This is a genomic window from Magnetospirillum sp. (assembly GCA_027532905.1).
In the GTDB taxonomy this organism is placed as follows: domain Bacteria; phylum Pseudomonadota; class Alphaproteobacteria; order CACIAM-22H2; family CACIAM-22H2; genus Tagaea.
In genome coordinates this window covers 314,457-369,814 of the sequence record JAPZUA010000004.1, presented here as the reverse complement: position 1 = coordinate 369,814, position 55,358 = coordinate 314,457, and the positions used below count along the sequence as shown (strand labels likewise).

At 65.3% G+C, this 55,358-nt stretch carries 56 protein-coding genes and 1 pseudogene (2 of these 57 cut by a window edge); 33 read left to right on the top strand and 24 right to left on the bottom strand.

Annotated features, from left to right (window positions below; genetic code table 11):
• The 7 genes in view from O9320_15640 to O9320_15610 are tightly spaced (at most 1 nt apart) and all read left to right on the top strand, a layout consistent with a single transcriptional unit that may run on beyond the window.
• Positions 1-1,104: the 3' portion of an FAD-binding protein gene (locus O9320_15640; protein ID MCZ8312278.1), read on the top strand. It extends 621 nt beyond the left edge of the window; the window shows 1,104 of its 1,725 coding nt (coding positions 622-1,725); its start codon lies beyond the left edge, outside the window; its stop codon occupies positions 1,102-1,104.
• Positions 1,101-2,705 (top strand): thiamine pyrophosphate-binding protein, encoded by a 1,605-nt coding sequence (locus O9320_15635; protein MCZ8312277.1) that lies wholly within the window; start codon positions 1,101-1,103, stop codon positions 2,703-2,705. Before O9320_15640 ends, O9320_15635 begins: the two co-directional genes overlap by 4 nt.
• A 1-nt stretch (position 2,706) precedes the next feature.
• Entirely contained in the window at positions 2,707-3,657 is a 951-nt protein-coding gene (locus tag O9320_15630) for a hydroxyacid dehydrogenase (protein ID MCZ8312276.1), read from the top strand.
• Positions 3,654-4,658 carry an Ldh family oxidoreductase gene (locus O9320_15625; GenBank protein MCZ8312275.1) on the top strand — a complete coding sequence of 335 codons (1,005 nt, stop codon included), beginning with the start codon at positions 3,654-3,656 and terminating at the stop codon, positions 4,656-4,658. The genes O9320_15630 and O9320_15625 overlap by 4 nt, the downstream gene beginning before the upstream one ends.
• Positions 4,655-5,815: an acyl-CoA/acyl-ACP dehydrogenase gene (locus O9320_15620; GenBank protein MCZ8312274.1), complete on the top strand. Its 1,161-nt coding sequence runs from the start codon at positions 4,655-4,657 to the stop codon at positions 5,813-5,815. Before O9320_15625 ends, O9320_15620 begins: the two co-directional genes overlap by 4 nt.
• Positions 5,815-6,945, top strand: coding sequence for a CaiB/BaiF CoA-transferase family protein (locus O9320_15615; GenBank protein MCZ8312273.1), 1,131 nt, complete (start codon positions 5,815-5,817; stop codon positions 6,943-6,945). The genes O9320_15620 and O9320_15615 overlap by 1 nt, the downstream gene beginning before the upstream one ends.
• Positions 6,942-7,742, top strand: a complete 801-nt coding sequence (locus tag O9320_15610; protein ID MCZ8312272.1) for a MaoC family dehydratase N-terminal domain-containing protein — start codon at positions 6,942-6,944, stop codon at positions 7,740-7,742. The genes O9320_15615 and O9320_15610 overlap by 4 nt, the downstream gene beginning before the upstream one ends.
• A 9-nt stretch (positions 7,743-7,751) precedes the next feature.
• Here the strand turns inward: O9320_15610 and O9320_15605 are convergent, their stop codons facing one another.
• The 3 genes from O9320_15605 to O9320_15595 all read right to left on the bottom strand — a co-directional run bounded on the left by O9320_15605 (position 7,752) and on the right by O9320_15595 (position 10,870).
• Positions 7,752-8,546 (bottom strand): hypothetical protein, encoded by a 795-nt coding sequence (locus O9320_15605; GenBank protein MCZ8312271.1) that lies wholly within the window; start codon positions 8,544-8,546, stop codon positions 7,752-7,754.
• Positions 8,547-8,555: 9 nt separating this feature from the next.
• The gene (locus O9320_15600; GenBank protein MCZ8312270.1) at positions 8,556-10,187 is read right to left on the bottom strand and encodes a hypothetical protein; all 1,632 of its coding nucleotides are present in this window, start codon (positions 10,185-10,187) and stop codon (positions 8,556-8,558) included.
• A gap of 314 nt (positions 10,188-10,501) precedes the next feature.
• Positions 10,502-10,870, bottom strand: coding sequence for a hypothetical protein (locus O9320_15595; GenBank protein ID MCZ8312269.1), 369 nt, complete (start codon positions 10,868-10,870; stop codon positions 10,502-10,504).
• 197 nt (positions 10,871-11,067) lie between these two features.
• On the opposite strand from O9320_15595, the gene O9320_15590 reads away from it, so the two are divergent.
• From O9320_15590 to O9320_15565, 6 genes are all read left to right on the top strand, one after another.
• Complete coding sequence (locus O9320_15590; protein ID MCZ8312268.1) at positions 11,068-11,685, top strand: J domain-containing protein; 618 nt, start codon at positions 11,068-11,070, stop codon at positions 11,683-11,685.
• Between the two features lie 83 nt (positions 11,686-11,768).
• Entirely contained in the window at positions 11,769-12,785 is a 1,017-nt protein-coding gene (cobS, locus tag O9320_15585) for a cobaltochelatase subunit CobS (GenBank protein MCZ8312267.1), read from the top strand.
• 19 nt (positions 12,786-12,804) lie between these two features.
• Complete coding sequence (cobT, locus tag O9320_15580) at positions 12,805-14,670, top strand: cobaltochelatase subunit CobT (protein ID MCZ8312266.1); 1,866 nt, start codon at positions 12,805-12,807, stop codon at positions 14,668-14,670.
• 17 nt (positions 14,671-14,687) lie between these two features.
• The gene (locus O9320_15575) at positions 14,688-16,292 is read left to right on the top strand and encodes a bifunctional metallophosphatase/5'-nucleotidase (protein MCZ8312265.1); all 1,605 of its coding nucleotides are present in this window, start codon (positions 14,688-14,690) and stop codon (positions 16,290-16,292) included.
• A 36-nt stretch (positions 16,293-16,328) separates the two neighbouring features.
• Entirely contained in the window at positions 16,329-17,234 is a 906-nt protein-coding gene (locus tag O9320_15570) for a dienelactone hydrolase family protein (protein ID MCZ8312264.1), read from the top strand.
• An 18-nt stretch (positions 17,235-17,252) separates the two neighbouring features.
• Positions 17,253-18,227, top strand: a complete 975-nt coding sequence (locus O9320_15565) for an esterase-like activity of phytase family protein (GenBank protein MCZ8312263.1) — start codon at positions 17,253-17,255, stop codon at positions 18,225-18,227.
• A gap of 14 nt (positions 18,228-18,241) precedes the next feature.
• On the opposite strand, the gene O9320_15560 is transcribed toward O9320_15565, so the two are convergent.
• The gene (locus O9320_15560; GenBank protein ID MCZ8312262.1) at positions 18,242-19,078 is read right to left on the bottom strand and encodes a helix-turn-helix transcriptional regulator; all 837 of its coding nucleotides are present in this window, start codon (positions 19,076-19,078) and stop codon (positions 18,242-18,244) included.
• A 96-nt stretch (positions 19,079-19,174) separates the two neighbouring features.
• Between O9320_15560 and O9320_15555 the strand changes: the two genes are divergently transcribed.
• A complete protein-coding gene (locus O9320_15555) occupies positions 19,175-19,600 on the top strand; it encodes a hypothetical protein (GenBank protein ID MCZ8312261.1) in 426 nt (141 codons plus the stop codon).
• A 138-nt stretch (positions 19,601-19,738) separates the two neighbouring features.
• On the opposite strand, the gene rpmB is transcribed toward O9320_15555, so the two are convergent.
• From rpmB to O9320_15535, 4 genes are all read right to left on the bottom strand, one after another.
• Positions 19,739-20,032 carry a 50S ribosomal protein L28 gene (gene rpmB, locus O9320_15550; GenBank protein MCZ8312260.1) on the bottom strand — a complete coding sequence of 98 codons (294 nt, stop codon included), beginning with the start codon at positions 20,030-20,032 and terminating at the stop codon, positions 19,739-19,741.
• Between the two features lie 83 nt (positions 20,033-20,115).
• Positions 20,116-21,120, bottom strand: a complete 1,005-nt coding sequence (meaB, locus tag O9320_15545) for a methylmalonyl Co-A mutase-associated GTPase MeaB (GenBank protein MCZ8312259.1) — start codon at positions 21,118-21,120, stop codon at positions 20,116-20,118.
• A complete protein-coding gene (locus O9320_15540; GenBank protein MCZ8312258.1) occupies positions 21,117-22,070 on the bottom strand; it encodes an acetyl-CoA carboxylase carboxyltransferase subunit alpha in 954 nt (317 codons plus the stop codon). The genes meaB and O9320_15540 overlap by 4 nt, the downstream gene beginning before the upstream one ends.
• A gap of 66 nt (positions 22,071-22,136) precedes the next feature.
• Positions 22,137-23,081, bottom strand: coding sequence for a CoA ester lyase (locus O9320_15535; GenBank protein ID MCZ8312257.1), 945 nt, complete (start codon positions 23,079-23,081; stop codon positions 22,137-22,139).
• Between the two features lie 79 nt (positions 23,082-23,160).
• On the opposite strand from O9320_15535, the gene O9320_15530 reads away from it, so the two are divergent.
• The gene (locus tag O9320_15530) at positions 23,161-23,859 is read left to right on the top strand and encodes a DUF1223 domain-containing protein (GenBank protein MCZ8312256.1); all 699 of its coding nucleotides are present in this window, start codon (positions 23,161-23,163) and stop codon (positions 23,857-23,859) included.
• Here O9320_15530 and aceB read toward each other — a convergent pair.
• From aceB to O9320_15510, 4 genes are all read right to left on the bottom strand, one after another.
• Positions 23,856-25,937, bottom strand: a complete 2,082-nt coding sequence (aceB, locus tag O9320_15525) for a malate synthase A (protein MCZ8312255.1) — start codon at positions 25,935-25,937, stop codon at positions 23,856-23,858. The genes O9320_15530 and aceB overlap by 4 nt on opposite strands.
• A 110-nt stretch (positions 25,938-26,047) precedes the next feature.
• Positions 26,048-26,986, bottom strand: a complete 939-nt coding sequence (locus tag O9320_15520) for a tyrosine recombinase (protein ID MCZ8312254.1) — start codon at positions 26,984-26,986, stop codon at positions 26,048-26,050.
• Between the two features lie 11 nt (positions 26,987-26,997).
• Positions 26,998-28,848, bottom strand: a complete 1,851-nt coding sequence (locus O9320_15515) for a hypothetical protein (GenBank protein MCZ8312253.1) — start codon at positions 28,846-28,848, stop codon at positions 26,998-27,000.
• Positions 28,829-28,969 (bottom strand): hypothetical protein, encoded by a 141-nt coding sequence (locus O9320_15510; GenBank protein ID MCZ8312252.1) that lies wholly within the window; start codon positions 28,967-28,969, stop codon positions 28,829-28,831. Before O9320_15510 ends, O9320_15515 begins: the two co-directional genes overlap by 20 nt.
• Before the next feature lie 184 nt (positions 28,970-29,153).
• On the opposite strand from O9320_15510, the gene O9320_15505 reads away from it, so the two are divergent.
• From O9320_15505 to O9320_15485, 5 genes are all read left to right on the top strand, one after another.
• A complete protein-coding gene (locus O9320_15505) occupies positions 29,154-29,756 on the top strand; it encodes a shikimate kinase (protein ID MCZ8312251.1) in 603 nt (200 codons plus the stop codon).
• Positions 29,753-30,865 carry a 3-dehydroquinate synthase gene (gene aroB, locus O9320_15500; protein ID MCZ8312250.1) on the top strand — a complete coding sequence of 371 codons (1,113 nt, stop codon included), beginning with the start codon at positions 29,753-29,755 and terminating at the stop codon, positions 30,863-30,865. The genes O9320_15505 and aroB overlap by 4 nt, the downstream gene beginning before the upstream one ends.
• Complete coding sequence (locus tag O9320_15495; protein MCZ8312249.1) at positions 30,862-32,211, top strand: HlyC/CorC family transporter; 1,350 nt, start codon at positions 30,862-30,864, stop codon at positions 32,209-32,211. The genes aroB and O9320_15495 overlap by 4 nt, the downstream gene beginning before the upstream one ends.
• Before the next feature lie 94 nt (positions 32,212-32,305).
• Positions 32,306-32,761, top strand: coding sequence for a CBS domain-containing protein (locus O9320_15490; GenBank protein ID MCZ8312248.1), 456 nt, complete (start codon positions 32,306-32,308; stop codon positions 32,759-32,761).
• Between the two features lie 61 nt (positions 32,762-32,822).
• On the top strand, positions 32,823-33,374 hold the full coding sequence (locus O9320_15485; GenBank protein ID MCZ8312247.1) for a DUF2889 domain-containing protein: 552 nt from the start codon (positions 32,823-32,825) through the stop codon (positions 33,372-33,374).
• Here the strand turns inward: O9320_15485 and O9320_15480 are convergent.
• Both O9320_15480 and O9320_15475 read right to left on the bottom strand, forming a co-directional pair.
• Complete coding sequence (locus O9320_15480) at positions 33,371-33,628, bottom strand: ribbon-helix-helix domain-containing protein (GenBank protein ID MCZ8312246.1); 258 nt, start codon at positions 33,626-33,628, stop codon at positions 33,371-33,373. The genes O9320_15485 and O9320_15480 overlap by 4 nt on opposite strands.
• Before the next feature lie 97 nt (positions 33,629-33,725).
• Positions 33,726-34,004 (bottom strand): BolA family transcriptional regulator, encoded by a 279-nt coding sequence (locus O9320_15475; protein MCZ8312245.1) that lies wholly within the window; start codon positions 34,002-34,004, stop codon positions 33,726-33,728.
• A gap of 93 nt (positions 34,005-34,097) precedes the next feature.
• Between O9320_15475 and O9320_15470 the strand changes: the two genes are divergently transcribed.
• Positions 34,098-34,472, top strand: a complete 375-nt coding sequence (locus O9320_15470; GenBank protein ID MCZ8312244.1) for an ankyrin repeat domain-containing protein — start codon at positions 34,098-34,100, stop codon at positions 34,470-34,472.
• Between the two features lie 3 nt (positions 34,473-34,475).
• Here O9320_15470 and O9320_15465 read toward each other — a convergent pair whose 3' ends face one another.
• From O9320_15465 to O9320_15450, 4 genes are read right to left on the bottom strand one after another with little or no spacing between them, the layout of a single operon-like run.
• Positions 34,476-35,117, bottom strand: coding sequence for an ABC-type transport auxiliary lipoprotein family protein (locus O9320_15465; protein MCZ8312243.1), 642 nt, complete (start codon positions 35,115-35,117; stop codon positions 34,476-34,478).
• A complete protein-coding gene (locus tag O9320_15460; GenBank protein ID MCZ8312242.1) occupies positions 35,114-36,097 on the bottom strand; it encodes an MlaD family protein in 984 nt (327 codons plus the stop codon). Before O9320_15460 ends, O9320_15465 begins: the two co-directional genes overlap by 4 nt.
• Before the next feature lie 3 nt (positions 36,098-36,100).
• Entirely contained in the window at positions 36,101-36,907 is an 807-nt protein-coding gene (locus O9320_15455) for an ATP-binding cassette domain-containing protein (GenBank protein ID MCZ8312241.1), read from the bottom strand.
• Positions 36,904-38,061: an MlaE family lipid ABC transporter permease subunit gene (locus O9320_15450; protein ID MCZ8312240.1), complete on the bottom strand. Its 1,158-nt coding sequence runs from the start codon at positions 38,059-38,061 to the stop codon at positions 36,904-36,906. The genes O9320_15455 and O9320_15450 overlap by 4 nt, the downstream gene beginning before the upstream one ends.
• 512 nt (positions 38,062-38,573) lie before the next feature.
• Between O9320_15450 and O9320_15445 the strand changes: the two genes are divergently transcribed.
• On the top strand, positions 38,574-39,074 hold the full coding sequence (locus O9320_15445; protein MCZ8312239.1) for a PAS domain-containing protein: 501 nt from the start codon (positions 38,574-38,576) through the stop codon (positions 39,072-39,074).
• 13 nt (positions 39,075-39,087) lie between these two features.
• On the opposite strand, the gene O9320_15440 is transcribed toward O9320_15445, so the two are convergent.
• Positions 39,088-39,810 carry an aldolase gene (locus tag O9320_15440; GenBank protein ID MCZ8312238.1) on the bottom strand — a complete coding sequence of 241 codons (723 nt, stop codon included), beginning with the start codon at positions 39,808-39,810 and terminating at the stop codon, positions 39,088-39,090.
• Between the two features lie 144 nt (positions 39,811-39,954).
• Between O9320_15440 and O9320_15435 the strand changes: the two genes are divergently transcribed.
• The 3 genes from O9320_15435 to O9320_15425 all read left to right on the top strand — a co-directional run bounded on the left by O9320_15435 (position 39,955) and on the right by O9320_15425 (position 43,031).
• Positions 39,955-41,013: a TRAP transporter substrate-binding protein gene (locus tag O9320_15435; protein MCZ8312237.1), complete on the top strand. Its 1,059-nt coding sequence runs from the start codon at positions 39,955-39,957 to the stop codon at positions 41,011-41,013.
• A 75-nt stretch (positions 41,014-41,088) separates the two neighbouring features.
• Entirely contained in the window at positions 41,089-41,592 is a 504-nt protein-coding gene (locus tag O9320_15430) for a TRAP transporter small permease (GenBank protein MCZ8312236.1), read from the top strand.
• A complete protein-coding gene (locus O9320_15425) occupies positions 41,589-43,031 on the top strand; it encodes a TRAP transporter large permease (protein MCZ8312235.1) in 1,443 nt (480 codons plus the stop codon). Before O9320_15430 ends, O9320_15425 begins: the two co-directional genes overlap by 4 nt.
• Here O9320_15425 and O9320_15420 read toward each other — a convergent pair.
• On the bottom strand, positions 43,028-43,441 hold the full coding sequence (locus O9320_15420) for a response regulator (GenBank protein ID MCZ8312234.1): 414 nt from the start codon (positions 43,439-43,441) through the stop codon (positions 43,028-43,030). The genes O9320_15425 and O9320_15420 overlap by 4 nt on opposite strands.
• Before the next feature lie 143 nt (positions 43,442-43,584).
• Between O9320_15420 and O9320_15415 the strand changes: the two genes are divergently transcribed.
• Positions 43,585-44,100, top strand: a complete 516-nt coding sequence (locus O9320_15415) for a hypothetical protein (GenBank protein MCZ8312233.1) — start codon at positions 43,585-43,587, stop codon at positions 44,098-44,100.
• Positions 44,101-44,109: 9 nt separating this feature from the next.
• On the opposite strand, the gene O9320_15410 is transcribed toward O9320_15415, so the two are convergent.
• The gene (locus O9320_15410; protein MCZ8312232.1) at positions 44,110-45,441 is read right to left on the bottom strand and encodes a pentapeptide repeat-containing protein; all 1,332 of its coding nucleotides are present in this window, start codon (positions 45,439-45,441) and stop codon (positions 44,110-44,112) included.
• A 77-nt stretch (positions 45,442-45,518) separates the two neighbouring features.
• On the opposite strand from O9320_15410, the gene O9320_15405 reads away from it, so the two are divergent.
• Together O9320_15405 and O9320_15400 are read left to right on the top strand one after the other, a co-directional pair.
• Complete coding sequence (locus O9320_15405) at positions 45,519-46,412, top strand: GNAT family N-acetyltransferase (protein MCZ8312231.1); 894 nt, start codon at positions 45,519-45,521, stop codon at positions 46,410-46,412.
• Positions 46,409-46,606 carry a hypothetical protein gene (locus tag O9320_15400; GenBank protein ID MCZ8312230.1) on the top strand — a complete coding sequence of 66 codons (198 nt, stop codon included), beginning with the start codon at positions 46,409-46,411 and terminating at the stop codon, positions 46,604-46,606. Before O9320_15405 ends, O9320_15400 begins: the two co-directional genes overlap by 4 nt.
• On the opposite strand, the pseudogene thrS reads toward O9320_15400, so the two are convergent.
• Positions 46,573-48,444, bottom strand: a pseudogene (gene thrS, locus O9320_15395) (threonine--tRNA ligase). The gene O9320_15400 and the pseudogene thrS sit on opposite strands and share 34 nt — an antisense overlap.
• 153 nt (positions 48,445-48,597) lie before the next feature.
• Between thrS and O9320_15390 the strand changes: the two are divergent.
• From O9320_15390 to O9320_15380, 3 genes are all read left to right on the top strand, one after another.
• The gene (locus tag O9320_15390) at positions 48,598-49,479 is read left to right on the top strand and encodes an RNA methyltransferase (GenBank protein ID MCZ8312229.1); all 882 of its coding nucleotides are present in this window, start codon (positions 48,598-48,600) and stop codon (positions 49,477-49,479) included.
• Positions 49,480-49,494: 15 nt separating this feature from the next.
• Complete coding sequence (locus O9320_15385; protein MCZ8312228.1) at positions 49,495-50,472, top strand: isopenicillin N synthase family oxygenase; 978 nt, start codon at positions 49,495-49,497, stop codon at positions 50,470-50,472.
• A gap of 96 nt (positions 50,473-50,568) precedes the next feature.
• A complete protein-coding gene (locus O9320_15380; GenBank protein ID MCZ8312227.1) occupies positions 50,569-50,904 on the top strand; it encodes a hypothetical protein in 336 nt (111 codons plus the stop codon).
• A 25-nt stretch (positions 50,905-50,929) separates the two neighbouring features.
• Here O9320_15380 and O9320_15375 read toward each other — a convergent pair whose 3' ends face one another.
• Both O9320_15375 and O9320_15370 read right to left on the bottom strand, forming a co-directional pair.
• A complete protein-coding gene (locus O9320_15375) occupies positions 50,930-52,177 on the bottom strand; it encodes an AMP-binding protein (GenBank protein MCZ8312226.1) in 1,248 nt (415 codons plus the stop codon).
• 86 nt (positions 52,178-52,263) lie between these two features.
• Entirely contained in the window at positions 52,264-53,742 is a 1,479-nt protein-coding gene (locus O9320_15370) for a mechanosensitive ion channel family protein (protein MCZ8312225.1), read from the bottom strand.
• A 78-nt stretch (positions 53,743-53,820) separates the two neighbouring features.
• Here O9320_15370 and O9320_15365 point away from each other — a divergent pair, with 78 nt between their 5' ends.
• Positions 53,821-54,579: a glucose 1-dehydrogenase gene (locus O9320_15365; protein ID MCZ8312224.1), complete on the top strand. Its 759-nt coding sequence runs from the start codon at positions 53,821-53,823 to the stop codon at positions 54,577-54,579.
• 97 nt (positions 54,580-54,676) lie between these two features.
• Positions 54,677-55,358 carry the 5' portion of a TRAP transporter substrate-binding protein gene (locus O9320_15360; protein ID MCZ8312223.1) on the top strand. It continues 410 nt past the right edge of the window, so only the first 682 of its 1,092 coding nucleotides appear in the window; its start codon is at positions 54,677-54,679; its stop codon lies beyond the right edge, outside the window.

Here is a 55,358-nt window from a genome sequence, read left to right as displayed (position 1 = left end):
CCCTCGGGCGACAAAGCCTGCGACGGCATGGCGATGGCGCTGCGCGCGGGGCTGCCGTTGCGCGACATGGAGATGGTGCAGTTCCACCCGACGGGGCTGCTGGCCGGGCCCGACACCCGCATGACCGGCACCGTGCTCGAAGAAGGTTTGCGCGGTGCGGGCGGTTGGCTCACGGACCGCGACGGCAGGCGCTTTATGGCCGAATACGATCCCAAGGCCGAGCGCGCCACGCGCGACGTGGTGAGCCGGGCGATCTTCGACACGATCGCCAAAGGGCGCGGTACGGATCTGGGCGGTGTCTATCTCGAGATGCGCCATCTCGGCCCCGCAAATGTGCGCCGCCAATTCAAAGGCATGGTCGAGCGCTGTGCCGATTGCGGCTTCGACCTCGCGGGCGACCGCGTCGAGGTCGTGCCCACGGCGCACTACATGATGGGCGGTTTGCCGTTCGCACCCGACTGCACGACCGCACTGCCGGGCCTGTTCGCGGCCGGCGAAGACACGGGCGGCGTGCATGGTGCCAACCGCCTTGGCGGCAACGGTGTCGCGAACTCGACTGTGTTCGGCGGGCTTGCCGGTGCAAGCATGGCGAAATACGTGCGCGCAGGGGCCGCGTTGCGCGACGCCGACGAAGCCGCGATCGCGGCCGCGATTGCCGAAGCCGTCGCACCGTTCGGCCGCAAGCCGGTCGACCTCGAAGCGATCCGCGAGAAGCTGTTCGAGACGATGTGGAACGATGTCGGCATCGTGCGCGACGCGCGCGGCCTTGCGCGCGCCGAAACCGCACTCGACGAATTCGATGCAAGCCTCGATGCGGCCGGTGTTGCCGACGGCGACCGCGCGTTCAATCTCACCTGGGCCGATTGGCTCAATCTCAAAAATCTCGTCGCCGTGTCGAAAACGATCCGTGCCGCCGCCGCCGCACGCGACGACAGCCGGGGTGCCCATTTCCGCGCCGACCACCCGGCAGCGGGCGATCTTGCCGCTTCGCGCTATACGCTTGCGACACTCGCGGGCGGCCGCGCGCAAGTGACGACTTCCCCCGTCGCCTTCACGCGCGTGCGGCCGGGCCAAACCTTACTCGAAGCCGAGGCTGCAGAATGAAAGTCGCCGACCGTCTTGCCCGCACGCTGAAAGCGTGGGGCGCTTCTTTTGCGTTCGGCATTCCCGGCAACGACGTGCTCGAAACGGTGCGCGCCTGCGAAGAGGCTGGCATTCGCTTCGTGCTCGCGAAGTCCGAACCGGCGGCGGCCTTCATGGCCGATGCCGTGGCGCAAATCACCGGCAAGCCGCAAGTGCTGATCCCGGCCCTGGGCCCCGGCATTGCGAACGCAACGGCGGGGCTTGCGGGCGCATTGATGGAACGTTCGCCCATTGCGGTGCTGACCGGCGAGATGGCGACGGCGAACGCGCAGATCTACAACCACCAAGCTTTCGACCACGTTGCACTCGCCACACCGGTCGTCAAATACGCCGCACATCTCAATGCCGCACGCCCCGCCCAGCATCTGGCGCGGGCGCTGGACATTGCGACGAGCTATCCCGCCGGCCCCGTGATGCTGAACGTGCCCGCCGATCTCGGCCGCCAAGACAGCAAAGAGGCGGCCGAGCCGCGCCCTGCGCGGATCGCGCGCACCGGCCTCGCCGATGCGGTCGCCGCCGAATTGCGTGCGAAACTCGCCGCTGCCAAGCGACCGTTGGCGCTCATTGGACGCGGGGCGTTGGCCGAGCGCGTGCCGCAAGCGCTGCAAGCCTTCCTCGAAGCGCGTCACATGCCGTTTTTCGCGACCTACAAAGCCAAGGGTGTGGTTAGCGACAAACATGCTTTGTGCGTGGGTGCTGTCGGCCTGTCGCCGATCGTCGATGCGGCCAATCTCAAACTGCTGGCCGCCGCCGATCTCATCGTCTGCGTCGGTTTCGATCCGATTGAACTGCGCGACGCGTGGGTCGATGCGTGGGGATCGGCGGTCGAAGTCGTGGCGCTCGATTGGGGGCCGCTCAACCACCGCATCTTCCCGCTCGGCCAAGAATGCTACGGCGATTTGCCGACGATGCTGGCGCAATTGACCGCCGCCAGCACGCCTGCCTGGGCGCCCGAGATGCTGGCCGCATGCCGCGCGGACGTGGCGCACATCGTGCGCCCGCGCGAGCCTGCCACAGGCATATCGCCGGCCGCTTTGTTCAAAGCCGTGTCGGATCGCGTGACGCCTTCCTGGCGCATGACGGTCGATGTGGGGGCGCATCGCATCTTGGCAAGCCATGCGATCGCGGCCCAAGCGCCGGGTCAGCTTATGCAGTCGAACGGTTTGTGCTGCATGGGCTATGCCGTACCCGCCGCTATCGGCGCGCAGTTGGCCGATCCGCAAGCGCCGGTCGTGGCCTTGGTCGGCGACGGCTGCATGCTGATGACGCTGGGCGAGTTGCCGCTCGCGGCCGAGCTCGATCTGCCGATCATCGTCGTCGTGCTGAACGACGGCGCCCTGTCGCTGATCAAACTTAAGCAAGCAAAAATGCAGATGGCACAGCGCGCGGTGGATTTCGCAGGCCCGCGCTTCGACCAGGTGGCGCAAGCTTGCGGCGCCGTCGGCGTGCGCGTCGAAAGCCTTGCTGCGTTCGAAGCGGCCTTCGACCAAGCGCTCAAAGCGCGCAAATTCACGGTCATCGACGCAATCGTCGATCCGGCCGAATACATGGAGCAGATGTGACATGACCGACATCGTCGTGACCGAATTCGTGGACCAATGGGCGGTGGACGATCTCGCCCGGGACTATTCCGTGCATTACGATCCCAAGCTCGTCGACAATCTCGACGAATTGGCGCGGCTGGCTGCCGACAGCCCCGCCATCATCGTGCGCAACCGCACCCAAGTGCGCGGCCCCGTGCTGGCCGCAATGAAAAATCTAAAAGTCATCGGCCGCTTGGGCGTGGGTCTCGACAATATCGACATGGACGAATGTGCGCGGCGCGGCATCCAGGTTTTCCCTGCGACCGGGGCCAACACCGTGTCGGTCGCCGAATACGTGATAGCCGCAATCCTCGTGGGCTTGCGCGACGTGTGGAAAGCCAACGACGCCGTACTCGCCGGCAAATGGCCGCGCAACGATCTGATGCTCGGCGAAGCGATGGGCAAGCGCTTGGGCCTCGTCGGCTTCGGCGGCATCGCGCGCGCGGTGGCGAGCCGCGCCAAAGCGCTCGACATGGAAATCGTCGCCTACGATCCGATCTTGAAGCCCGACGATCCGGCGTGGGCGCAATACGGTGTGGCGCGCGTAGCCGACATCGATACGCTGTGCGCCTCGAGCGACGTCGTGTCGCTGCATGTGCCGTTGACGCCGCAGACGCGCAATCTGCTCGATGCCAAGCGCCTCAAGGCGATGAAGCCGACGGCCCTCGTGATCAACACCGCGCGTGGCGGCATCATCGACGAGGCGGCGTTGGCCGCTGCCCTCAAGGCCGGCGCCTTGGGCGGCGCCTTGCTCGACGTATTCGACCAGGAGCCGCTCAAAGCGGGCTCGGTGCTGGAGGGCGTGCCGCGCTTGTGGCTCACGCCGCATATTGCGGGCGTGACGGCCGAGGGCAATGTGCGCGTCTCGTCGGTGACCGTCGCCAATGTGCGCGGCGCTTTGCAGAAACTCGGGATCAAGGGTCGCAAATGAGCGAAACCATCGCCTTGGCCGAAGCGCATCGGATCGCGGTTGCCGCACTCGTTGCCGCGAACACCTCGCCCGCCAATGCCGCTTCGGTCGCCGACGCGTTGATCGCAGCCGAGGCCGATGGGCTGGCGAGCCACGGTCTGTCGCGTGTGGCCGCCTATGCCGATCAAGCCAAAGTAGGCAAAGTCGATGGCCATGCCGTGCCCACATTGACCGCAACGGCCCCCGGCACATTGTTGGTCGACGCGAAAGATGGGTTTGCGTACCCGGCCATAGAAGCGGCGATCGCGCGCGCAGCCGAAATGGCAAAGACCGCCGGCACGGTTGCGGTCGGCATTGCCAACTCGCACCATTTCGGGGCTGCGGGCTTGCATGTCGAAGCGGCGGCCAAGCACGGGCTTGTGGCGTTGCTGTTCGGCAATTCGCCGGCGGCGATCGCACCCTGGGGCGGGTCGAAGCCGCTCTTCGGCACCAACCCGATCGCGTTTGCCTGCCCTCGGCAGGGCCAGCCGCCATTGGTGATCGATCTGTCTTTGTCCAAAGTCGCGCGCGGCAAGATCATGGTCGCAGCGCAGAAGGGCGATGCGATCCCGGAAGGCTGGGCACTCGATCCTTCAGGCCAGCCCACGACCGACGCAAAACAAGCGCTCGCGGGCACGATGCTGCCGCTGGGCGACGCCAAGGGTGCCGCCCTCGTGCTGATGGTCGAATTGCTGTCGGCCGCGTTGACCGCGTCGCATTTCGGTTTCGAGGCGAGCTCGTTTTTCGACGCCAAAGGCCCGCCGCCGCGCGTGGGCCAATTGCTGATGCTGATCGATCCCGCAAGGCTGGCGGGCGCAGCGTTTGCCGCGCGCGTCGAGACGTTGCTGGGGGCGGTGCTCGGCCAGTCGGGCACGCGCCTGCCGGGTGCAAGGCGCCTTGCCTTGCGCGCGAAAGCGGCCAAAGACGGCATCAAAGTGCCGGCCGATCTGCTGGCCGATCTGCGCAAACGGGCAGCGGGATGATTGCGCGACACGACGAAATCCGGGCCAGCGTCCAGGCGCTCTGCCGCGATTTTCCCGGAAGCTATTGGCGCGACCGCGACCGTGCGCGCGAATATCCGACGGCGTTCGTGAAAGCATTGACCGACAGCGGCATGCTGGCGGCCTTGATCCCCGAAGAATACGGCGGTGCGGGTCTGCCGCTCTCGGCCGCCGCCGCGATCCTCGAAGAGATCCATGGCAGCGGCGCCAACGGGGCTGCGTGCCACGCGCAGATGTACACGATGGGCACGATCTTGCGGCACGGCAGCGACGCGCAAAAGCAGCGCTATTTGCCGGGCATCGCGTCGGGCGCCTTGCGCCTGCAGGCCTTCGGCGTGACCGAGCCCGATGCGGGCAGCGATACCTCGGCCATCCGCACCACGGCCGAGCGACGCGGCGACATCTATGTCGTCAACGGCCAAAAAGTGTGGACGAGCCGCGCCGAACATTCGGACCTGATGCTGTTGCTCGCGCGCACGGCACCCAAAGACGCCGCTTCCAAAAACGCAGGGGCCAAAAAGACCGACGGGCTTTCCGTCTTCGTACTCGACATGCGCGGCGCCAAGGGCCTGTCGATCCGGCCGCTGCGCGCGATGCTGAACCACGCGACGACCGAAGTGTTTTTCGACAATGTCGAAATCCCGATCGAAAATCGCATCGGCACTGAGGGAAAAGGCTTTCGCTACATTCTCGACGGCATGAATGCCGAGCGCATTCTGATCGCCGCCGAATGCATCGGCGACGCGCGCTGGTTTGTCGATACGGCGGCGGCTTACGCCAAATCGCGGCGCGTGTTCGGCCGCCCGATAGGCCAGAACCAAGGCGTGCAGTTCCCGATCGCCAAAGCCTATGCCGCGATGCGCAGCGCCGAATTGATGGTGCATGAAGCGATTCGGCGCTACGAGGCGGGCGAACCTTGTGGGGCGGAAGCCAACATGGCCAAGATGCTGGCGGCCGACGCGTCGTGGCAGGCGGGCGAAGCGTGCCTGCAGACGCATGGCGGCTTCGGCTTTGCGGAGGAATACGACGTCGAGCGCAAATTCCGCGAAACGCGGCTCTACCAAGTCGCACCCATCTCGACCAATCTCGTGCTGTCCTACATTGCCGAGCATGTGCTTGGTTTGCCGAGGTCGTTCTGATGCCCACGCCTAAATCAGACGGCGCTCTCGACGGAATTTTTGTACTAGCACTCGAGCAGGCGGTGGCGGCCCCCTATTGCACGTCGCGCTTGGCGGATGCGGGCGCGCGCGTGGTCAAGATCGAGCGGCCCGAAGGCGACTTCGCGCGCGCCTACGATGCGGCCGTCAAGGGCCAGGCGAGCTATTTCGTGTGGCTCAATCGCGGTAAGGAGTCGCTGGTCGCCGACATCAAAAACGCGGATGATGCGGCGCTGCTGCATCGCATGTTGGCCAAGGCCGACGTGTTCGTGCAGAACCTGATGCCGGGAGCCGCCGCACGCGCCGGCTTCGGCAGTGCCGAGTTGCGCAAACTTTATCCCAAGCTCATCTGCGTCGATGTCTCCGGTTACGGGGCCGACGGGCCGTATGCGCAGCGCAAGAGCTACGACATGCTGGTGCAGGCCGAAACGGGTTTGGCCTCGATTACCGGCAGCGCGGATGCGCCCGCACGCGTCGGCGTGTCGGTTTGCGACATTGCGGCCGGCATGTACGCGCACCAAGCGGTTCTCGAAGCCTTGATCCGGCGCGGCCGCACGGGCGAGGGGGCCACGATCGAAGTGTCGCTGTTCGACGGCATGGCCGATTGGATGGCAGTGCCATTGCTGCATTTCGACTATGCCGGCAAAGCGCCCACGCGTGTGGGGCTCAAACATCCGTCCGTCGCCCCCTACAGCGCATTTGCCACGTCGGACGGGGCGGCGATTCTGATCTCGATCCAAAACGATCGCGAATGGCGCGATTTCTGCGCGGGCGTACTCGGCGAAACCTCGCTGCCGCAGTTTGCTACGAACATTCTGCGCGTGACGAATCGCGAAGCACTCGACGCCCACATCGCCGCGTTTTTCGCCAAACACACGCGCGCCGAGCTCGTCGTTTTGCTCGACCGTGCCAAGATCGCGTTCGGCGAGGTCAACGACGTCGAGCACTTCTCGGCTCATCCGCAATTGCGGCGCGTGGCCGTCGAAACGCCGGCGGGGCCCGTCGCACTCCCGGCCCCGCCGCCGATCGTGGACGGCGTGCGCGATCGGAAGTTGCGCGCCGTCCCCGCCTTGGGCCAGCACAACGCCGCCTTGCGCGCGGAGTTCGCATGAACGAGACGGATTGGATCGGCCGCACGGAGACGCGCGAAGCGCAGATCGACGCGACGCGCGTGGCCGAACTTGCCGCCTGTCTCGACCGCGATGCGCCCGCCGATATTCTGCCGCCGGGCTGGCATTGGGCGTTTTTCAATGGGGCCGCCAAGGCTTCGACATTGGGGCCCGACGGGCACCCAGCGCGCGGCGGTTTTCTGCCGCCGATTTCGCTGCAGCGGCGCATGTGGGCGGGCGGGGATCTGCGCTTTCACGCATCCATCCCGGTCGGTGCCGCGGCCACGCGCCGCTCCACGATCCGCAGCGTGGTGCGCAAACGCGGGCGCACCGGCGATCTCGTGTTCGTCGCAGTCGATCATGCGATCGATGTGGACGGCACGCTATGCCTCGAAGAGACGCACGACATCGTCTATCGCGATATCGGCCCGCCGGCGGCTGCGGTACCCGCTCCCATCGACGAAGACTGGGCGCAGGACATGCGCGCCGATGCCGTACTCCTGTTCCGCTATTCGGCCGTCACCTTCAACGGCCATCGCATCCATTACGACCGTGCTTACGCAACGCAAGTCGAAGCCTATCCAGGCCTCATCGTGCACGGGCCGTTGCTGGCAACCTTGCTGCAGGGCTTTGCCGAGCGCGCGAGCGGCGCCAAGCTCAAGCGCTTTGTATTCCGCGGGGCCGCCCCATTGTTCGACGGCGAAGATTTTGCCCTATGCGGCAAGACCGACGGAAATTTCTGGGTACGCGCGTCCGGCGGCCGCCTGATCCAGCAGGCACAGGCGGATTTCGCCGCCTGAAGCCCCGCCTTACCGCCGGTATTTCTCGATGGCGTCGAGCACCCATTTGGGTTTCTTGACGTCGCCCCAAAAATGCTCTGGCACGTCTTCGGGGGGCATGCGCGAGAAAGCCATGCCGAGCTGCGGCAGAACGTTCAAAAAGAGCGCTCGTTTGCGGTCCTGACGGTACCAGTCGATCACCCCGTCGGAAACGTAGTGGGCCTCGCTGCTCCGGAAAAACCGATCGACGCGCCCGATCCCCGCGCGATAGTCCGCAAGCGACTCCCATCGAACTTTGACCATGCGACGGCCGATCTTGCGGGCGAGATTCAATATCTTGGCTTGGCACTTCGCCTCATGTTCGAACTGCCGTCGGTAGGAGCTTTGAATGCTCTGACTTGGCCAAGCCACGACAGGGGGATTGCCGTCGCGCGGCCACCAGCGATCCTCGTAAGATTCCGCCGTCGGCGATCCCATCCAGATTCGAGGCGACCAGTATTGGTCGAAGGTCCAATACAGATTGCCGGAACCGCCCGCCCGTCGAATCCATTTCGGCTCCCAAGTCGGATCCGGGAACAGCATTCGGATGGTTCGCCCCGGGCGCGAGCGATCCAACCGCTCGATGCGCGTCAATGGCGGCTCGGCTTCGCCCGATTCTTCGGAGTTTTTGAGGCCTTCGTAGAAAAAAACATTCGGATAAGCGGCACGCACCGAAAGCTCGAAACGTCGCCAATCCTCGGTGCACCATGCAAAATTTACATGGTGCCCCATATTCGGCGGGACGATCGGCGCAGGCCCTTCCCACATCAGTTTTTTCAGGTCCATGACACAGCCTCAATTTGGCGTATGCCCGGAATCGAGCACAATTTTTTCGATCGTTCGGACGATTCTGTCGGAAGCGGCGCGGGCAATTTTGGCATATTCCGCCCGATCTCCACCTTCCTCGAGCTTGGGAATCGCCTCGGCAAGGCCCCTGTCTCGAACCGCATTCTGGATTGCCTCTATCGCGCGCTGTTCGCGGCTGGTCAAGGTGCCGTCGGCGCGGGTCGAGGCGGTGTTGATATGGCCTTTTGGATACTTGCCGACTTTGTCGTCTTCAACGCCCATCGTTATGTCCGGGCGGCGGGCGCCGTCCGGTGTCTCGATTTCTTTTTCCGGCAAGTAAGCTTCACGCTTTCCATCTATAGACGCACCGCCGAGATGTTTGTAGATATCGGCGACACGAGAAGCTTTCAAGGCCTCGCTGAACTCTTTTGCTGCGATATTTGTGCCATCTACAGTCGAATCTTTGCCGCGATTGTCGATACGGCGGTCGTCATATTCGATATTGAAGACGACATTCGTGATGAGATCGTTGATCTCGGCGCGCACGTCGTCCGGCGCTTGCGGGATGGTTTTGAGCATCTCGCGGTCTGCGTCGGTCAAGTCCGGGAAGCCCGGCAGCGCTTGGATCGGCGGTGCAGGCGTGGTGCCCTGCAGCTTTTCGGACGGCGGGGCGGGCGGGCGACCGGGCAGCGGATCAGACGTGCCACTCGGCGATACGGACGGCGGCGGGCTCGACGGCGCTTGGCCGGGCTTCAGTGTTTCGTCGATCTCCCTCTTTGCGAGTGCGCCGCCGACGATTGCGCCAAGTTCGGGCAACGCCCCCTGGATGATCGTTCGCCCGGCCGCCGCCAGTTGGATGTTAGAACCGCGCCCGCCTTCGTCCGGCTGTGCCGCATCGCCTGCGCGCGCGAGCGCTTGCAACGCCTCGGGGCGCAGCGTGCCGATGGGCGCACTCTGCGGCAGATCGCCGCCGACAAACGCGCGCCGATCGACCGAATTGTCGAGATGGCGAAGGACGGCCGCCACCACGTCCGGCCCTTCGCCGGGTTTGGCCGCATCCCACTGCTCGACGAAGTCGCGTGCCTGCAACACGCCGCGCGCGCCGAAATTCTTGATGTAGGTCGCAAGCATCTCTGGCGCGCCGTCGAAGTTCGTGCGGCTGCGTGTCAGGAACTCGACCCACGATGTATTCGAGCCATGCGTCGCGGGGTCCACAGGCGGATAGTTTTTCGGCTTTTTGAGTTCGATGCGCGGCGGACGCGCCACGAGCAAACCGTCCTGGCCCAACGCATGATGCTGCTCGATCTGCTCTTGCGTGGGGGCTGGAAAGCCCGCAAAGCGGTCGCCGAATTGTTCGCGCATCTTGGTGACGGTGGGGCCGTCGGGTCGCAGCCAACCATCGACCTTGAGACCGTTTCGCTTCTGAAATTTGCGCACGCCATCGTCGAGCGTGTATTGCCCATAGCCGCTCGGGCCGTTGGTGCCGGCGAAATCGAGATCGCCCGCGTCGGCCAGAATGCTTTCGACCTTGAACACATCTCTTCGGCCGTTCATGCGGCCGAGGCCGACGGTGTCGGCAAGATCGAACCAGCTGTCGGCAGTTTCTTCGTCCTCGCGGCGTTTGGTCTCTGGGGCGTACATGGCAAGGCTCCGGCGTTTCGGCGCCGGGCCTTAAAGCCGGGCCGGTTGAAGGGTGCTTTCCGGTATGGAGAGTGAGTTAACTTGAGAACATAATATATACAGAAAATTTAACCTTACAAGGATAATTTATTTAAACGCAGCCGCAGGCCGAAAAACGAGGCCCGAAGGCCCCGTTTTTGGGCACTGTGTCGATGGTGCATGGGGGAGGCGTCGCGCGTCGGTTGGCGCCGCTTCAGAGCGTATTCTTTCAGAATTTCGCAATAGGGTTGTTTCCGCTGGCAGCGGAATTCCGCTCCCGCGAAGAAAATCGCCGCTTAAGCCGCAGCCGTCGCGACGATTTTGCCGGTGTATTCGACCGCAATGGCGGCTTCGGCAGGCGTGCCCTTGGTGCGGATCAGCATGCACAGCCGGTCAGCCACCACGCGCATTTCCTTGGACGATTTGGCCGGCAGCGGAATCTTGCGGTCTTTGCAGAAAATGATCAAAGCGGCGGCGATCGAGGGCGTGTCGAACGTGACCATCTCGGTTTCCCCGCCCTTGTCGGGATCCACCTGGATCGTGACGGTGAGCGCGCTGCGCCCGATCACCACCTTGCGCAAATTGCCTGGCGGAAACGGCGTGCGACGCTGCCTGTTGTATTCGATCAAGGCGCGGCACAGTTCGTTCTGATCGAAGAAAATCAAGCGATACTCGCTTGCCATTTTCGTTGCCGCCCCAAAAATCGCCGTCTCGAAGAAATATGATTGTAGGGCCAAAAAGCCAAAATGGCCAGAGATGCCGAGGTTTTATTGAAATATTGTCGAACTTGCTTGGGATTGCGCTTTCGAGCTGAATTTTGCCGCCCTGTTCTTGTTGAACCGCACATCGTCGGCCATACTCCATGGTTATGGCACGCGCGCGCACCCGCCCCTACGACAGGCCTCAGACCGATCCACGATCGGCGCCGCGTGTCTGCGACCATCCGGGCTGTGCCGAACAGGGCGCTTATCGGGCCCCCAAGGATCGCAAAAAGCTCAACGATTTCTATTGGTTCTGCCTTGCCCATGTGCGCGAATACAATGCCTCCTGGGACTTCTACAAAGGGGTCGATGCCGACACGTTGGAGCGCGAGCGCCGGGCCGACGTGATCGGCCGCCGCCCGACTTGGCCGATGGGGGTCGGCAAACGTGCCCGGGCACCGCTCGGGCGCACCGAAGCGCTCGAAGAGGCGATGCGGCGCTGGTTTGCCGACGGCGAAATCCCGGGATTCGAGGCGCATGCGAAGCCGGAACCCCGCAAACAGCGCCCGGTTGGCCCTGTCGAGGAGGCGCTTTCGCTGCTCGAGCTCGATTGGGATGCCACGTTCGACCAGATAAAGTCTCGATACAAGTCGCTCGTCAAACGCCATCACCCGGACGCAAACGGGGGCGACAAGGCGGCGGAAGAACGTCTAAAATCCATCAATCAGGCCTACACCGTCCTGAAGGCGCAGATCGCAAAACAGACGGCCCGCTCGTAACCCAAGCAGGCCGCCCTATCTTGCTACGCGCCTCGTCCGAATTCGCCCCGTCCGCCTTCGTCCTGTCCGGAGTTGCCAACCACATGTCCCCTGCGATCGCGTCTGCCCCGCTGCATGCCGACCTCCACACCCGCGTGCCCGACATCAAGGTCAAAGTCCGGGAGGTCTTCGGCATTGATTCGGATCTCGAAGTGCCGGCGTTTTCGACCGCCCCCACCGACCATGTGCCGGACCGCGACGACAATTACCGTTTCGACAAGGAAACCACGCTTGCAATCCTGGCGGGCTTCGCCTTCAACCGCCGCGTGATGGTGCAGGGCTATCACGGCACGGGCAAATCGACGCATATCGAGCAGGTCGCCGCCCGCCTCAACTGGCCGTGCATCCGTATCAATCTCGACAGCCATATCAGCCGCATCGATCTCGTCGGGCGCGACGCGATCGTGGTGCGCGACGGCAAGCAGATCACCGAATTCCGCGAAGGGCTGCTGCCCTGGGCGCTGCAGCACCCGGTGGCCCTCGTGTTCGACGAATACGACGCCGGCCGAGCGGACGTGATGTTCGTGATCCAGCGCGTGCTCGAACTCGACGGCAAGCTCACGCTGCTCGACCAGAACCGCGTGCTGCGCCCGCATCCGGCGTTCCGTCTGTTTGCGACGGCCAACACGGTGGGCCTCGGCGACACGACCGGCCTCTATCACGGCACGCAGCAGATCAACCAGGGCCAGATGGACCGCTGGAACATCGTGACCACGCTCAACTATCTGCCGCACGACGAAGAGACGCGCATCGTGCTCGCGAAGTCGCAAGGCTACGACACCAAGGAAGGCCGCGACATCTTGGCCGCCATGGTCGCGCTGGCCGACCTCACGCGCGCAGGCTTCATGGCCGGCGACATTTCGACCGTGATGAGCCCGCGCACGGTCATCACCTGGGCCGAGAATGCGCGCATCTTCGGCGACGTGGCATTCGCGTTCCGGGTCACGTTCCTCAACAAGTGCGACGAGGTCGAACGCCAGACCGTGGCCGAATACTACCAACGCTGCTTCGGCGTCGAATTGCCGGGCGGTGCGGGGCTTGCCGTGCGCAAGGCCGGCTGATCTTGCAGCCGGTCGCCTGATGGCCCAACGCAACAACGAAGGTCCGGTCGAGCGCTTTCGCCAAGCGACGGCAGCCGCCGTGCGCGCCATCGCGGGCGTGCCGGAACTGACCGTCGCTTTCTCGGCCGAGCCCGCCAATCTGCGCGGGACCGAAGCGCTGCTGCCGCAGCCCGCGCGCGATCTGCCGCCGGGCGAAGTCGCGATCGTGCGCGGCGAGGCGGACGCGATCGCCCTCAAGCAGCGCCACCACAATGCCGCCGTGCATGCCAAGCGCCAGCCGCAAGGGGCGATGGGCCGCGCCATCTACGACGCGGTCGAACAAGCGCGCTGCGAGGCACTCGGTGCCCGCTACATGGCGGGCGTCGCCGACAATCTGGGGGCCGCGTTGGACGAGCGCTGCCGCCAGGCGGGTTATGCGCGCATCGCCGACCGCGAGTCCGCACCGCTCGTCGATGCGCTGTCGCTGCTGGCGCGCGAGGCCTTCACCGGTCGCCAACCGCCCGAAGCCGCAAGGCGCATGGTCGATCTGTGGCGCCCGTGGATCGAAACCAAGACAGGTGCCGATCTCGTCGATCTTGCGCGCAGTCTCGACGACCAGGCGGTCTTTGCCGAAACCGCGCGCAAGCTCATCGCCGATCTCGAGCTTGGCGAAGAAGAAGGCCAATCGACCGAGGCCGACGACGACCAGAGCCAAGAGGGCGAAAAGGACGACGACGGCCAGAAATCGGGCGAGGCCGAAGACAGCGGCGACACCTCGCAGGCCGAAGCCATGCAGGGCTCCGAAACCCGCGAAGCCGCCGGCGAAGACGGCGGCGAGGGCGAAGGCGAGGAGCAGGAAGGCGACGACAGCGACGGCATGGGCGAAGACGGGCCCGAGCGGCCAGGCAAGCGCGCGCGTCCGCCGCAGGACGGGCGCAATTCGACCGACCAGCCGATGTACCGCGCCTACACGACCGAGTTCGACGAGATTGTCGAGGCCGACGCTCTTTGCGACGCCGAGGAGCTCACGCGCCTGCGCGCCCATCTCGACCAGCAATTGAGCCATCTGCAGGGCGTTATCGCGCGGCTCGCCAACCGGCTGCAGCGCCGCTTGCTTGCCCGCCAGAGCCGTGCGTGGGAGTTCGACCTCGAAGAAGGCATGCTCGATGCGGCACGCCTTGCGCGCGTCGTCGCCAATCCGGCCTATTCGCTGTCCTACAAGCGCGAACTCGACACAAAATTCCGCGACACGGTCGTCTCGCTGCTGATCGACAATTCGGGCTCGATGCGCGGCCGGCCGATCACGGTTGCCGCCATGTCGGCCGACATTCTGGCGCGCACGCTCGAGCGCTGTGCGGTCAAGGTCGAGATCTTGGGATTCACCACGCGCGCCTGGAAGGGCGGCCAGAGCCGCGAGCGCTGGCTGCAGGGCGGCAAATCGGCCAATCCGGGCCGCCTCAACGATCTGCGCCATATCGTCTACAAGGGGGCGGATGCGCCCTGGCGGCGCGCGCGCAAGTCGCTCGGTCTCATGCTGCGCGAAGGTTTGCTCAAAGAGAATATCGACGGCGAAGCGCTGCTGTGGGCGCATAACCGCCTCATCGCACGTCCCGAGCAGCGCAAGATCCTGATGGTGATTTCAGACGGCGCACCGGTCGACGATTCGACGCTGTCGGTCAATCCCGGCAACTATCTCGAGCGCCATCTGCGCGAAGCCATCGAATACGTCGAAAACCGTTCGCCGGTCGAACTCCTGGCCATCGGCATCGGCCACGACGTGACGCGCTACTACAAACGTGCCGTCACGATCGTCGATGCCGAGCAGCTCGGCGGCACGGTCATGGAAAAACTCGCCGAACTTTTCGAAGAAGACGCAGCCCCGCAAGGCCGCCGCCGCCGCGCTTAACCGTCCGGAGAAGATCCATGCGCAAGATCCTGTTTGCTTCGTTGCTGGCGTTGGGTCTTGGGGCCTGTGCGGGCGAACCGCCCGCACCGCTCAAACTCACCATCCTGCACAACAACGACATCCATTCGCGCCTGCAGCCGGTCAATGCGCAGAGCAGCACGTGTTCGGCCCAGGATGCCGCGCAGAACCGCTGCTTCGGCGGCATGGCGCGTGTGGCCACCACGCTGCAGACGCAGAAGGCCGCGGCCGAAGCCGCCGGCCGCCAGGTGCTCACGCTCGACGCCGGCGACCAGTTTCAGGGCTCGCTTTTCTACAGCCACTACAAAGGCTCGGCCGAACTCGAAGTGATGAGCCAGGTCGGCTACGATGCGATGGCGATCGGCAACCACGAATTCGACGATGGCCCGGAAAACTTCGCGCGCTTCCTGCGCGCGGCTCGCTTCCCCGTGTTGTCGGCCAATATCGACGCCGGCACCGAGCCCGTGCTGCGCGACCTGTTCAAAAGCCATGTCGTGCTCACGCGCGCGGGCGTGAAGATCGCGGTCGTGGGGGCCACGACCGAAGACACGCCCGAAATCGCGTCGCCGGGCCCGCGCTTGCGCTTTTCGAAGGCCGAAGACGTGCTGCGCCCGCTCGTCGCCAAGCTGCGCGGCGAGGGCGTTACGCACATCGTGCTGCTCTCGCATCTGGGCTTGCCGCGCGACCGCGAGGTTGCGGCGGCCGTGGACGGCATCGACGCGATCGTCGGCGGCCATTCGCACACGCTGCTCGGCAACGGCATCGACGGCGCGCAAGGGCCGTATCCCACGCTCGTCAAGAACCCGTCGGGCCGCGACGTGCCGATCGTGCAGGCCGGCGCCTTCTCGCGCCATGTCGGACGCTTGGATATCGATTTCGACGCGGCCGGCAACGTGGTGGCGGCGTCGGGCAATACGATCCTGATTGCGCAATCGGTGGTGCCGCATGCGGCCATCCAGGCGACGATCGACCGGCTCGACGGACCGCTCGCCCAAGTGCGCGAGACGCGCGTGGGCCAGGGGGCTATCGACTACACGCTCGACGGCTGCCGCGCACGCGAATGCGCGCTCGGCAATCTCGTCGCCGAAGCGATGCTTGCGGCCACGCGCGGCCAGGGCACGCAGATAGCACTCCAGAACGGCGGCGGCCTGCGCGCCGGCATTGCGGCGGGCGAAATCCGCTTGGGCGCGGTGCTCACCACCTTGCCGTTCCAGAACTCGGTCGCAACGTTGAAGCTCAAGGGCAGCGATTTCGTGGCAGCCCTCGAAAACGGCTTGTCGCAGGTGGCGCAAGGCGGCGGGCGCTTCCCGCAGGTCGCGGGCGTGCGCTACACGTGGGACGTTTCGCGCCCCGTGGGCAGCCGCGTCGTTTCGGTCGAACTGCGCCGGGCGGACGGCAGCTACGGCCCGTTCGATCCAAACGCGACCTATTCGATCGCGACCAACGATTTCATGCGCCGCGGCGGCGACGGCTACACCGTGCTGCGCGACAGTGCCATCGATCCCTACGATTTCGGCCCGGGCCTCGACGATGCCCTGGCCGCCTATGTCCGTGCCAACTCGCCGGTGCGGGTCCCGATCGACGGACGTATCGTGACGCGCTGAAAATTCCACCCCCCTCTCAACCTGGAAGGATCGAACATGCCCGACGATATTCGCCCCACTGATCTCCTCGACTCGCAGAAAACCTCGCTGCAGCCGCCGGCGCTGCCGGTCGGCCGCCGCGGCTTCATGGCGGGTGCAGGCATTGCCACCGGCTTTGCCATTGCGGCGGGTCCCGTGCAGGCCCAGACTATGATCACGACCGATACGGTCGGCCTTGCCGCCGGCATGGTCACGGTACCCACCGCAACCGGCGGCATGCCCGCCTACTATGCGCGCCCCGCACAAGGCGACCATTTTGCGACCGTGATTGTGGTGCAGGAAATCTTCGGCGTGCACGAATACATCAAAGACGTGTGCCGCCGTCTTGCGAAGGCAGGCTACCTTGCTGTCGCACCCGAGCTCTATTTCCGCCACGGCAATCCCGCGACCGCACCCGACGTGCAGACCGTGCTGCGCGACATCGTCTCGAAAGTTCCCGACGCCGAAGTCATGACCGACATCGACGCGACCGTTCGTTGGGCCGGCCGCGACGTCGGCAAGGGCGACACGAGCAAGCTCGGCATCACCGGCTTCTGCTGGGGCGGGCGCGTGGTGTGGCTCTATTCCGCGCACAATCCGGGCGTCAAATCGGGCGTGGCGTGGTACGGTGTGGTCGAAGGCGAAACCAACGCCATGCGCACCCAGCATCCGATCCAGCAGGTCGCCCGCATCAAGGCGCCGATCCTGGGCCTTTACGGCGGTGCGGATGCCGGCATCCCGAACGAAGGCGTGGACCGCATGCGTGCAGCCTTGCGCGCCTCGGGCAACACCGCGTCGGATATCGTGACCTATCCCGACACGCCGCACGCGTTCCATGCCGACTACCGGCCGAGCTACCGGCCCGAGCAGGCGCGCGACGGTTGGCGCCGTCTGGAAGCCTGGTTCGCGCGCACGCTCGCTTAAAGCAGGCGCCCGCACTCGATGCACCCAACGCGGCGCAGCGCACTTGCCCTTGGCGGCGGTGCGCTCGCCGCGTTGTCTTTTCCGAGCCTTGCGCGTGCCAACGAGGCGATCGAACTCAGCGCCCACAGAATGCCGCTCGACGAGCGCGCCCCGGAGCTGGATCGTGTGGGCGCCCTCGCTTGGCGCGGCGGCCTGTGGCTCCAATCGTCCGACAAGCGCTTCGGCGGCTGGTCCGATCTGTGGATCGATCCTGCCAACAGACGCGTTATCGCGATCTCCGACCGCGGTTGGACGCTCGATGCGGTCATTCTCTTCGACGGGCACCTGCAGGGGCTTGGCAATGCGCGTTTGGGGCGCCTGACGGGGCCGGACGGCAAAGCGCTGCTGCGCGCCGACAGCGACGCCGAAGGGCTCGCGCGAATGCCTGACGGCAGCTTTGCCGTGAGCTTCGAGCAACGCCCGCGCATCCTTGTTTATCCGCCAACCCAGTCGCCCTTTTCGCGCCCGCCGCGCGCCATCCCAGGTCCGAATTTGGGCGAAACGCCGCGCAATGGCGGCATGGAAGCGCTTGCCTGTCTGCCGGGCGGTGCTTTGCTCACGCTCGTCGAAGAAGGACTTGAAGCCGGCCTGCATCGCGGCTTCGTGCAAACGCCGACCGGCTGGGCCAAGCTCAATTACCGGGCCGCCGCCGATTTCGCGCCCGTCGGAATGTGCGTGCTCGACGACGGCTCGAGCATCGTGCTCGAGCGCAGCTTCTCGCTATTCTTCGGCGGCTTTGGCACGCGGCTTGTGCGTGTGGCCGCAGGGGCGTGGGTCGGCGGCGCTATCGTCGAAGGCACCGAGCTTGCGCGCCTACGCCCGCCGCTGCTCGTCGACAATTACGAAGGCATCGCCGCCACGCGTGGCCCCGACGGCACAATCCTGCTGTGGCTCATCGCCGACGACAACTACATGTCGCTTCAGCGCACGCTGCTGGCGGTGTTCGCGCTTTAGCGTCGCGCTTAGCGTCAGCCAGGGGTCGTGGCCGCTGCCTCGGGTTGCACGCGCTTTGAAAGCCGAACAAAATATTCCCGAGTCGCCTCGTCGGCCGGGAAGAACGACTCGATGGCAAGCTCCGACAAGGCGACGTCGATGGCCGTACCGAACACGGTCGTTGTCGTAAGAAGCGACAGCATCGCGCCCTCGGGTTCTTGCAGCTCCAGCTTGAAGGCAAACTCACCCCACATGCGCTCGATCGGCGTCGGCGGCGCTGCGCTAAAGGGCACAGGATAGGCGCGCAACTCAGCGAGCAGATCGACGAGCACCGGGTCGGACGTTGCGTCGATCTGGCGCGCCAAGCGATGGAAGACATGTGCCCGCCAGTCGCGCAGATTGCGGATGCGGCTGCCCAGGCCGGCGGGGTGCAGGCTGAGCCGCAGGACGTTGGGGATACCGACGAGCAGATGCGCGGCCACCCCGGCCAAAAGCGGCCCGACGGCGCCATTCGCCAGCACGAGCTGCCAATGCCGATCCACAGCCAGTGCGGGATTGGGGGCATGTCCGTGCAGAATGGCGTCGATGGCCCGACGTGCGGCGGCGAGGTCTGGATGCGCAATCCCGCGATCGACCAGGATCGGAGCAAGCCCCGCTGCCAGCAAAAGTGCATTGCGATCGCGCAGCGGCACGTCGAGAGTCGCGGCCAGTTGGAACACCATGTCGCGGCTCGGCGTCGAACGGCCCGATTCCAGAAAACTCAGATGGCGCTGCGAAACGCCTGCCTCGGTGGATAGGTCGAGTTGACTGAGCCGCCGCCGCTTGCGCCACGCCTGCAGAAGCGCACCGAATTCAGGATTGCGCGTATTCATGGCCTCACTCTGTTCGACCAGTCGCTTACCGACAATGACCTTGTAGGTAATCGCTTTGCGTTGCGCCGTGCCTGCAATCTCGGGGCTGCGCGCACGATGCGCTTCACCGCACAGGAGGCAAAAGCTATGTCCATGAACGCTGCACTCTCGCCCCGCACAATTCTGCGCCTTGACGGCGTTGTCTGTTTTGCGATGGGCTCCGCCCTCATCGGATTTTCCAGCATGCTTGCGGAGCCGACAGGCTTGTCGCTTGGCTTTCTATTGGTTGCAGGCTTGCTGCTGCTGCCCTCGGGCTTGGTCATTCTCGCAGTATCCTGGCCGCTCCATCCGCCTCGGTTGGGTGTTGCTGTCGTCGTGCTAGGTAACTTGCTTTGGGTTGTTGCCAGTTTCGGCGTTCTGTTTTTGGGGATCGTGCAGCCGACGCGGCTTGGTGTCGGGCTGATCGTCGGGCAAGCAGTGGCCGTCTTGGCAATCGCGGCACTCGAAGCGCGCCCGCTGTCAGCCCGGCTTTCTCACAGCTGATGCGCAGCAGCCATATTCAATGTCCGACAATCAGCCAAAAAAAAGCCCGCCGGTGCATGGGCGGGCTTTTGAGTTCTTGTATCGGAAACAAGGATGATCGTGTTTTTGATTATCCCTTCGGCAACCGTTCGAAGGCGATCAGGCGGCGCGCTTCACGAGCGCTTCCTTGACCTGTTCCTTCAAGCGGCGCATCTGCTTGTCGAGTTTGGCGGCGGGCGTCTTCACGAGCCACGCATCGAGACCGCCCGAATGTTCGACGGTCTTGAGGCCGTTGGTCGACAGGCGCAGGCGCACCGAGCGGCCAAGCACGTCGGACAGCAGCGTCGTATCCTGCAGATTGGGCAGGAAGCGGCGCTTCGTCTTGTTGTTGGCGTGCGACACATTGTTGCCGACCAGCGGACCTTTTCCGCTTACCATGCAGCGACGCGACATAATACGAACCCTCATCCAAAACGCCCCTGACGACCCGGGGCACAGCAAAGAGGGGGCGGTTTTAGGGTCTGGCGCGCGTGCCGTCAACCGCTGCCTTTGGCAGGCCGCCCTCGCAACGCCGACAAAATCGCAGCGGCGGCCTTGTAGGGGCTTTTAACCCCCTGAAATACCTTGTTTTCTTCCGATTCGACGAGATTTTTGAGGGCCGGTTCGCCGGTCAGGATTTCGGCGAGCCCGTCCTCGATTTCGCGCCAAAGGGTGGTTTTGGCTTGGGAAGTGCGTTTGGCGACCAAACCGTCGCCCCCCAAGGCGGCACGGTGGGCGAGGATCGCGGCCCAGATCTCGGCGATGCCGGTCCCGTGCAGCGACGACACGCGCAGGACCGGCGGATGCCAAGCGGCGTTGGATGGGCGCAGCATGTGCAAAGCGGCCGTGTAGTCGGACGCGGTGCGGCCCGCGGCCGCCTCAAGATCGCCGTCGGACTTGTTGATGGCGACAAGATCGGCAAGTTCGACAATGCCCTTCTTGATGCCCTGCAGCTCGTCGCCGCCGGCCGGCGGCAGCAGCAGCATGAAAAGATCGACCATTTGCGCCACGGCCGTCTCGGACTGGCCCACGCCGACGGTCTCGATCAGTATCGTGTCGAATCCGGCCGCCTCGCACAGCAGCGACGCCTCGCGCGTCCGGCGCGCAACCCCACCCAAATTGCCGCCCGACGGCGACGGGCGGATGAAAGCGCGCGCGTCGCGCGCCAGCATTTCCATGCGCGTCTTGTCGCCGAGGATCGAGCCGCCCGACACGGGCGACGACGGATCGACCGCGAGCACGGCAGGCTTGCGCCCTTGCGCCAAAAGATAGAGACCGAAAGCTTCAATGAAGGTCGATTTGCCGGCCCCCGGCGGACCCGAAATGCCGACGCGCACGACGGGCGACGTGGCTTGCGGGCGCAGCAGGGCGAGCAGATCGTCGGCGCGCGCGCGGTCGTGTGCCGCAGTCGATTCGACGAGGGTGATGGCGCGGGCAAGGGCGCGGCGCTCGCCGCTGCGGATCGCCGCCAGCAACGCGGCGGGGTCGCCCAGCTCGCTCAAAGCCCTCTACGGCCCATATCGAGAAATTTCTCGCGCCGACGCGCGCGCAGCACGCCGCCGTCGATGCCCTTCATCTCGGCAAGCGACACCGCGATCGCGTCGCCCAAGGCAGTGATCGTCTCTTCCTTGCCGCGATGGGCCCCGCCCAGCGGTTCGCCCACAATGCCGTCGATCACGCCGAGCTTCAGCAGATCCTGGGCAGTCAGCTTCAATGCTTCGGCTGCGACCTGTGCTTGGTCGGCCGCCCGCCACAGGATCGAGGCACAGCCCTCGGGCGATATCACGGAATAGACCGCGTGTTCGAGCATCAGCACCTTGTTGGCCGAGGCAATCGCAATGGCGCCGCCCGAGCCGCCCTCGCCGAGCACGGCCGCCACAAACGGCACCTTGATGCGCAAGCCCGCTTCGATTGTCTTGGCGATGGCTTCGGCCTGGCCGCGTGCTTCGGCGTCGATGCCGGGATAGGCACCGGCCGTGTCGATCAGCGAGATGACCGGCAGCGAAAACCTGTCGGCCAAGGCCATCAGGCGCTGGGCTTTGCGATAGCCCTCGGGCTTGGCCATACCAAAATTGTGCTTGATGCGGCTTTCGGTGTCCGAGCCCTTCTCTTGGCCGATCACGACGACCGATTGGCCGCGAAAACGCCCAATGCCGCCGATGATGGCCGCATCGTCGGCAAACAGCCGGTCGCCGGCGAGCGGGGTGAAACCGTCGATGAGGCCGGCGACGAATTCCTTGCAATGCGGGCGCTCGGGATGCCGTGCCACCTGCACTTTTTGCCACGCGGTAAGCTTGGCATAGACGGTGCGGATCTGGCGGTCGACCTTGGCCTGCAGCTTGGCGACCTCGTCGGCAATATTGAGGGTGCCGTCGCCGGTCAGGCGCTTCAGCTCCTCGATCTTGCCTTCAAGCTCGGCGATCGGCTTTTCGAATTCCAGGTAGTGGGCCATGCTGGCCGCGTCTATAGCATGGAAAAAGCGGGCGTCCAGACCCCTTTTGTGCGGTGCGGCGAGCGTCTAGCCGTGGCCGCGAATCTGCCCATGTTTTGCCACGATCGCGCGCGCCTGGCGGATCGAGGCGATGTCGATCAAGCGGCCTTCGAAAGTGGCGGCCCCTTGGCCCTCGTCGGCTGCGGCGTCCATGGCGAGCAGGATCGCGCGCGCTCGCTCGACCTCCATCGGGTCCGGCGTGAACACGTCGTTGACGGTCGCGATCTGCGAGGGATGGATCACCATCTTGCCCTCGCAGCCCAAGGCCGCCGCGCGGAACGCCGATTCCTTCATGCCGAGCGGATCGTTGAAATCGGCGTAAGGCCCGTCGACCGGTCGCTTGCCCGCCGCACGCGCGGCCACCACGATGCGCGCGAGCGCGTAGTGCCAAATATCGGCCTGCTTGCCGTCCACGGCGTATTGCGCTGACAGCCCGCCGATATTGGTCGTGCGCATGCCGGTCGAGGCGGCAAAGTCGCCGACGCCGAAAATCAGCGATTCCACGCGCGGGGCGGCACATGCGATCGCCTCCACGTTGGCGAGGCCCTGGGCGGTTTCGATCAAGAGCTCGAGCCCGATGCGCCGCTCGATCTTCTTGGCGCGTTCGATCTGCGTGAGCCACATATCGACCGCGAGCACGTCTTCGACGCGGTTCACTTTGGGCAGCATCAAGAGATCGAGGCGGTTGCCTGCTTTTTCGACGAGATCGACAAGGTCGCGATACATCCATTCGGTGTCCGCACCGTTGACGCGCACCGAAACCGTCTTGCCGACGGCCGCCCAGTCGATGTCGTTGAGCACGTCGATCGCGTTCTTGCGCGCTTTGACCTTGTCGGACGGCGCGACCGCGTCTTCGAGATCGAGAAACACGACGTCGGCGCCTGAGCGTGCCGCCTTGGCGAAAAGCTCGGGGCGGCTTGCAGGGACTGCAAGCTCGGTGCGGTTCAAGCGCAGCGGGATCGAATTGGGCATGGGTCAAGTTTCTACCCCGAGCGGGTGCGTAGGAACAAGCGCGCGTAACTTCGCGTCGCAATCTTGCGAACTTTGCGGCATGACACATCGCAAAACGCTGTTCGTCGCCCTGTTTGCGGGCTTCCTTGCGCACCCGGTTGCCGCAGCGGATCGGCCAGTGGTGGTCGAATTGTTCACCTCGCAAGGCTGCTCGTCGTGCCCGCCAGCCGACGCGCTGTTGGGCGAGCTTGCCCAGCGTAAGGATGTGCTCGCACTCGCCTACCATGTCGATTATTGGGACCGGCTCGGCTGGAAGGACCCGTATTCGAGTGCGGCGGCCACGCGCCGCCAGCGCCAGTACGGCGACCAGTTCCGCCTGCGCGCGATCTACACGCCGCAGATCGTGGTCGACGGGCGGGCCGAGATGGTGGGCTCCGATCGCCGTGCTGTCGCGCGTGCGATTCAAGCGGCTGCCCAAGCGACTGCCGCACCCGCCCCGCGTTTCGACATCGATCTCGTGCGCGAGGCTAACGACATTCGCGTGCATGTCGGTGCCGATGCGGCATTGGCGGGGGCACGCGTGCAGCTGGTCGGCTATGTGCGCGGCCGGACGACGCGCGTGACGGCCGGCGAGAATGCCGGGCGCACGCTTGCCGAAGCGAATATTGTCGTTAGCAGCGAAATTCTGGGCGAAGGCGCGGGTGATTGGCGGGTACCCGCCGCCGCCGACCGTGCCTATGCGGTCCTCGTGCAAGCCCCGGACGGCCGCATTCTGGGGGCCGCGGCGCTGGCGCCTTAACCCAGCTTGGCTTCGTTGGCGACGAGCCAGTCGTAGGCGGGCAGCGTCAGGAATTCGGGGAAGTTTTCGGCTTCCACGAGTTCGAGGAACATCTTGGCTGCCTCTTTGTAGCGGCCCTTGACGTAGCGCTCGGCGCCCACGCTTTTCTTGAGCTTTTCGAGCTCCTCGTCGACGATCTTGCGCACGAAGGATTTTTCGACCGCACGCCCGTCGTCGAGATGCGCTTCGTGGTGCAGCTGCTGCCACACTTGCGCGCGGCTGATCTCGGCCGTGGCGGCGTCTTCCATCAGATTGTAGAGCGGCACGCAGCCCTGGCCGCGCAGCCAGGCTTCGAGATAGCCGATGCCGACAGCGCAGTTTTGGCGCAGGCCCGCTTCGGTTGCGGTCCCGGCCGGCACTTGCAGCAGATCAGCCGCCGCCACGTGCACGTCCTGGCGTTTGCGCGCGATCTGGTTGGCGTCCTTCATCTTGTCGTCGAACGCGGCCTTGGCGATCGCCACGAGGCCCGGATGGGCGACCCACGTGCCGTCGTGGCCGTCTGCGGCTTCGCGTTCCTTGTCGATGCGCACCTTGTCCATGGCGGCTTCATTGGCGGCGGCGTCGTCTTTGATCGGGATCTGGGCCGCCATGCCGCCCATCGCGTGTACGTTGCGCTTGTGGCAGGTCTTGATCGCAAGCTGGCTGTAGGCGCGCATGAAATGCGAGACCATCGTGACCTGGCCGCGGTCCGGCATCAGGCAGGCCGGGCGCGTCGCGAACTTCTTGATGAAGCTGAAGATGTAGTCCCAGCGCCCGCAATTGAGCCCGGCCGAATGCTCGCGCAGCTCGTAGAGGATCTCGTCCATCTCGAATGCGGCAAGGATCGTTTCGATGAGCACCGTCGCCTTGATCGAGCCAGCCTTGATGCCGAGGGCGGTCTGCGCATGCACGAAAATGTCGTTCCACAGCCGCGCCTCGAGATGGCTTTCGAGCTTGGGCAGGTAGAAATACGGGCCCGAGCCGTTTTTGAGCAGCGCTTTGGCATTGTGGAAGAAATAGAGACCGAAATCGAAGAAGGCGCCTGCCATCGGCTTGCCGTCGACCGTCAGATGCTTTTCGGGCAAGGCGAGCCCGCGCGGGCGCACGAACAGCACGGCGTGTTTCGGATTGAGCTTGTAGCTTTTGCCGGAGGCTGGATCGCTGTAGGCGATGGTGCCCGCGACCGCGTCGCGCAGATTGATCTGGCCGTCGACGAGATTGTTCCAGCTTGGCGCGGAGGCGTCCTCGAAATCGGCCATGAACACGTTCGCACCGCAGTTGAGCGCGTTGATGACCATCTTGCGGTCGACGGGGCCGGTAATTTCGACGCGGCGATCGAGGATGTCTTTGGGCAGTGGGGCGACCGTCCAGTCGCCTTCGCGCACGCTGCGCGTCATCGGCGAAAAATCGGGTTTTTCGCCGGCATCGAGACGCGCCTGGCGGGCCGTGCGCGCGGTCAACAGGTCGCGGCGGCGTGCGCCGAATTTGCGCTCGAGCTCGACCACGAAGGCGATCGCCTCGGGTGTCAGAATCGCCAACTGTGCAGGCTGCACCTTGGCGTCGAGCTTCACGCCGTCGTCGGGCAGCACGGTGCCGCCGGGACCCTTCACGGGCAGCTTGGGCGGCGGCGGCGGTGGGGCAACGGCGACGGGCTTGGCCGGCGGGGCTTTGGCCGTGACCGGTTTGCCAGCCGGGGCTGCCGCAACCGGTTTGGCCGGGGCAGCTTTCGCAGGGGCCAATTTCGCCGGCGCTGGCGCTGGCGCCGCAGCCGACTTGGTGGGCGCTTTTGCGGCCGATTTCGGGGCGAGGACCGGTTTTTTGGGCGCTGGGGCCGGTTTCTTGGCCGCGACCGGCGGTTTTTTGGGGGCGGGGGCCGGCTTTTTGGCGGCAGGCGCTTTTTTCGCGGGCGGAGCGGGCTTTTTGGCCGCGATCGGCTTCTTGGCCGGGACCGACTTTTTGGCCGCAAGTGGTTTCTTTTGCGTCGCTTTTTTGCCGTTTGCCGGTTTGGCAACCGGCTTTTTCGCAGCGGATTTCTTGGCGGGCTTCTTTTTGGCAGCCATCGGCAGGATCCCTTACAGCGCCGGGCGACTCCGGCAAAATGTTCGTCTTGCTGGTGTAACCTTTGAATTTGCGCGTTACAAGCGCAAGACGGTTGTTTTTGCGCCCCCTTTCAGCGACGGCGCGCCAGCGGATGGTGTTTGGCCACAACCTGTTTCAGGCGTTCGCCGCCGACATGGGTGTAGATCTGGGTTGTGGCGATGTCGGCATGGCCCAGCATCTGCTGCACCGCGCGCAGATCGGCCCCGCGATCGACGAGATGGCTTGCAAACGCATGCCGCAGCACGTGCGGCGACAGGCGCTGCGGCGCAATCCCGGCGCGCGGCGCCAACGCCTTGAGGAGCTGGGCAATGCGCGCAGGCGTAAGGTGCCCGGCTTTGGCTGCACTCGGGAACAGATAGAGCGATTTGGCGGCTTTGGGGCTGCGCTTGTCGCGCGCCTGCCGCCACGCCGCGATCGCGGCAAGCGCAGGGGCGGCAAGCGGGATCAAGCGTTCTTTGTCGCCCTTGCCGCGCACGATCAAAAACGAGCCGTCGCGCGCGAGGGCCGACACTTTGAGCCCGGCCAGTTCCGACACGCGCAGCCCGCTCGAATAGAGCACTTCGAGGAAGCACATGAGCCGCCCGCCGTCTTTGGCGGTGTGGCTGCGGGCGGCATCGATGAGGCGCGCGACTTCGTCTTCGGCCAAGATCTTGGGCAGCGGCCGGCCGATGCGCGGGGCCTCGAGGCTCGTCAGCGGGTCGTCGGCGCGATGGTTTTCGGCCAGCAGAAAACGATGCAGCTGGCGCATCGCCGAAAGCCGGCGCGCTGCACTGCGCGGGCTCAATGCGCGGGCCGCAAGCTTGGCCATGTAGGCGCGCGCAAGGGCGGCATCGCACGCCAGCACGCTGCTGCCGCGTGCGGCCAAAAAGGCTTCGTAATCGGCAAGATCGACCGAATAGGCGCGCTCGGTATGGGCCGACGCGTTGCGCTCGGCGCGCATCATTTCGAGAAACAGCGTCGCGTGGCGCGACAGATCGGGCTTGGGAGCAGGCGGCCGGCCGCGCGCCATCGCCCGAACGCCTAAAGCCCCGACGCGATCGCGGATTCGAGGGCCAGCAGGCGTGCATTTTCCTCGAGGCCGACCGCGCGCAGACCATCGAGCACCGAGAGCAGCACATAGACGGGGGCACCCGCTGCACCCTCGCCGCCCAGCATATGCACAACGAGCAAGGCGCATTCGGCGGGCCTGCCGCCGATCCCCGCCTCGTGGAGTGCCGTTACCAACGCTGGATGCGGCAAGCTTGCGGTCTGGCGCTCGAGTGCTGTTTGCGGAAAAGCCAGGGCGGCCCCGCCGCCCGGCAGATGCCCAAGGCCGCTCAGCAGGGCAACGCCAAGCGATGCGCGGGCTGGGGCAGTACGCGCGTCGCTTGCGTCGAGCGCTTGGCGCCAGGCGGCAAGGCGGGGCGAGCTGCGCGCTTCGCCGGTCTCGATGCCGGCCAGAGTTGCGAGCAACCAGATGCGTGCGGCCTCGTTGGTCGCCGCCGTGTCGCCGCCGATTTGGGCCGCGCGTACAAGCCGGATCCAGCCCGTTGCGGCTTCGCGCTCGCCCGCCATCAACAGGGCGCGCGCGGCATCGGCGGCGGCAAAACGAGTGTCGGACGAGGGCGGCGTCTGCGCCAGCAAGACCACGCTCGCGCGCGCCAACGTGGCGTAGCCGCCGCGCTCGCGGCCATGGTTCCACAAAGCCTGCAGCGCGGTGAGGCGGGCAGGGCCGATCGGGGCTGCGTCGGCGGCTTTGAACAAGGCCGCCCGCCCGCGCGGACCGCCGTCGCCGCGCGCAAACGCCGCCGGATCGGCCGACTGGGCGGCGGTGAGTTCGATGGCGCGGTAGAAATCGGCAAGTTCGCCCGCCGGCATGGCGCCGAATGCTTCGGCGCGTTCGGCGGCAGCCAAGCGAAATTCGGGCGTGCCCCAATCGCCGCGCGCAAGGGCGGCAAGCACGGCGGGGTCGTTGCTCTGCACGCTGTCGGCAGGCGGGGCAACCTTGGCGGCGCGCAGCATGGCGAGCGACAGCGGATCGGCATTGCGCAAGGTATCGACGCGCACGCCGCGCCCGTCGCCGCCGATCGCGAGCAGCAGGGTCACAAACGCGGGGTCTTCGGGTGCGCCCTGGTCGCGCAGCATCGCCAAGCCCAGCTGGGCGCGGTCGCCGTCGCCAGCTATGGCCTGGCAGAACATCAGCGCCTTCTGCAGCGCCACGTCGCGGCCGCGCGCCAGCGCTTCGCGCACCAGCGCACAGGCCCGCTCGTCGGCCTGCGCCAGAAACGCCGCGTCGATCAGCAGGCGCGCAAGGGCGGGATCCGTCATGCGGTCGGGAATGCGGCGTGCAAGCTCGGCCGCCGATTCGATGTCGCCAAGGGCGCGCAGCCGGCCTGCGCGCAAGCCCGCGAAGTTCGCTTGGGCGTTTGCACCCGGTGCGGCGAGCGACGTCGCCACCAGCGGTCCTGCCGCTGTCGAAGCAAGCGTGCGCCACGCCAATTCGCGCAAAGGCTGCGAGGCAAGCGGGGCGGGCAGGTCGCGCACAAGGCGCTCGGCAAAAGCACGCCCGCTCGCCGCCCACGCATCGGGCGGAAAGCCGCCGCGCGCCGCATCGATAAGACCGATCGCCTCTGGGTCGAGCGGGCGGGCGACTTCGACCTCGATCCCGGCCGGTGCTTGCAGTTGCGGCGTGGTGCGCGGGGCTGCCTCACCCGCAGGATCGGCTGTCGCGGCAGGCGGCGGTTCGACGCGCGGCGGCGGCGGACGCAGCAGGTTCGAGCCGGGGTTTTGGGCGAAAGCAGGTGCAGCCGCACCGGCGGCCAGCAGCCCCGCGGCCATAAGCGGTGCGATCAGCAGGGCACGCATGGTGCGGTCAGCGCGGCAGGCGGTCATTGGGGATCGTCTTTTCGATTCGCGCGGTCGGTGCAGGGATATCCCAGCTCGCCAGGAACGACACCCCGGCGGCAAGGGCCGCCGCAACGACCACAAGAATGAGCAGAAAGGGGCGTCGCATCTTCTGTCAAACCCTTGAAAGCGTGTACAAAAAACGATTCCTCGCGAGCCTCGTGCAGGCGGCAGCGTGGTTTGCTACACTCGCTTGCCATGAGGCAGTTGCGCAAGAGGAAAGGCGAGGTTCACGCACGCACCGAAACGTCGGGTGCGGTGCGGCGTTTTCGCGTTCCCACGTCCTGACAACGATGACCTTATCGTTTTCGTCCCCGATGCCGCCCGAAGCGGCGAGCACGCCGCTTGTGCGGGCCCAGCGTTCGATCGTGATGGTCGGCTTGATGGGAGCCGGCAAGAGTGCGATCGGCAAGCGCTTGGCTGCGCGCATTGGCCTGCCGTTTGTGGATACCGACCGCGAGGTCGAGACGGCAGCCGGCTGCTCGATCGCCGAGATTTTCGAACTTTACGGCGAGACGGCGTTCCGCGACGTCGAACGGCGCGTGATCTTGCGCCTGCTTGAGGGTGCGCGCGGCGTAATGGCCACGGGCGGCGGCGCTTTCATGGATCCGCAGACGCGCGACGCGATCAAGCAGCGCGGTCTATCCGTGTGGCTGCAGGCCGATCTCGACACGCTGGTGCGACGCACGGCCAAGCGCACGCACCGCCCGCTGCTCAACAGCGGCGATCCGCGTGAGATTTTGGCGCAGCTGATGGCCGCTCGCGACCCAATCTATGCGCTGGCCGATCTCCATGTTCAGTCGAGCGAAGCGTCGCCCGACGAAACCACGCAGCGCGTGATCACCGCCATCTCGGCCTATTGCGCGCAGCCCGGCGTCGAGGCGGGATCGCCATGAGCGGTGCCGCCGACACAGTGCGCGTTGCCCTCGACCAGCGCAGCTACGACGTCAAAATCGGCGCTGGCCTGCTCGAGACGGCCGGGGCTGCGATCTTGGTGGTGCGGCCAGCCAAGCGCGTGTTCGTCGTGACCGACAGCACAGTTGCCGCGTTGCATCTGCCGCGCCTCGAGGCAGGCTTGGACGCTGCCGGGCTTGTCCACAAAACCTTCGTGCAGCCGCCCGGCGAAACCAGCAAGGACTGGGCGCATCTTGGCACGCTGCTGGACGCGGTGCTGGCCCACCGGCCCGAGCGCGGCGACATTCTGCTGGCCTTGGGCGGTGGGGTGATCGGCGACATGACCGGCGTTGCAGCCGCTTTGCTGCTGCGCGGCGTGGATTTCGTGCAATGCCCGACCACGCTGCTCGCCCAAGTCGACAGCTCGGTCGGCGGCAAAACGGCGGTCAACACGCGCTACGGCAAAAACCTCGTCGGCGCCTTCCACCAGCCGCGTCTGGTGCTGTGCGATCTCGGCACGCTCGACACGCTGGCGCCCCGCGAACTGCGCGCAGGCTATGCCGAGACGGTCAAATACGGCCTCATCGACGATCCGGCCTTCTTCGCGTGGTGCGAGGCCAATGCGGCTGCCGTGCTCGCTGGATCGGGCGATGCGCGTCGCACCGCCGTACGCGCAGCCGTTGCCGCCAAAGCGCGCATTGTGGCGGCCGACGAGCGCGAGGCAGGCTTGCGCGCCCTTCTCAATCTCGGCCACACATTCGGCCATGCGCTGGAGGCCGAAACTGGTTTCGGCCTCGATCTCTTGCACGGCGAAGCCGTGGCGATCGGCATGCGCCAGGCGTTCGATTTTTCGGCCAAGCTCGGACTTTGTGCGGCACCTGAGGCGGCGCGCGTTGCGGCCCATCTTGACGCCACGGGCCTGCCCACGCGCCTCGACACGCAGCGCGGCTTTGCTGCATCCACATTGATCGACCATATGGGACACGACAAAAAAGTGCGCGACGGCAAACTCACGTTCATTCTCGCACGCGGTATCGGCAAAGCCTTCGTGGCGTCCGACATCGATGCGGCCGCCTTGCGGGGCTTCATGACCGCGGAGGCCGGACGATGAATTTCGAAGGGTTCGAATTGCCCTCCATGCCGGACCTGCCCAATTGGTTCGTGGTCGTGGCCGTGATCGTGCTGCTTGTCGTGGCGGCCCTCTTGTCGGCGGTCGAGACCTCGATCACGTCTGCGTCGCGCCCGCGCCTTGCTGAGATGGAGCGCCAGGGCTCACGCCGGGCCGGTCTCGTGAACCGCCTGCGCGACCAGCGCGACCAGTTCATCAGCGCCGTGTTGCTCGGCAACAACCTCGTCAATATTCTGGGCTCGGCCTTGACCACGAGCGCTTTGATCGCGCTCTTCGGCGATGCAGGCGTGCTCTACGCGACAATCATCATGACGGTACTGGTCGTGGTGTTCGGCGAGGTCATGCCGAAAATGTGGGCGCTTGCCAATGCGGACCGCGTGGCGCTGATGCTGGCCCCGTTTGCGCGCGCGATGATGGCGTTCTTGTCGCCGCTGGCGACGGCAACGCGCGTCGCGGCCAAAACCATGCTGAGCATGCTCGGCGTGCGCTACAACGAGCCCACGGCCGAGGCCGCCGCCGAGGAGCTGCGCGGGGCCATCGAGCTGCACGGCTCGGGCGAAGCAAGCGGGGCTTCGACCGTGCGCAAAGAGCGCCAGATGCTGCGCTCGATCCTCGATTTGGCCGACGTGGCCGTGTCGGACATCATGATCCATCGCCGCCAGGTCGTGGCGATCGACGCCGACCAGCCGCCGGCCGCCATCCTCGAGCAGGCGCTGTCGAGCCCGCACACACGCATTCCGCTGTGGCGCGGCACGCAAGACAACGTGATCGGCGTCTTGCACGCCAAAGCGCTGCTCGCGGCCTTGCGTGCCAATGGCGGCGATCCCACGACGATCGACATCGCCCAGATCGCGGGCCGCGCCTGGTTCATCCCCGATTCCACGAGTCTGCTCGACCAGCTCGAGGCGTTCCGCCGCCGACGCGAGCATTTCGCGCTCGTCGTCGATGAATATGGCGGCCTCATGGGGGTCGTGACACTCGAAGACATTCTGGAAGAAATCGTCGGCGACATCGCCGAGAAACATGAGTTCAAAGTGCCGGGCGTGCGCCCGCAGGCTGACGGCAGTTTCATCGTCGATGGGTCGGTCACGATCCGCGATTTGAACCGCCAGTTCGACTGGCGCCTGCCCGACGAAGACGCGGCCACGATCGCCGGCCTTGTGCTCTATGAGGCGCGCCGAATCCCCGATGTCGGCCAGATTCTGACCTTCCACGGGTTGCGTTTCGAAATATTGCGCCGCAAACGCAACCAGATCGCAACCTTGCGAATACTGGCGATCGGCGATGCGGCAGCGCAAAAGACCGCACCCGACGGCGTTGCCGCCTGACGAACGGCCTTGCCAAGCACGGCCCAAGCGGCGCTATCATTTGTACGTCGCGGTCTACGCAAACATATAAGCGCCGCATCCAGGGAGGGTATCGATGAACCGTAAAATCGTTCCCGACGTGATTTCGGGCGTCCAGAACATTGCCACGGCCAGCTCGAGCATGAGCGTGCGCGAGGCCTCGATCGCGATGGCGAGCCGGCGCATCGGTGCGGTTGTGGTGGTCGATGCGGCCGGTCGTATGGCGGGTATCTTCACCGAGCGCGACGTGATGACGAAGGTCGTGGCCGGGCGCCGCGATCCGGACGCAACGACGCTCGCTGAAGTGATGACGCCCAATCCCGACACGATCGGCCCCGACGACGCCGCGGGCGAAGCGCTCGACATGATGCGCAAGCACGGCTATCGCCATTTGCCGGTCGTCGATGGCACGCGTCTTATCGGCATCGTGTCGGTGCGCGACCTTTACGCGACTGCACTGGGGGAACTCGAACAAGGCCTGCAGGAGCGCGACGCGTTCATCTCGGGCTCGGCCGGTTACGGGCTCACGTAAGACCTGGCGCACCTGCTGCTTTTGTTTTTGTGCGTAGGCGCGATTTCTGGGAACATCGTGCATGCCCTTGCCCGAACCCGAAATCGCCCGCGAACCCATTCACACCCGCCGCATCGAATGCAGCGGTTACCGGCGCGCCGACGGGCTGTGGGACATCGAAGGCCATCTGGTCGACACCAAAGCCTACGGATTCGACAATCAATGGCGCGGGCACCTTGCCCCCGGCACGCCGCTGCACGAGATGCGGCTGCGCCTCACGATCGACGACGGCTATCTCGTGCATGCGGTCGCAGCCTCGACCGACGCAAGCCCGTTCGAGATGTGCCCTGCCATCGTGCCGAATTTCCAGGCGCTCGTGGGTTTGCGCATCGGCAAAGGCTGGCGCAAACACGTGCAGGAGCGCTTGGGCGGGGTCAAAGGCTGCACGCATTTGGTGGAACTGGCGCTTGGCGCCATGGCGACGGCCGCTTTTCAGACGATCGTGCCGCTGCGCGCCAAGGAAAAACCGGCCGAGGATGGGCGCGCGGGCTTTCTCGACACCTGCCACGCGCTTGCCGCCGACAGCCCGGTCGTCGCCGCGCACTGGCCGCAGCTTTACACGGGCAAAAACTAGTTCACGCGGCTGCGCAGGTGCTTGCGCGTTTTCTTGCGCGACCAAGCGAGCACGAAAACGCGGATTGCCGAGGAGAGATTGCCGCGATGCGCAGTGTCGGCGATGCGCTCGCACAGCGTTTCGATCGGCATCTCGAGCGTGTGCGCGATTTCTTCAAGTTCGGTCCAGAACGGCGTTTCGAGCCGCATGCTCGTGCGACGCCCGTGGATGCGCACATTGCGCGGGCGCGGCGGCGCCGCCGTTGCCATCTTCATTTTTGACGATAATCCCATAAATTAATATATCGTAAATTGAAGATTCGGCAAAGCGTCCCGGCAAGCTGGCGCCCTGATCGACGCGGCGTCAAGAATTTCAGCTCTCGGCGGGAGCTTTCAGCGACAAGGCCAGCGCATGTACGGGCCCGGCCAGCTCTTCGGCCAGAATGCCGTGCACGAGGCGTTGGCGATCGACGCGCGATTTGCCGGCGAAAGCCGCACTCACGATGCGCACGTTGAAATGCGATTCCCCGCCCACCCGCGCCCCGACATGGCCGGCATGTTTGGCCGAATCGTCGTCGATCTCCAGCATCGACGGGGCGAGGGCCGCTTCAAGCTTGCGGCGCATGGCGGTGGCGACGGTGCGGTTTTCCATTGAACGGTTCCTGCGACGGGTAAAGACGGGACGGCACTGTCGCGCCAACGCCGGTCTTGACGCAAGTGCGGCCAAAAGGGCACCTATCGCGCCATGGAACGAACACCTGCCCTAATTGCGGCTGCCGAGCGCGGCGACACAGCCGAAATCGCGCGCATTCTCGACCGTACGCCCGATCCTGAAATCCGCGGCTCGGGCGGTTTGACCGCATTGATGCGCGCGGCGGCACGCGGCAGCCTGCCAGCACTCGAATTGCTGCTCGCACGCGGTGCCAAGCCCGACACGACCGACGATTTCGGCAACACGGCCTTCATGTATGCTTGTGCGCGCGGCCAGGCGGCGTGTGCGGCCCGTTTGGCGGCTGCGGGTGCTAACCGCGCGCACGCCAACAAATACGGTCTCGGTGCGGCCGATTGGCTCAAATGGGCCAAAGACAGCGACGCGATCGAATCCTTGATCGTACGTTGAACTTCAAGCCCGGCGCGGTGCGGCCGTGCGCAAGGTCCACTCGACGACGCGGCGCATCGCCGTGCCCAATGCCTCGTCGAAGGCGAGCACGATATTGTGGATGTCGCTGTTGACCGCCGGCTGCTGGGCTTCGTGCGCGAAGCTTGCGACGACGACGCGATCGGGCAGGCGCACGAGGCGAACGGCAAGCCGCACGCGCGCCGAGGGCGGCGCATTGCCGCGCAGTTCGGCCTGGAACTCGCGCAGATCCACTTTGAGCAGATAGTCGGGCCGCAAGCTCGACGATTCGCGGCCCACCGCCACGATGCGCCCGGTATTCTCGAAACTCTCGACCAGCAGCGTCTGCACCATGCGCGGGGCCGTGTCGGTCCAGTTGGCGCGGGCGAAATAGTCGAGCGTCACGGACGAGCGGGCGAGTGCGATGCGCGAGCTGTCGATGCCGCCCGAAGCGACCGGCATTTCCACGGCAAGCTGCCAGTCGGCGCGCGGCAGGTCGCTTGCGAAGGTCGATTTGGGCGTGAGGGTGAATAGCTGCGGCGGATCGCCGGAACCAGGCAATTGGCAACCCGCAACCGTGCCGGCGGCGGCAAGGCAAGCAAGCCCCAGGAAATTGCGGCGCGTGGTTTCGTGCGGCAGAACGCTCATCGCGCTTCGACCCCTTTTTGCTGGTCGCCGAACAGGAAGCGGGCGGGATCGCGCTCGAACGTCGCGATCACGCGGTTGAGTGTGGCCATCAGCGCGCGCCCCTCGGTCATGAATTGCTGCAGTTCGTAAACACCGTGCTGGCCGAAATCCTGCACGCCGGGGCGCGCTGCCTGCACGGTCTGTTCGAGCACGTCGGCCACGCGCCCGAAATTGCCGGCCGTGCGCTTGAGTTCGTCGAGTGCGCCTGCTGCTTGCGGCCCGACGTCGCCCACGTCGCGCAAGGTGCGGCGGCTGTCGGCGATGAGTCCGCGCACGTCGCCGGTTGCGGCATCGACCGCTCCCAGCAGCCGGTCGACCCGTTTGAGCGTGGCGTTGGCGTCGTAGACCAAGGTTTCGACGCCGAGCATGGCGTTGGCGAGATTGCCGGCGGCGTCGGCCGAACTGTCGATCAGGCGATCGACGTTCTTAATGTTGTCGTCGTTGAGCACGGCTGCAATGCGCTCGGCAAGCTCGGCGATGCGCGCCACGGCGAGCGGCGCATCGGACATGATCTGCTCGAGGGCCGAGGGCCGCGATGGGATGACGGCGCGCCGTTTGCCCTCGCGCGGCAAGAGCAGCGGCGCGTTCTGGGTTCCGCCGCTCAGCTGCACGAAGGCAAGACCGGTGATGCCTTGCGGCTGCAGCCCTGCGACCGTGTCGGTCTTGATCGGCGTGTCGGGCCGCAGGGCGAGCGTGACCTGCACTAGCTCGACGTTCCCTGCATCGAGTGCGATATCCGACACGGTGCCCACCGGCACGCCGCGATAGCGCACGACCGAGCCTTCCGAGAGGCCGGTCACCGAGCCGTTGAAATATGTGTAGTAGAAGGTGCTTTCTTCGCCGAGATTGGCGCGCGCAAACCAGATGCCGGCGAAGAAAATGCCTGCCATCAGGGCCAGCACGAAGCAGCCGACGAGGAAATAGTTGGCGCGCGTTTCCACGATCTAAGTTCCTTCTTTGGCAGCGCCGGCCGAAACGGCAAGACCCGTGCGTGCGGCCCGCCCGCGCGGCCCGTCGAAATAGGCCTGGATCCAAGGATGCGGGTGCGCGCGGATTTCGTCCAGCGTTCCGACGATGATTTTGCTGTCGATCAGCACGGCCACGCGGTCGGCGATCGCGCACAGCGTGTCCACGTCGTGCGTGACCATCACGACCGTGAGCGCCAGCGCCTGCTGGAGGTCGCGGATGAGGCTGTCGAAATTCGCGGCCCCGATCGGATCGAGCCCGGCCGTAGGCTCGTCGAGAAACAGAATGTCGGGGTCGAGGGCGATCGCGCGCGCAAGGCCCGCGCGCTTGCGCATGCCGCCCGACAATTCGGAGGGTAGCTTGGCGCCCGCCGACTGCGGCAGCCCCACCATCGACAGTTTCACGCGGATCAGCTGCGTCACGAGGCGGTGGTCGACCTTCGTGTGTTCGAGGAAGGGCAGGCGCGCGTTCTGGGCGACCGTGCGCGCACTGAACAGAGCGCCGTCTTGGAACAGCACGCCGATGCGTTTCAGAACCGGGCGGCGGGCTTCTTCGTCGAGCGCTTCGAGATCGGCTCCCAGTAGCTCGACCGTGCCGCCGTCCGGCGATTTCAAGCCCAGGATCGTGCGCAGCAGCACGGATTTTCCCGTGCCCGAGCCGCCGACGATGGCGAGAATTTCGCCGCGCCGCACGTCGAGATCGAGCCCGTCATGCACGGTCTGGGCGCCGAATCGCGTGATGAGGCCGCGCACGCGGATCACATTGTCGGCTGCGCCGTCGCTCATAGGCCGATCCGCGAAAAGAAGATCGAGAACGCCGCATCGAACACGATCACGAGGAAGATCGATTTGACGACCGATTGCGTCGTATGCCGGCCCACGCTCTCGGCCGAGCCCGAGACCTTGAGGCCCTCGTAGCACGACACGATGCCGATCAGCACCGCGAAGACCGGCGCTTTGATGAGGCCGACCGCGAGCGTGTTCAGCTGCACGGCGTTCGAGAGCTGCTCGACGAACTGCTCGAACGACAGATCGAGCCCCAGCATCACCATGACCGCGCCGCCCACCAGCGCCATCGTGTTGGCGAAGAACACGAGCAGCGGCAGCGTGATCGCGAGCGCGAGCAGGCGCGGCAGCACCAGCGTCTCCATCGGGTCGAGCCCGATCGTGCGCATGGCGTCCACTTCCTGGTTCACCTTCATCGTGCCGATTTCGGCCGCAAAGGCGCTGCCCGTGCGCCCGGCGACCATGATCGCCGTGATCAACACGCCGATCTCGCGCAGGATCGACACGCCCAGAAGATTGATCGTGAAGACTTCGGCCCCGTACGCGCGCAGCTGGTCCGCACCCTGGAAGGCCAGCACCACGCCGATCAGAAACGCCAGCAGCCCCAGGATCGGCACGGCGTCGATCCCGATGCGTTCGATATGGTGGACCGTGCTCACGAAGCGCACGCGCCCCGGACTGCGGAGTGCACGCAGCGCGCACACGGTTGCGGAACCCACGAACGCGATCAGCGCTTTGGCTTCGCGCGCCACTTCCGTTGCGGCCTTGCCGGCGCGAATCGCAAGTTCTGTGAACGCGCTGTCGCTTTTGCGCAAGAGCGGTACACGCTCTTCGTCGGCAACGCCCATGCGCTCGAGCAGGGCTGCTTGCGCATCGCTGGTGCTGACGAGTTCGATCTGCGCGCCGCTGCCCTGCCAGCGCCGCAGCTGCCGGTGCAAGATCCACGCGCCGCACGTGTCGATCGCGTCCACCGCCGCCAAATCGATGTGCAGAAGCTCGGCGCCTTTCGTGTCGAGCGACTGCATGGCGGTTTCGAGCATCGACGCGTTCGCGAGCGTCCAGCGTCCGCCCAGCGCCACGCGCGTCGCCGACCCGTCGAACTGGGTCTTGGCCCAAACCGCCTGCGCGTTCGGAAGCTGCGTCGTGGTTGCCATTTGCGGCGGCGGCCCTTTTTTGCCTGTCGAGCCATTCTGGTCTTTGGAATGCGGGGAGGGCAAGGGGTCGGCGCTGCGGGCTCGCCAGAAGGCGGTGTTATGGTGCGCTGCGGTATTCTGACACAGTTTTTCTGAAACAAATGTCCTGCAAAGTCAGGCGGATAATGCCTGAAAGCGTCTTAGTCTCTGATTTTTAACAGAGTTGGTCGGATTAGGCCTTGATTTTTGCGCCGCAACAATTAAATTGTGCGTTGCGACATTGATTGTCGCAGCTCGAAATGGCCTTTGTGCCGTTTCGTGGGCGTTTCCTCCCTAAACTTGGGCCGTGCCTTCGGGCGCGGCCCTTTCTTTTTGTGCCGCCTGAATTTTTGCGGTTGCAACGCCGTCGTGCGTGACGCAAGCACCTGCGGCAAGTCCATTTGGTTTACTTCAAAACCAAATCGCACGTATCGTGTCGGAGAAATTGCGATCGCGCGTGCCCCGCCATCCGCACCTTTGGATTCTCGAAACAGATGCCGCAGCCGGATTTCGTCGAGATCCATGCCGACGCCGATCTCGGCGCTGCCAATCTGCGGATCCAGCGTTTCTGGCACTACACGCAAGCGTGCCGTCGCGACGGCGGCCTGCCCTCGCGCGCGCATTTCGATCCGATGGACATTCCCGATCTGCTGCCGAATATCTGGATCGTCGAAGCCGATTTCGACAAAGCCATTCTTCGCTACCGCCTTGCCGGCACCAAGATCGTGGCTGGCATGGGGTTCGAGCCGACCGGGAAATTCTTGCACGAGGTTCTGGCGGCGCGCTTGAAGGAAAATCCACAGCTGCTCGATCGCTATTGGCTCGGCGCGCGCGCAGGAGTCTGCACATGGCGACGCGGTCCGGCGCGGTTCTGGGCCAAGATGGACTATTTCGAAGTCGAAAATCTCATCGTTCCGTTCGCCGTCGCGGACAGCCATCTGCGGCATTTGATGGCCATCTCCGTCCACTACCGCGGCGACGGCGCCGAATTTTGAAGCGGGGTCGTCTTCAGTCCGCGAATTCGGGTTCGTCGCGCGCCAGCATGCGCTTGAGCGCGTCGAAATGGACGCGCGCATAGGCCGCGCGCCCGTCTTCCATCTGGCGCGAAGTGCGCGCGGCAAGCTGGCCGGGTACGAGCTTGAGCGGCCGCCCGGTCGACATGGCCAACACCTGGGCTTGGGCGGCGCGTTCGAGATAAAAAAGTTCGTCGAACGCTTCGCCGACCGTGGGGCCCGTCACGATCACGCCGTGGTTGGCCAAAAACAGCACAGGCTTGCCGTCCATCTTGGCGGCCATGCGCGCACCCTCCTCGGGACCGTCGGCAAGGCCGTTATAGTCGTCGTCGTAGGAAACCCGGCCGTAGAAGCGCAAAGACGTCTGCACGCACGGCTCGATGCGCCCGCCTTCGACTGCGCACAAGGCGGTCGCGTAGGGCATGTGCGTGTGCAGCACGGCCGTTGCCGAAGGATGGCGCAGATGGATCTGCGTATGGATGTACAACGCGGTTTCTTCGATCGGCCATTTGCCCTCGAGGATGCGGCCTGCGGCATCGACGAGCAGCAGGTCGCTGCCACGCATCTCGGCCCAATGCGGGCCCCACGGATTGACCAGAAACCGGTCGGGAGCGACCTGCAGGCTGAAATGGTTGCAGGTCCCTTCGTTGAGACCCAGACGCGCCGCCCAGCGGAACGCGGCGGCAAGGTCGATGCGGGCAGCGGCAAGATCGGTCATTGGGGTCTCGTCGGATGTGGGGGTGAACGGCGGCGCCCACTCTATTGCACGCGCGCGGCCCTGTGCTAGGTTTGCGCTCAATTGCAAACGACGGTCGCCAGCAATCAAAACGGCAGGCCGCAAAACCGAGAGGAACCCCCGCCGATGAAATCCCTGATTCCGTCTCTGAACCGCCGCACCGTGCTTGCGACTGGCTTGGCGGCCCTTGCCGCCCCGGCGATCGTGCGCCCGGCGCATGCGCAGGCCGTGACGTTGCGCCTGCACCATTTCCTGCCCGCCGTTTCGAACGTGCACACCAAGGTGCTGCAGCCGTGGGCCGACCGCATTGCGGCGGCCAGCAACAATGCGCTGAAGATCGAGCTGTTCCCGTCGATGCAGCTCGGTGGCACGCCGCCGCAGCTCTACAACCAGGCGCGCGACGGCGTGGCCGACATCATTTGGACGCTGCCGGGCAACACGCCGGGCCGCTTCCCGCGCACGGAAGTATTCGAACTGCCGTTTCTTGCTTCGCAGCGCGGCTCGGTCAATGCGCGTGCGGCCCAGGAATTCGCCGACACGCATCTGGCCGAAGAAACGCGCGACGTGAAGCTGCTCGCCTATTGGGCGCACGATGCGGGCGTGATCCACGCCAACAAGCAGATCCAGTCGCTCGACGATCTGCGCGGGCTCAAGCTGCGCAACCCGACGCGTCTTGCCGGCGAAGCCTTGAAGGCGCTGGGGGCCGTCTCGGTCGGCATGCCGGTGCCGCAAGTGCCCGAGTCGCTGGCCCAGCGCGTCATCGACGGCGCCGTCATTCCGTGGGAGGTGGTGCCTTCGGTTCGCGTGCACGAGCTCGTGCGCTTCCACACCGAAATCCCGGGCTCGCCGGCACTCTATACGGCGAGCTTTTTCCTCGCCATGAACCAGGCGAAGTTCGCCGGTTTGCCGGCCGAATTGCGCGCCGTGATCGACCGCCAGTCGGGCATGGCCTTCTCGAGCGCTGCCGGTCCGATGTGGGATGCCGAAGCCAAAACCGTGTCGGACATGGTGCGCGCGCGCGGCAACACGATCTCGGTCTTGAGTGCTGCCGAAAAGGCGCGCTGGGTTGCTGCGACCGAGAGCGTGGCTCCGGCTTGGGTTGCCCAAATGCGCGAGCGAAATATCGACGGCAACGCATTGATCGCGGCGGCTAAAGCTTTGGTTGCCAAATACGAACGGGCGTAAGTAAATAACGCGACGGCTGCGGCGGCGCCGGAATGGGCGCCGCCGTTTTCTTTTCAAATTCAGGTATCGCTCGCAATGGATGCCCAGCCCTCTCACTCCGGCCGATCGGATTTGCTCGAACGGGCAACCGGCGCTTTGGCGATGCTGGGCGGCATTGTCGCGATCGGCATTGCCGTGCTCGTGTGCACAAGCGTGCTCGGCCGCTGGCTGTTCTTGAAGCCCATCGAAGGCGATTTCGAATTCGTGCGCATGGCAACGGCGGTCGCCGTTTTCGCCTTCATCCCCTACACGCAAGCGCGCCGCGGCCACATCATGGTCGATACGTTCACGAGCTGGCTGCCGCCGCGCGCCCTCGCCGCGATCGATGCGTTCTGGGATCTGTGTTTTGCCGCCGCCATGGGGTTCCTTGCCTGGGGCCTGTATGTGGGCTCGCACGAGGCGCGCGAGAATTTCGAAACGACCATGCAACTGCAGCTGCAGATCTGGCCCGTGATCCTGTTGTGTGCGGCCTTGTGCGCGATCTTGAGCCTGACCGCGTTTTTGACCGCACTGCGTCTGGCGTGGGGCAGATCCAAGTGAGCGGGCCTTCGATCGCTCTGCTGGGTTTCGGCGCGATGCTGCTGCTGATCGCGTTGCGCCTGCCCATCGGGCTCTCGATGCTGCTGGTGGGGGCGGTGGGCTACATCCAATTCACGAGTTGGCCCGCTTTCTTCGGCTACATGAAGACGAACACCTACCATCAGTTCGCCAACTACACGCTTTCGGTCATTCCTCTGTTCATTCTGATGGGCGCACTCGCCGAGCGCGCGGGCATTGCGCAGTCGCTGTTCCTGGCGGCCGAGCGCAGTTTGCGCAACCGGCGCGGCGGCCTTGCGATGGCGGTGATCGGCGCGTGCACGGCGTTCGGCGCCATCTGCGGCTCGTCGGTCGCCACGACGGCGACGTTCGGGCGTGCCGCGATGCCGGAGTTGCGCAAATACGGCTACGACGGCGGTTTCTCCGCCGCCACCATTGCCGTCGGCGGCACGCTCGGCATTCTGATCCCGCCGTCGGTGATCCTCGTCGTCTACGCCATCACGACAGAGCAGAACATCGCCAAACTTTTCCAGGCAGCCCTCATCCCGGGCCTGATGGCGGCCGTGTTTTACTGTGCGACGATCGCTTTGATGGTCTGGCGCAACCCCGCTCTTGCGCCGTTTTCGGAACTACCGCTGGAAGCCGCACGCACGCAGCCCAAATGGCCGAAAATTTTGGCGGCCTTGGGGGCGGCGGCGGTCGGCGTGCAATGGCTGCGCGGCGCCATCGATTCCGAAGATGCAATCCTTGCTGCGGCTCTGGCCCTGCTCGTGGGCTTTGTCGACGGTGCGATCATGCCGGCGATCGCGGTCGCGGCGCTCGTTGTTGGCGGCATCTATGGGGGCGTGTTCACGCCGACCGAAGGGGCCGCCGTGGGCGCACTTGCAATGCTCGCCATGGGCGTTTTGCAGCGGCGCCTGGGTTTTCGTGAAATTTGGGACGCCTTGCGCCAGACGGCCGAAACGTCCGGCATGATTTTCATGATTCTGCTCGGCGCCGAAGTGTTCGGTGCGTTCCTGGCCCTCACGCGCCTGCCGACGGCCGCCGCCGAGTGGATCGGCCATGCGGGTTTCGCCCCGCTTGTCGTCGTCGCGGCGATGATGGCGACCTACGTGCTGCTGGGGGCAGTGATGGACGAGCTTGCGATGATCCTGCTCACCTTGCCGGTGTTTTTCCCGGTGGTGGTGGCACTCGATTTCGGCCTCACGCCCGATGAGGTCGCGATCTGGTTCGGGATTCTGGTGCTGATCGTGGTCGGCATCGGCCTCACGGCGCCGCCGATCGGGCTCAACGTCTTCGTGATTTCCTCAATCGTTCGCGACGTGCCGATGACGCAGACCTATCGGCGCGTGCTGCCGTTCCTTGCGGCCGACATCTTGCGCCTGTGTCTGGTGCTGGCCTTCCCAGGGCTTGCCCTGTGGCTCGTACGGCTTTTTGCCTAACTGGGCGGCCCGAAAGCGAGCGGTTCGACCGCGCGCTCGAGCCTTGTGCGCAAGGCCGCTTCGCCGACCGGCTTGACGAGGTAACCCGATACGCCCAATTCCATGGCGCGGCGCACGAGGGCGGCGTGCGCATGGGCCGTGACCATCACGACCGGCGTTTTGCGCATCTGGCCCATTGGCTGCGCGCGCAGCCACGCCACGAAATCCAGTCCGTTTTCGGGTTTCATATCGACGTCGCACAGCACAACGTTCGGCCATTGCTCGGGCGGGGTTTGGAAGGCCAGTTTGGCGCCATCGACGCTGGCAGCCGTATCCACCGCCGCAAATTCGAGCGTTTCGAGCATGCGGCGCAGCATCAGGCGCGTCGCATTGTCGTCTTCCACGGCCAGAACACGGAATTTTCCGAACAAAATCCAACTCCTTGCGACTTTTTTACAACCCTCTCGCCGCGTTCGGCAAGCGGTCGAATGCAACAATGTGTTTCGTGCGGGCGGTCGGCGGCAAAAAGCGGCATAATGTCGGTTCGTCCGTCGTGATCGGAAAGTCGGAACCCATGCCGAAAGCCACCCCGCCTGCCAAAACGCCAGGCAAAGTGCCCGCGAAAATCTACAATACGCGCCTTTTCGTCGGGAATGTGCCGTTCGATTTGGATGTCGAGGGGCTTGCCGATCTGTTCGACGCGCACGGCATCGTCATTCAAAGCCAGATTCCAACCGACCCAAAAACCGGCAAAGCCATTGGCTATGCCTTCGTGACGATGGCGACCGAGCAGCATTGCAAGCAGGCGATCGCCGCCCTCGACGGCACGAAGGTCAAAGATCGCAAAATCGAAGTGCGCTTTGCCGATGTGAAGGAAAAGCCGAAAAAGCCGCCGCGCGCCCCGCGTGCGCCCCGCCGGCCGGCGGGTGGGGACTATGCAGGCCCCAATGCCGGCCCCGTACCGGCCCATCTGCGCCCCGATGCCGACCGGTTGGGCCTCACCCAGCCGATCGTGAGCCGGCCGACCTCGGCCACGCGTAGCTTCACGGTCGAAAAGCGCCGCCTGGGCCCGACGATTCGTCGCCCCTAACCGACTTTTTCAGCGAACCCCCATCGCACCGCGCAGGTCGGCGTCGGTCATCACCGTGTCGCGCAGATCCGCCCCGGCGAGATCGCAGTCGACGAGTTTGGCGCCGGTCAGGTTGGCGCCGCGAAAATCGACGTCGCGCAAGCTCGCCTCCGTCATGTCGACGCCGGTCATGTCGGCGCCGCGGAAATCTGCCTTCTGCGCGCGGCAGCCGCGCATTCGCGCGGGCCATTTGGTGCCTTGCATGCCGGCGAGCGGCAGGGGCGAGAATACTGCGTCGCGGAAATTGGCGCCGTCGAGCGTGCATTTGTCGAGATTGGCGCCGCGCAAAGACGCTGAGGAAAAATCGACTTCCGCCAGCATCGCCCCTTCGAACGTTGCCATGTCGAAGCGGCCCGACGGCATCTTGGCGCGGACCATCGTCACGCGCAGCATCTTGGCGGCCGACAGCGTGATGCCGGGCCATTCGATGGGCCCCAGATCCACGCCTTCGAATTTGGCTTGCGTGCCGGCGGCTCCGCCCGTGCGCAGCCAATCGTTGTGCGCCACGACGATGTCGCCGAACGAAATGCCGAGATCGGCGAGCGACTTCGGCAGGATGGCCCTGCTCATGTCGCATTTTTCCATCTCGGCCATGATGAAGTAGCTTGCGCACAAATCTGCGCCGTCGAGATTGGTGCCCGACATCTGGGCGCCCACCAGCACGGCCCCGTTGAGCTTGCAGCCCGACATGTTCGTGTCGGTGAGGTCGGCGCCCGCCAGCACCACGCCCGAAAGATTCGCGTTGGAGAGGTCCGCCCCTGCGAGATTGGCGCCGCGCAGGTTGCAGTTGGTCATGTCCGTGCGCTGGGCTGTCGTGCGCGACAGGCGAGCTTCGCCCAAATTGGCGCCCGCGAATTTCGCGTCGTCCATGTTGGCTTTGTGCGTGGTCATGACCGAATAGTCGAGGTCGCCGGTCTCGTTGGCGGTCACGATGAAGCCGTCGCGAATGTCGGCCTTGCTGAGATTGGCACCCTCGAGGATCGCGCCCTTGAGGATCGAGCCGCGCAGATCGGCGCGCGTCATGGTGGCGTCGGTGAACACTGCAAAGCTCAGATTGGCGCCGAAGAAATTGGCGCGGTCGAGATTGGCGCGCGAGAAATCGCACTCGGTCAGGTCCGCACCCACGAACTCGGCCTCGGCGAGCGCGCGGGCGACGAAATCGTTGCGTGGGATCTGCGCGAAATGGATCTGCATACGCGCGCCGCCCGACGCCTTCTTCACAAAACGCTCGTGCGCTTCCATGCGCTTGAGGAGGTCGAGTTTGCTGAGCTTCTTGCGCTCGACTTGCTTGACGTTGCCCACGTGCGCGCCCCTCGTCTTCGGACCAGCAAAGGTTTACATTAGAACGGCAAATTTCGCACCACGCGTTTTCAGGACCGATGGAAGTCGTCGTCGAACCCGATCGCCGCCTGTGGGAAGAGGCCGCCCAGCGCTCGGATTTCTGGCCGTTGCAGCAAGATTGGGACTACGGTCTTGCGGTCCGCTGGCAGGCCCAGCCGGTGCTGCGCTTGCTTGCGCGCGACGCGGGCGGGCCGGTCGCAGCCGTGCAATTGGTCGGGCGACGCTTGTTTGGCCTTGCCGAATTGTGGCTCGCCCTGCGCGGGCCTGTGGCGCTCAACGGGGCTACAACCGTGCCGCCGCAATTGTTGGCGGCCCTGCCGCGCGGGCTGTTGCGCGCGGTTCTGCTGGCGCCAGAAATCCAGGAAAATGAGGCCACGCAAAAATCTTGGCTCGGGCGCCGCCGCGTCTATACCGGGCATAGCTGCGCTATCGTCGATCTGGCGCCGTACGATCGCGCCAGCTTGCGGCAAAAATGGCGAAATCGGCTCAATGCCGCACAGGCGCGCGGACTTCGCATCGAGCTTGCCGATCGCGGCAAATGGCTCGATTGGGTGGTCGCCCAATACGACCGCGTGCGCGCGGCCAAAGGTTTTGCCGGCCCCTCGGCCGATTTTGTCGCCCAACTCGTGCGCCTCAAGAGCCCGCGTCAGACCCTGGCCGCAATTGCGCTCGATGGGCGCGAGCCCGTGGCGGGCGCGCTGTTTTTGCGCCACGGTCCCGATGCCAGCTATTATGTCGCAGCTTCGGACGCGCAAGGGCGCGCGGCCAACGCCGCCAACCTCGTGCTGTGGCGCGGACTCATGGCGCTCAAAGAACAGCGCGTGCGCAAGGTCGATCTGGGTACCATCGATACCGACAAAAGCCCTGGCCTCGCGCGCTTCAAGCTCGGTGCCGGCGGCCAGCCGGTCACGTTGGCGGGGACCTATCTATGAGCAAAGGAAAGACCGTCTACGGCCTCAGCATCGCAGCCCCGCGCCGCACATGGGCGCTTGTGCCGCTGCTGCTCTGGCGCTTTGCCGTACCCGTGCTCGCCGCTTTGATCGTGCTCGATCTTGCGGTGTTCGCGGTGCTGAACGGCCTGTTCGGCGCGTGCTACGGCGCTTTTGCCTGGTTCGGCGTCTGCTGAACCGGCGTCTGCGGGGGCGGGGCGGGCAGATCGGTGCGCGTGGCGACCTCGCTGCGAATGCGCGCAATCACCTCGTCGACCGTCATCGCACCCAGATCTTGCCCTGAGCGCAGGCGCACGGCGACCTTGCCTTCGGCTACTTCCTTGTCGCCGGCAACGAGCATGTAGGGGATCTGCTCGAGCTGCGCGTTGCGGATTTTCTTTTGCATGCGCTCGGTCGAATCGTCGACATCGACGCGAATGCCGCCGTCCGTCTGCGGCAGTTCGGCCGCCATCAGACGGCGGGCGAAATCGCGGGCGAAATCCGCGTGGCGGTCGGCGATCGGCACCATGCGCGCCTGGATGGGCGACAGCCACGTGGGCAGGCGGCCCGCATAGTTCTCGATCAAGATGCCGATGAAGCGCTCGAACGAGCCGAGGATCGCGCGATGCAGCATCACCGGCCGATGTTTGGCACCGTCTTCGCCGATATAGCTCGCATCGAGCCGCTCGGGCAGCACGAAGTCGACCTGCAGCGTGCCGCACTGCCAGTCGCGGCCGATCGCGTCGCGCAGCACGAATTCGAGCTTCGGCCCGTAGAAGGCGCCTTCGCCCGGATTGCGCGTCGTCGCAAGGCCGGCGGCGGCCGAGCCTTTTTCGAGCGCTTGCTCGGCCTTGTCCCAGATGTCGTCCGATCCGGCGCGCTTTTCCGGCCGGTCGGAGAATTTAACGAGCAGATCCTTGAAGCCGAAATCGGCGTAGATCGCGCGCAGCAGGTCGCAGAAGCGCTTAGACTCGTCCGGGATCTGGTCTTCGGTGCAGAAAATATGGGCATCGTCCTGCGTGAAGGCGCGCACGCGCATGATGCCGTGCAAAGCGCCCGACGGCTCGTAGCGATGGCAAGCGCCGAACTCGGCCAAGCGCAGCGGCAATTCGCGGTAGCTGCGCTGGCCCTGGCGGAAGATCTGCACGGCCCCCGGGCAATTCATCGGCTTGATCGCGTAGAGCCGGTCGACCTCTTCGCCCTCTTTGCCGGGCGTCGCCACGAACATCGCGTCGCGGTAGTTCTCCCAGTGGCCGGATTTCTCCCAGAACACGCGGTCGACGAGCTGCGGCGTTTTGACTTCCACGTAGCCGTCGGCGTCGAGGCGCGTGCGCATGTAGCGCTCGATCGTGCGGAACAGCGTCCAGCCCTTTGGATGCCAGAAGATCGCACCGGGCGCTTCTTCCTGCAGATGGAAGAGCTGCATGGCCGCACCGAGCTTGCGATGGTCGCGCTTCTCGGCTTCTTCGAGGCGGTGCAGATAGGCTTTGAGATCGTTCTCGTTGGCCCAGCACGTGCCGTAGACGCGCGTGAGCTGCGGATTGCGCGAATCGCCGCGCCAATAGGCACCGGCGAGCTTCATCAAGCGGAACGCGCCGACTTGGCCCGAATGCTCGACATGCGGGCCCCGGCAGAGGTCGGTGAAATCGCCAAGCTGGTAGAGCGAAACGGACGAAACGCCGGCCGCACCCGCTTCGACGAGGTTGGGATCTTCGAGGCCTTTGGCCGCCGTCGAGCCGCGCGTGCGCAGCATCTCGAGGAGTTCGACCTTGTAGCTCTGCTTCGTCGATTCCATGAACGCGACCGCTTCGCCGATCGGCACCTCGCGGCGCGCGAACGGCACTTTGCGTTCGCGGATCTTGCGCATCTCGGCTTCGATCTTGGGCAGGTCCTCGGTCGTGAGCGGAACCGGCGTTTCGATGTCGTAGTAGAAGCCCGAATCGGTCGCCGGCCCCACGCCGAGCTTGGCGTCCGGATAGAGTTTCAGCACGGCCGCCGCAAGCACATGCGAGCAGGAATGCCGCATGCGGTCGAGATCGGGGCCGGGATTCGGGGCGGCAGACGCGTCCATGGGCTCGTTTCCAAAAACAAAAAGGGAGCGCGAAGATAAGGGGTTCCCCCCGCCAAGGCAATTGATAGCGCCTATGCCAATAGCGCTGGGCCGCCATTCGCGCTAAGGGTTTGGCGTATGAAACGCTTTCCGCCCCGCAATCCGAACCGAACCGGCGGCCCCCGCAAACCCGGCGGCTACAAGCAAGGCGACCGCAGGCCCAGTGCCCACAAGCAAGGCGCGCACGGTCAGGAGCCCGAGCGCCAGCATCGGCGCGAGATCTTGCGAATCGCCGGCTTGCCGAGTGTGGCGGCGCTGTTCGCGCGCGCCCCCGAAGCGGTGCAGCGCCTGCTGGTAACACCCGGCATGGCGCAGGCGGCAAGCGATCTGCTGCGCGAGGCAACAGCGCGCAATATCGCGCACCGCATCGTGCCGGACGAAGCCCTCGCCAAAATCGCGGGCACGCCGCTCAATGGCGGCATCGTCGCCGAGACGGCGCCGCGCCCGGCGCGCCAGTTCGATCTGGGCCAGGCGCAGGAGTGGGCCAAGCGCTGGCAGCCGCTCGTGATCCTCGACGGCATCGGCAACCCGCATAATCTGGGCGCCATCGCGCGCACGGCTGCCTTCTTCGGCCTGCCGCATCTGGCGATCAGCGACCATCCGGCCCAGGCAGCCCCGTCCGAGGCCGCTTATCGTGTGTCCGAGGGCGGGCTCGTGTGGCTCGACGTGTATCGCGTGCATCGCCTGCCCGACGTGCTGCGCCGCCTGAGTGCGTTTTACACCGTCGTCGGCACCGCACTTGGCACGGGCGCGCCGATGCCAATGCAGAAACTCGCGACCGGCCCCAAGCCCGTATGCTTGGTGCTTGGCAACGAAGAAGAAGGCTTGAGTGCGGCGACCTTGGCCGTGTGCGCGCATGTCGCTACCCTGCCGCCGGCCGGCCCCATCCAATCCTTGAACGTCGCGGCCACGGCCGCCATCCTGATCCACGCCATCACCGGCGGCTTCCGCACGCGCTGAAGGAGCAGCGACGCCATGTCGGCCCCTGCACGATCTCCATTGCCCGGCGAAATTCCCGTCATTGCGATCGGCGCGTTGCGCGACCGCTCGGCGAGTGCGGCTGTTGCCGCCGCGATCGGGGCGGCATGCCGTCAGACGGGTTTTTTCTATGTCTCCGACCACGGCGTGCCGGATGTCTTGCTCGGCGATTTGCGCGCGCAGGCCGAGGCGTTTTTCGCGCTGCCCGAGGCCGCGAAGAATCACGTGTCGATCGAGCATTCGCAGCACAATCGCGGCTATGTACCGTTCGAGGCCGAAAAGCTCGATCCTTCGCGCAAGGGGGACCTCAAAGAAGGCTTCAATATGGGCCGCGAATTGGCGGCGGACGACCCCGACCTTGTCGCCGGGCGTCCGTTCTGTGGCCCCAACCAGTGGCCGTCCGCAATGCCGGCGTTCCAGGCGGCCATGTGCGCGTACTTCGATGCGATGCTGGCTTTGTGCCAGGATCTGCACCGCGCCTTCGCACTCGATCTCGGCATGCCGGAGACCTTCTTCGAAAAGCTGATCGACAAGCCGCTCGCCACCTTGCGGCTGCTGCATTATCCGCCGCATCCCGGCACGTTTGTGCCCGACCAGTATGGCGCTGCCCCGCATACCGACTACGGCAACGTCACGGTGCTGTGGCAGGACATGGTTGGCGGGCTCGAAGTGCAGGCGCGGGGCGGCGAATGGATCGCGGCCACCCCGCTGCCCGGCACGTTCGTCTGCAATATCGGCGATTGCCTGATGCGCTGGTCGAACGACGTTTACGTCTCGACGCCCCATCGCGTGGTCAATCGCTCGGGCCGCCAGCGCTGGTCGGTGCCGTTTTTCCTCGACCCCAACGGCGATGCGCCCGTCGCGTGCCTGCCGAGTTGCAAGGGGCCGGAACGGCCGCCGCTCTATCCGCCCACAACCGGGGCTGCCTATTTGCGCGAACGGCTCGACGCGACCTACGCGTTTCGCCGGTCCTAGCCGGTTTTGCCGCTTGGCAGCGGCGGACGAATGCCTTTACTTTGCGACAAGCCTGCAGCATGCAGGGGATCCAAGCGAAGCGACGGAAAACAGGCGATGACCGCGACACCAGACGAAAAACGCAAACAAGCTCGGGCCGGCGTACTGCGCGGCACCTTGCTGGTCGACGGCGACGGCCACGCGATCGTCGATTGGAGCCGCAACGGCTGGCGCGTGCGCGCCGAGAGGCCGTGGTCGCCGGTCGGCGCCACGTTTGATCTGGTGCTCGGCATCCGTTCGGATGTGGGCTCGGTCGAAGTGCGCGGGCGCGGCACCATCGTGCGCACCGGCGACGGCGACGTGGCTGGCACATGGGATCTTCGCACGCCGTCCGATCCTGCGACCGAGTCGCTGCTTTCCGTGTTCCTGTCGAACGGGACGGCGGCGGTTTAGGCCGCCATTCGTCGCCCGTCCGGCTTCAATCGTATTTGCGGGCGTCTTCGATGACCTTGCCGTCGTTGGCAAGGCTGCCGGGGCTTGCGAATGCGACCGCGCCGCGCAGCTTGGTCGCGGCCTGCAGCGCTTCGACGAGAAGCGCCTCGAGGCCCGCATCTTGGGCCGCTTCCACATGCAGCGTCATCGCGTCGTTGTCGTCGACGCGCGACACGACCAGGCGATAGCGCGCAATGCCGCAGCGTTTGGCGGCCTCCGCCACTTGGCCCGGATGCACGAACATGCCTTTGACCTTCGTGGTCTGGTCGGCACGGCCCATCCAGCCGCGCAGGCGCTTGGCAGTCCGCCCGCACGACGACGTGCCGGGCACGAACATCGACAGATCGCCCGTCGCAAAGCGGATCAGCGGGTAGTCGGGATTGAGTGTGGTCACGACCACTTCGCCGACCTCGCCGTCGGCGACCGGCGTGCCGGTTCCCGGCCGCACGATTTCGACGACGATCCATTCGTCGAGCACCAGCCCTTCGTCTGGCGTGGTTTCGTAGCCGATGAGGCCCAAATCGGCGGAGGCGTAGCATTGGCGCGCATCGATGCCGCAAGCCGCCATCTCGCCGCGCAAGGCCTTGGGCACGGCCTCGCCCGAGACGAGAGCAAGCTTCAGGCTTGAAAGATCGGCACCGAGCTCTTTGCCTTTTTCGAGCAGGATTTTGAGGAAGGACGGCGTGCCCGCATAGCCGTCGGGCTTTATGTCGGCGATCGCGCGCACCTGCTGTTCGGTGTTGCCGACCCCGGCGGGGACGACAGCGCAGCCGATCGCATGCGCCCCCGTTTCGAACATCGAACCGGCGGGCGTCAGGTGGTAGCTGAACGTATTGTGGATGATCTGGCCGCGCCGGAATCCTGCCGCCCACAAGGCGCGCGCGAGGCGCCAATAGTCGGGCCGCATCGCTTCGGGATCGTAGATCGGCCCCGGCGACATGTAGATGCGCGCTAGCCGCCCTGGTTTATCGGCCGCGAGGCCGCCGAATGGATCGCGCGCGGCAAAGGTCTTTTTCTGGAGCTCAAGCAGGTCGCTCTTGCGCACCACGGGCAAGGCGGCCAGTGCCGCGCGGTCGACGATCTGGTTGGGATCTATGTTGGCCAGCGATTCGGCGAAATACGGCGCCTTGGCCTTCGCGTGCTCGATCTGCAGGCGCAACTCTTCGAATTGGCGGGCCTCGCGCAAGCCGGGATCGCGGGTTTCAAGCTCGTCGAAATAGGGGGCGTCCATCATTCACGTCTCGCGAAGGCGGCAGATCGAATCGGAGGATATCAAGACTGGCGAAGCGGCCGCACATGCGCAAGCGCTCCGTCGCCTGTTTAGTCGAGTGCGAAGAAATGCCGGATGCGCACAAGCAGCTCGGCCGCCTGGCCGCGCGTGGCTGCACGCCTTTCGCGCGGCGGCATGGCGCGCAACGCCGCGTCGTTGGCAAGCTTGCGGCCGATCACGATGTCGCCCAGGCGCTTGGCGAGATCGGGATGGCTCTGCAGGATGGGGCTAAGCGCTTCCTTGCCGATCTCGAGTGCCGCCGTGTCGCACAGCGCCATCACGCTTGCGCTGCGCGGGCTGCCGGTCAGCAGCGACATTTCGCCGAAAAAATCGCCAGTACCCAAGCGTGCCACGGGTACACGCTCGCCGTCGCGCTCGAGGCTCACCTCGAACACGCCGCGCGCCACGACGAACAATGAATTGTCCGCGTCGCCCGCACGCATCACCTCGTCGCCCGCGTGGAACGACACGGGGTCGGCGGCTTCGGCAATGCGCGCGCGCAAGGCCTGGTCGAGTTCGCGGAACAGATCGACATGGTCGAGGACCCGTACCGCCATCGGCGGTTCGGCCGCGCGCGGCTGGCCGAGGGCTATGCCTGCCGCGTCGAGCGCGTACCAGATCGAGGTCGCGACCTCGTCGTGCACGCGCGCATCGTCGTCGAACGTATCGACCCAATAGGCGACTTCGTAGAGGACCGTCGAATCGCGGATTTCCTGGGTCGCCACAGTCGGCGGCGGTTCCATGCACACGCGCATCGCCTTGAGGGCGGCGGCCGACAGCGCTTCTTTGGCGAGGCCCGGCGGGATGCGCGCGTCGAGCGGCACGTTGAGGCTCGCGCGATAGAGGGCGACCGGCATGTCGTAGTTGACGATCTGGGCGGCCGCGAGTTTCGAATTGGGCAGCACCACCGTGTTGCCGTCGGAAGAGCGCAGGCGCGTGGCGCGCCAGTTGATCTCGACGACCTGGCCCGCCAAAGCGCCGTCGATGCGCAGCCAATGGCCGACCCGGTAGGGCCGCTCGAGATTGAGCGCAATGCCGCTGAAGAGATCGGCCAAGGTCGACTGCATGGCAAAGCCGATGACGACGGCGAGCACGCCCGAGGCTGCGAGCACGCCCGTGAAAGACTGGTCGAATGCCGCCGACACGACGCCGAACATTGCCACGATCAGCACGAGGGCGCGCACCACGTCTTTCAGCAGTTTGGGCGCACCCACCTCGCGGCTTGCGAGGAGGCGCCAAACGAAACGCTCGAGCAGGACGAGCGTGAACAGCGCGAAGATGATCCACCACACGACGCCGAACAGGCGCCCGGCATCGCCGAGCAGGCCTTGCACGATGGGCGATTTAAGCCGGGCGGCCAGCAGCGGCAGCCCGAGCCAGGCCCCGGTTGCGGCCAGCAAGGCCACGCCGATCAGCGACAGGCGGCGATGGGCGGGATCCGGCGAGCGCAAGCCCGCAATCGCGAACCAGACGGTGGCAATCGCAATGATCGCGGCATAGATCCAGTAATGGGCGGGCGTCTCCGGCATCCTGTGCCGACGCTAGCCCGGAACCGCACGACCGCGCTACAGTCGCGGCACAAGACCAAAACATCGGGAGAAAACGACATGCGTCTGGCCGGAAAAATCGCGATCGTCACGGGCGCGGGATCGGGCTTCGGCGAAGGCATTGCGCAGCGCTTTGCAGCCGAAGGGGCGGCCGTTGCGGTCGTCGATCTCAATGCCGAGGCGGCAGCGCGCGTCGCAAAAGCGATCGCCGATGCGGGCGGCAAGTCGCTTGCCCTTGCCGCCGATGTGGCGAGCCGCACCGATACCGAGCGCATGGTCGACAAGACGCTGGCGGCGTTCGGGCGGCTCGACATCGTCGTCAACAATGCCGGTATCAGCCACGTGAACGGGCCGATGCTGTCGGTCGACGAGGCGACGTTCGACCGCGTGTTCGCGGTCAACGTCAAATCGATCTATCTCGCAGCGCAGGTGTGCGTGCCCGTGTTCCGCCGCCAGGGTGGCGGCGGGGTATTTCTCAACACGGCTTCGACCGCAGGCTTGCGCCCGCGCCCAGGTCTCACCTGGTACAACGGCTCGAAGGGGGCTGCGATCACGCTGACCAAGAGCATGGCGGTCGAACTCGCGCCCGAAAAGATCCGCGTCAATTGCCTGTGCCCGGTGGCGGGCGAAACACCGCTGCTGGCGACCTTCATGGGCCAGGACACGCCCGAGAAGCGCGCGCAGTTCAAAGCGTCGATCCCGCTCGGGCGACTGTCCACGCCCACGGACATCGCCAATGCGGCTCTTTATCTGTGCTCGGACGAAGCCGAATTCATCACCGGCGTTGCCTTCGAGGTCGACGGCGGCCGCTGCATCTGAGGGGTCGCGAGATGGTTTGGCATATCGCTTGCTGAGAGAGGGGTCCCCCGCCTTCCGTCCGGAAGGATCCCCTTTTTCGACGATCGAGGAGCCATTCATGAAACGCCGTCGCTTTATGTCCGGTGCAGCCCTTGGCGCTGTCGGCGCCGGACTCGCGGCCCCTGCCGTCGTCACGGCGCAGACCACGTTCAACTGGCGCATGACGAGCTTCTACGGCCCCAACGCGGCCTTCTATTCGACCGGCCCCGGCTCGGCCAAGGATCTCATCGAGCGCATCCAGGCGATGTCGAACGGGCGTATACGCATCCAGTTCTTCGGGGCGGGCGAGCTGGTGCCAGCGGCCGAAGGTTTCGACGCGGTATCGCAGGGCATCGTCGAAATGAACTACGCCAATGCCTATTTTTGGACGGGCAAAAGCTTCGCTGCACAATATTTCACCGCCGTTCCGTTCGGCCTCAATTTCCAGGGACTGAATGGCTGGATGTATGACGGCGGCGGCTTGGCGCTGTGGCGCGAAGTCTACGACCGCTTCAATCTGGTCCCCTTCCTGTGCGGCAATACCGGCGTGCAGATGACGGGCTGGTTCAAGAAGCCGATCGAGCGCGTTGAAGATTTCCGCGGCCTCAAGATGCGCATTCCGGGCCTTGCTGGGCGCGTCTACCAGACGCTGGGTGTGGATGTGCGCCTGCTGCCCGGCGGCGAGATTTTCCCGGCCCTCGAGCGCGGCGTCATCGATGCGGCCGAATTCGTAGGCCCGTTCCTCGACCGGCAGCTCGGCC

Excerpts from the sequence above, each read along its gene's own strand:
- O9320_15600 (MCZ8312270.1), bottom strand. The coding sequence starts at position 10,187 with ATGTACGCCCCAGAGACCAAACGCCGCGAGGACGAAGAAACTGCCGAC.
- O9320_15615 (MCZ8312273.1), top strand. The coding sequence starts at position 5,815 with ATGCCCACGCCTAAATCAGACGGCGCTCTCGACGGAATTTTTGTACTA.
- O9320_15445 (MCZ8312239.1), top strand. The coding sequence starts at position 38,574 with ATGCCGCAGCCGGATTTCGTCGAGATCCATGCCGACGCCGATCTCGGC.
- O9320_15375 (MCZ8312226.1), bottom strand. The coding sequence starts at position 52,177 with ATGATGGACGCCCCCTATTTCGACGAGCTTGAAACCCGCGATCCCGGC.
- O9320_15415 (MCZ8312233.1), top strand. The coding sequence starts at position 43,585 with ATGCCGAAAGCCACCCCGCCTGCCAAAACGCCAGGCAAAGTGCCCGCG.
- O9320_15385 (MCZ8312228.1), top strand. The coding sequence starts at position 49,495 with ATGTCGGCCCCTGCACGATCTCCATTGCCCGGCGAAATTCCCGTCATT.
- O9320_15380 (MCZ8312227.1), top strand. The coding sequence starts at position 50,569 with ATGACCGCGACACCAGACGAAAAACGCAAACAAGCTCGGGCCGGCGTA.
- O9320_15610 (MCZ8312272.1), top strand. The coding sequence starts at position 6,942 with ATGAACGAGACGGATTGGATCGGCCGCACGGAGACGCGCGAAGCGCAG.
- O9320_15485 (MCZ8312247.1), top strand. The coding sequence starts at position 32,823 with ATGCCCTTGCCCGAACCCGAAATCGCCCGCGAACCCATTCACACCCGC.
- O9320_15565 (MCZ8312263.1), top strand. The coding sequence starts at position 17,253 with ATGCACCCAACGCGGCGCAGCGCACTTGCCCTTGGCGGCGGTGCGCTC.
- O9320_15620 (MCZ8312274.1), top strand. The coding sequence starts at position 4,655 with ATGATTGCGCGACACGACGAAATCCGGGCCAGCGTCCAGGCGCTCTGC.
- O9320_15505 (MCZ8312251.1), top strand. The coding sequence starts at position 29,154 with ATGACCTTATCGTTTTCGTCCCCGATGCCGCCCGAAGCGGCGAGCACG.
- rpmB (MCZ8312260.1), bottom strand. The coding sequence starts at position 20,032 with ATGTCGCGTCGCTGCATGGTAAGCGGAAAAGGTCCGCTGGTCGGCAAC.
- O9320_15400 (MCZ8312230.1), top strand. The coding sequence starts at position 46,409 with ATGAGCAAAGGAAAGACCGTCTACGGCCTCAGCATCGCAGCCCCGCGC.
- O9320_15515 (MCZ8312253.1), bottom strand. The coding sequence starts at position 28,848 with ATGACCGCCTGCCGCGCTGACCGCACCATGCGTGCCCTGCTGATCGCA.
- O9320_15590 (MCZ8312268.1), top strand. The coding sequence starts at position 11,068 with ATGGTTATGGCACGCGCGCGCACCCGCCCCTACGACAGGCCTCAGACC.
- O9320_15625 (MCZ8312275.1), top strand. The coding sequence starts at position 3,654 with ATGAGCGAAACCATCGCCTTGGCCGAAGCGCATCGGATCGCGGTTGCC.
- O9320_15440 (MCZ8312238.1), bottom strand. The coding sequence starts at position 39,810 with ATGACCGATCTTGCCGCTGCCCGCATCGACCTTGCCGCCGCGTTCCGC.
- O9320_15455 (MCZ8312241.1), bottom strand. The coding sequence starts at position 36,907 with ATGAGCGACGGCGCAGCCGACAATGTGATCCGCGTGCGCGGCCTCATC.
- O9320_15495 (MCZ8312249.1), top strand. The coding sequence starts at position 30,862 with ATGAATTTCGAAGGGTTCGAATTGCCCTCCATGCCGGACCTGCCCAAT.
- O9320_15470 (MCZ8312244.1), top strand. The coding sequence starts at position 34,098 with ATGGAACGAACACCTGCCCTAATTGCGGCTGCCGAGCGCGGCGACACA.
- O9320_15535 (MCZ8312257.1), bottom strand. The coding sequence starts at position 23,081 with ATGCCCAATTCGATCCCGCTGCGCTTGAACCGCACCGAGCTTGCAGTC.
- O9320_15405 (MCZ8312231.1), top strand. The coding sequence starts at position 45,519 with ATGGAAGTCGTCGTCGAACCCGATCGCCGCCTGTGGGAAGAGGCCGCC.
- O9320_15480 (MCZ8312246.1), bottom strand. The coding sequence starts at position 33,628 with ATGAAGATGGCAACGGCGGCGCCGCCGCGCCCGCGCAATGTGCGCATC.
- aroB (MCZ8312250.1), top strand. The coding sequence starts at position 29,753 with ATGAGCGGTGCCGCCGACACAGTGCGCGTTGCCCTCGACCAGCGCAGC.
- O9320_15540 (MCZ8312258.1), bottom strand. The coding sequence starts at position 22,070 with ATGGCCCACTACCTGGAATTCGAAAAGCCGATCGCCGAGCTTGAAGGC.
- O9320_15430 (MCZ8312236.1), top strand. The coding sequence starts at position 41,089 with ATGGATGCCCAGCCCTCTCACTCCGGCCGATCGGATTTGCTCGAACGG.
- O9320_15365 (MCZ8312224.1), top strand. The coding sequence starts at position 53,821 with ATGCGTCTGGCCGGAAAAATCGCGATCGTCACGGGCGCGGGATCGGGC.
- O9320_15510 (MCZ8312252.1), bottom strand. The coding sequence starts at position 28,969 with ATGCGACGCCCCTTTCTGCTCATTCTTGTGGTCGTTGCGGCGGCCCTT.
- O9320_15560 (MCZ8312262.1), bottom strand. The coding sequence starts at position 19,078 with ATGAATACGCGCAATCCTGAATTCGGTGCGCTTCTGCAGGCGTGGCGC.
- aceB (MCZ8312255.1), bottom strand. The coding sequence starts at position 25,937 with ATGGCTGCCAAAAAGAAGCCCGCCAAGAAATCCGCTGCGAAAAAGCCG.
- O9320_15435 (MCZ8312237.1), top strand. The coding sequence starts at position 39,955 with ATGAAATCCCTGATTCCGTCTCTGAACCGCCGCACCGTGCTTGCGACT.
- O9320_15390 (MCZ8312229.1), top strand. The coding sequence starts at position 48,598 with ATGAAACGCTTTCCGCCCCGCAATCCGAACCGAACCGGCGGCCCCCGC.
- cobS (MCZ8312267.1), top strand. The coding sequence starts at position 11,769 with ATGTCCCCTGCGATCGCGTCTGCCCCGCTGCATGCCGACCTCCACACC.
- O9320_15555 (MCZ8312261.1), top strand. The coding sequence starts at position 19,175 with ATGCGCTTCACCGCACAGGAGGCAAAAGCTATGTCCATGAACGCTGCA.
- O9320_15605 (MCZ8312271.1), bottom strand. The coding sequence starts at position 8,546 with ATGGACCTGAAAAAACTGATGTGGGAAGGGCCTGCGCCGATCGTCCCG.
- O9320_15520 (MCZ8312254.1), bottom strand. The coding sequence starts at position 26,986 with ATGGCGCGCGGCCGGCCGCCTGCTCCCAAGCCCGATCTGTCGCGCCAC.
- O9320_15475 (MCZ8312245.1), bottom strand. The coding sequence starts at position 34,004 with ATGGAAAACCGCACCGTCGCCACCGCCATGCGCCGCAAGCTTGAAGCG.
- O9320_15490 (MCZ8312248.1), top strand. The coding sequence starts at position 32,306 with ATGAACCGTAAAATCGTTCCCGACGTGATTTCGGGCGTCCAGAACATT.
- O9320_15465 (MCZ8312243.1), bottom strand. The coding sequence starts at position 35,117 with ATGAGCGTTCTGCCGCACGAAACCACGCGCCGCAATTTCCTGGGGCTT.
- O9320_15450 (MCZ8312240.1), bottom strand. The coding sequence starts at position 38,061 with ATGGCAACCACGACGCAGCTTCCGAACGCGCAGGCGGTTTGGGCCAAG.
- O9320_15635 (MCZ8312277.1), top strand. The coding sequence starts at position 1,101 with ATGAAAGTCGCCGACCGTCTTGCCCGCACGCTGAAAGCGTGGGGCGCT.
- O9320_15530 (MCZ8312256.1), top strand. The coding sequence starts at position 23,161 with ATGACACATCGCAAAACGCTGTTCGTCGCCCTGTTTGCGGGCTTCCTT.
- cobT (MCZ8312266.1), top strand. The coding sequence starts at position 12,805 with ATGGCCCAACGCAACAACGAAGGTCCGGTCGAGCGCTTTCGCCAAGCG.
- O9320_15570 (MCZ8312264.1), top strand. The coding sequence starts at position 16,329 with ATGCCCGACGATATTCGCCCCACTGATCTCCTCGACTCGCAGAAAACC.
- O9320_15575 (MCZ8312265.1), top strand. The coding sequence starts at position 14,688 with ATGCGCAAGATCCTGTTTGCTTCGTTGCTGGCGTTGGGTCTTGGGGCC.
- O9320_15370 (MCZ8312225.1), bottom strand. The coding sequence starts at position 53,742 with ATGCCGGAGACGCCCGCCCATTACTGGATCTATGCCGCGATCATTGCG.
- O9320_15630 (MCZ8312276.1), top strand. The coding sequence starts at position 2,707 with ATGACCGACATCGTCGTGACCGAATTCGTGGACCAATGGGCGGTGGAC.